Consider the following 57,671-nt stretch of genomic DNA (forward strand, 5'->3'; position numbering starts at 1 on the left):
CCGCGCGGTCGAGACGCTCGACGGTATCAAGAGCGGTCCGACCCTGCATCCGCTGCAGCGCGCTTTCGCCGAGGGGTTTGCCGCGCAATGCGGCTATTGCACGCCGGGCATGCTGATGGCGGCCAAGGCGCTGCTGGACAAGATCCCGCAGCCGAGCCGCGAGCAGGTGGTGGAGGCGATCTCCGGCAACATCTGCCGCTGCACCGGCTACGAGCCGATCATCAATGCGGTGCTGGCGGCAGCCGCGTCGCTGCGCGCGAGCGCCTGAGGGGAGATCGCCATGCTGGAACTGCGCAAGGACATCTTCGCCGACGAGCGCGACGACAATCTCAACGAGGTCGGCAAGGGCACGCAGCGCCAGGACATGCTGGGCCACGTCACGGGGACCTCGACCTATTTCAATGACCACAAGCTGCAAGGCATGCTGCACCTGAGGGTCGTGAGGTCGACGCAGCCGCATGCGCGGCTGCGTCGCATCGACACCGGCGAGGCCGAGCGAAGCGACGGCGTGCGGCGGATCATCAGGGGCGGCGACGTGCCGCGCAACCTCAACACGCTGCTCAGCCTGATCAATTTCGGCAAGGACGATGAGCCGACGCTCGCCGTCGATAAGGTCCGCTACAAGGGCGAGCCGATCGTTGCCGTGGTCGCTGACACGCCGCGCGCCGCAGCCGAGGCGGCTGCCAAGGTGCGGGTGGACTACGAGAGCTTGCCGGCCGTGTTCGATGTCGAGGAGGCGTTGAGACCGGGCGCGCCTGTTGTCAACGAGACCTATCCGAAGAACACGTTCACCTATCACGAGCGCTACGATCACCAGAAGCTGCGCTTCGGAGATGTCGAGCGCGGCTTTGCGCAGGCCGACCATGTGCTGGAGCAGCGCTACCAGATGTCGCCGATCGAGCATGCGCCGGTCGAGACCAACGGCTCGATCGCCGCGCCCGACACCAACGGCCGCTATGTCGTCTACACCTCCACCCAGGCGCTGTTCTTCTCGCTCGACACCTGCGCCAAGATCCTCGACCTGCCGTCCAACACCTTCCACTTCATCGGCGGCACCGTCGGCGGCGGCTTCGGCGGCAAGGTCGACACGCTGACCGAGCCGCTCGCCATTCTCGCTGCGATGTTGACGGGGCGCCCGGTGCGCTACGTGCTCGGGCGAGAGGAAGAGATGCAGTTCGGGCCGCCCCGCGGCGCCGAACGCATCTACGTCAAGGACGGCGTGATGCGCGACGGCCGCATCGTCGCGCGCCAGATCCGCGCCTATTTCGACTCGGGCGCCTACACGCGGCTGTCGAGCTACGCGGTGGTCAAATGCGCCGCGCACCTGCCCGGTCCCTACACGATCCCGAACGTCCATGGCGACATCTACTGCGTCTACACCAACCGCACGCCGGCCACCGCGATGCGCGGCTTTGGCATCACGGGCATGGACTTCGCGCTCGAATGCCAGATGGACAAGCTCGCGCATCTGATCGGCATGGACCCGATGGAATTCCGCATCCTCAACGCCTATCGCGACGGCGACATGAAGGCGCATCGCCGCGAGGCCAAGAACACGGCGCTGATCGAATGCGTGCAGGTCGCGGCCGAGAAGGCCAAATGGCCGATCCGCGAGGAGTTCCGCCGCATGTCATCGCGCAAGGATGGCGGCGGAACGCGGGCGGCTGTTCCCTCCACGCCACGTGAGCCGGTGAGCGCGCGGCCTGCGCCGGCGCAGCAGCGCACGAGCTACGACCGAGGGCTTCCAGTTTCTCCACCTCCAGAGCCGCCGTCACCACCCCCACAGAGCCCGGCACCGGCTCCCGCACACGGCGCGACGCGGTTCTCGTCGGTATTCGGCACGAGGAGGCGCTGAAATGACGAGGCACCGCGGCCGCGGCATGGCGGCGATCAACTATCCCATCGGCATGAATCTCGGCGGCGATCCGAGCCAAGCGCTGGTGCATTCCAATCCCAGCGGCAAGTTCACGGTGGCGCTGTCGTCGATCGATCTCGGGCAGGGCATGAAGTCGGTCACGCGGCAGATCTGCGCCGAGACGCTCGGCGTGCCGGTCGAGGACGTTTATGTCGACACCGCCGATTCCGACACCGGGCCGCACTGCATGGGCTCGTTCGCCTCGCGCGGCACCCATCGCGTCGGCAATGCCGTCATGGCGGCGGCCAGGGAGGCGCGCGGCGTCATGATGGAGGCAGCGGCCGAGGAGCTCGAGGTCAACGCCAGCGATCTCGAAACCGACGGCCGCGGCAACATCCACGTCAAGGGCGCGCCGCATCGCTCGATCTCGGTCAAGGACGTCGCCATCGCCGCCCAGTTCCGACAGGGCAAGACCATCTCCGGTCGCGGCATCTTCCTGGTGCCGTTGTCGGACGTCGATCCCGAGACCGGCGAGATGTCGCCGGCCACCTGCTACGCGCATGCGTGCCTCGTCGCGGAGGTCGAGGTCGATGACGAGACCGGTGAGGTCGGTGTGGTCAGGATGGACAGCGCCTATGAGCTGGGACGTGCGCTCAATCCGCGTCTGGTCGAGCAGCAACTGGTCGGCGGCGCCTGGATGGGCATGAGCCATGCACTCTATGAGACGACCGAGCCGTATTATCCCGATCCCAAACAAGGGCCGCGCGACTTCGTCGAATATCTGATGCCGGGACCCGGCGACATCTGTCCGCACGACATCGCCGTGCTGGAACGCCCCGCGCCGGACGGCCCGTTCGGCGGCAAGGGGCCGGGTGAGATGTGCGCCAATCCGGTGCTGCCCGCGATCGCGAATGCGATCTTCAATGCGGTGGGCGTGCGAATCGATGAGCTGCCGATCACGCCGGAGAAGGTGCTGCGCGCGATCAAGGCTCAGGGCGGCGCGCGGCCGCAGACGCGGCGGTGAAACGATATGGTCGTCCGCAGCAACATCGTCGGCATCGACTCGCCGCAGGCGCTGGAGAAGGCGCTGCGCGCGGCTTATTATCTCGCCGATGAGGGACTCTCCACCGCTGCCTATCTCGCGCTTGCGCTAGGCAAGCCGCTGCTGCTGGAGGGTGCGCCCGGCGTCGGAAAAACCGAGGCGGCGAAGGCAGTCGCCGCGGTGCTCGGCCGCAAGCTGATCCGCCTGCAATGCTATGAAGGCGTCGACGCTGCGGCGGCGCTCTACGAGTGGAACTATCCGCGCCAGATGCTCGCGATCCGCCAGGCCGGCGAGGACAGCATCGACATCTATGGCGAGAGTTTTCTGATCGAGCGGCCGATGCTGGCCTGCCTGCGCGCGCCCGACTCGACGGTGCTGCTGATCGACGAGATCGATCGCGCCGACCAGGAGTTCGAGGCCTTCCTGCTCGAATTCCTCTCCGACTTCCAGATCTCGATTCCAGAGCGTGGCACGATCCGTGCCGCCGAGCGGCCGATCGTGGTGCTGACCTCGAACCGCACCCGTGAGCTGCATGAAGCGCTGCGCCGCCGCTGTGTCTATCATTGGATCGACTATCCCGATGCGGAGCGCGAGGCACGGATCGTGATGATGCGCGCGTCCAGCGTGGCCGAGGCGACCGCGCGCGCCGTCGTGGCGGCGGTGGCGAAGCTCAGGCGTGAGCCGTTGAGCAAGGCGCCCGGCATTGCCGAGGCGGTCGACTGGGCCGAGGCCGCGACGCTTCTGAACCAGACCGGCGCGCGCTGGCCCGACGCCTTCCGGCGCTCGATCGGCGTAGCGCTGAAGGACGAGGAGGATCTTTCCTTCATCGCGCCTCGGCTCGATGCCCTGCTTGCGGAGGCGATGACATGAGCGAGGCGCGCCTGCCGCATGCGACTGAGATCTTCGTGACATTCGCTGCGCTGTTGCGGCGAAACGGCTTCGCAATTGCGCCGGAGCAGACCACCGCCTTCCTCGCTGCGATCGAACTGCTGGGGCCTGTCAGCATCGAGGATATCCGCCGTGCCGGGACGGCGACCCTCGCGCCACCTCCCGAGCGGCTCGCGACCTACAATCTGCTGTTCGACGTCCATTTCGGTGTCGCCGAGGCGACGGCGTTCAGCGAGAGCGACAGGCAGGACGATGTCGTGCGGCTGCAGGAGGAGGGCGACAGCGCCGTCGATCCCGACATTGCGCAGGACCAGAACGAGTCCGGTCTGGCGGCAACGCGCGCCGAGGCGTTGGTTGTGCGTCGGTTGAGTGCGACCACGGGAGGCGGTCCGCTGCAGCTTCTGGCGCGTCAGGCGCGTGCGAAGCTACCGAAGCGGCGAGGCCATCGGCGCATGCGCGCGCGGCGCGGCAGCTTCGTCGACCTGCGCCGAACCTTGCGTGAAAGCGTGCGGCGCGATGGCGAGGTGCTGTCGCTGCGGCGCTTGAGGCGCCGGCCGCGGCTGCGCCGGCTGCTGCTGTTGATCGACGTCTCCGGCTCGATGAAGGCGCGGACCGAGGACAACATGCGGCTCGCTCATGTGTTGGTCCAGGCGGTGCCGCAGGCCGAGGTGTTCACCTTGGGCACGCGGCTGACGCGGGTCACGCGGCCGTTGCGGCTGAAGCGGCGCGAGCAGGCGCTGCTGGCGGCTTCGCATCTCGTCAGCGACTGGGACGGTGGCACGCGCATCGGCGAGGCGCTGCAGGCTTTCCTCGGCGTGCCGCGATTCTCGATCTATGCGCGGGGCGCGGCGGTTCTGGTGATCTCGGACGGGCTGGAGCGGGGTGACCATCAAGTGCTCCGCGAAGCCGTGTGGAAACTGTCGCTGCGCGCCTGGCGCCTGAGCTGGCTGACGCCGCTGGCGACTGGGCCGGGCTTCAGGCCGCAGACGGAAGCGCTGCAGGCCATTGCGCCACTTGTCGATGACATGGTGCCGGGCGGCTCGGACGAAGCCATCGTCGCGCATGTGTTGTCGCTGGCGCAGAGGAGGGCGGCATGACCGGCTATGTCGATGCGCATCATCACATCTGGCGCCAGGCCGACCTGCCCTGGCTGGTCGGCCCGATGCAGCCGCGGATCTTCGGGCCCTATGAGTCGATCCGGCGCGACTACCCGATCGAGGAATATCTCGGGGACATCGCCGGCAGCGGTGTGACGCAATCGGTCTACGTCCAGACCAACTGGGCCAAGGACGGCTTCGAGGAGGAGGCCGCGTGGGTGCAGCGCACCGCCGATCAGCACGGCTATCCGCATGCCATCGTCGCCTATGCCGATCTCGCCGTTGATGACGCGCGGCCGCAATTCGATCGGCTCGCGCGTTATCCGCTGGTGCGCGGCGTTCGCATGCAGCTGCACTGGCATGAGAATCCGTTGTACCGGTTCGCGGAGTCGCCCGATCTCTGCAGTCAACGGAATGTCCGCGCCAACATGGCGCGGCTGGCCGACTACGGCTGGTCGTTCGACCTGCAGGTGTTTGCCGGGCAAATGGCCGGCGCCGCGGCGCTGGCCGAGAGCTGTCCGGCCGTCACCTTCGTCCTCCAGCACGCCGGCATGCTGGAGGACCGGTCGCCGGCGGGACGCGAGCAATGGCGCGCCGGCATGCATAAGCTTGCGGCCTGCCGCAATGTCGTCAGCAAGCTCTCGGGCCTCGGCACCTTCATCCGCCGCAACGATCCCGCTGATGTCGCCGATGTCGTACGCGAGACCCTCGCTATCTTCGGCCCCGAGCGCTGCCTGTTCGGCTCGAACTTTCCGATCGAGAAGCTCTGGACCGACTATCGCACACTGGTGGCAGCCTATGAGGCTGCCATCCACGGCCTCGACAAGCGTGCACGCGCGCAGGTCATGGGAGAGACGGCGCGCCGCGTCTATCGGCTGGGATGATACCGCCTGCAACGACAACAAAAGCAACAGGGAACGCTCATGGCGCTGGAAATCAAGATTCTCGACTATGGTGATATCGAGCTCGAATCGAGCTTCCTCGTGCTGGGCCGCGACTGCGGCCGCACCCGCCGGGTGCTGACGCTCGGCTTCCTGATCCTGGGCGGACCGTATCCGGTCGTGGTCGACACCGGCTACCGCTCCAACCAGATCATGGAGACGCTGGGCATGCGCGGGCTGCAGTACCATGAGAACATGATCGGGAACCAGCTGGCGCGGCATGGCGTGCGCATGGGCGACGTCCGTTATGTCTGCCACACCCATCTGCACATCGATCATGCGGGAAAGGACGATCTGTTCCCGATGAACACGACGGTCGTGCTCAACCGCCGCGAGCTTGAATATTCGGTGTCCGGGCTGATGCACCCGCAATATCCGGCGCCGGACATCAAGCACCTGATCGACCGGCTGCACACCAAGAGCGCGCTGCGCTTCCTCGATCTCGAGCTGACCGGACCTGTCGAGCTGATGCCGGGGGTCTATTGCGATGCCGCCAATGCCCACACCGAAGGCTCGATGAACATCCACGTCCACACCGCCGACGGCATCGCCAGCATCTGCGGCGACGTGATCTACGACTTCAACGACCAGATCGTGACCCCGTTCAACGAGATCCAGGACGCGGAGCCGCGCACGACCGGCAATCACGGCACCTCGAAGCGCGCCGAGAAGGCGGCGATCAAGAAGCTGCTGTCGAGCTCCCGCTATCTGTTGCCGGTGCATGATCGCCCGGCCAAGATCGAGGGCGGCGTGGTGACAGGGCGGTTGCACGACCAGGTGCCGGGTCCCATCGTGCAGTCGCTGCCGCAGCGGCAATGGTTTCCGGCGTAGTCGGCGCGAGGATCGGCCATGACCCATGTGACCTTGCGCCCTGAATTCGAGAGCTTGATCGACCCCTACGCACCGGTGTCCCAGGTCGCGACCGGCTTCGACTTCACGGAAGGGCCGATCTGGCACCCGATCGAGCATTTCCTGCTGTTCTCCGACATGCCGGCCGACGTCCGCCGCCGCTGGGACGCGAAGCGCGGCGTGGTCGAGATGCGTCGGCCGTCGAACAAGTGCAACGGCATGACCTATGATGCCGACCTCAATTTGATCGTCTGCGAGCACGCGACGTCGTCGCTGGTGCGCGAGCGGCCCGATGGCCGCCGCGAGATCCTGGCCTCGCATGTCGACAACCAGGAGCTCAACAGTCCGAACGACGTGTGCGTCCATTCCAGCGGCGCAATCTACTTCTCCGATCCCTGGTATGGCCGCATGCCGGTCTACGGCGTCGAGCGGCCGCGCCAGCTCGGCTTCCAGGGCGTCTACCGGGTGCCGCCGGGCGGCGGTCCGCCGCGGCTGCTGGTCGATCGTTATCTGTTCGACCAGCCGAACGGGCTGTGCTTCTCGCCGGACGAGGCGCTGCTCTATGTCAACGACACCGTGCAGGCGTTGATCCGCGTGTTCGACGTCGGTAGCGACGGGCCGCTCTCGAACGGGCGCGTGTTTGCCAGCGGCATCCGCTCCGAGCTGGAGCCCGGCGTGCCCGACGGCATGAAATGCGATCAGCGCGGCAATGTCTGGGTGACCGCGCCGGGCGGCGTCTGGGTCTATGCGCGCACCGGCGAGTTGCTCGGCAAGGTGCGCGTCCCGGAACTGGTCGCCAATCTCGCCTGGGGCGGCGCCGATTTTCGCACGCTCTATCTCACCGCGACGCATTCGGTCTATGCGATCGCGACCAAGGTCGGCCCGCGCCACGAGCCCTATATGAGGGCCCAGACGCGGGGGGCTGCGGCGGGCTCGTCCCCATCCAGCGCGACGTCCACAGGCGCGCCACCGGCGCCGCTGCTGGCGTCGGGCGACATGCAGCTCGATCCGCGCCGCTGCGCGATGATCATCCAGGATCTGCAGAACGACGTCATCATGGACGGCGGCGCGTTTGCCGATTCGGGGGCTCCCGGTCATGCCAGGCAGCAGCGCGTCGTCGACAACGTCCGCCGGCTTGCCGAGGTCGCCCGCGCGCGCGGCGTCGTCATCGTCCACGTCTGGTTCGTGGTCGAGCCGGGCGCGCCCGGCGTGACGTTGAACGCGCCGCTGTTCGAGGGGCTGGTCGACAGCAAGGCGATGGTGCGCGGCAGCTGGGGGGCTGCGCCGGTCGCTGGGCTGGAGCCGCGGAGCGGGGACTTCGTCGTCGAGAAGATGCGGATGAGCGCCTGGGAGGGCACGCGGCTCGAGACCATTCTCAAGGCCACCGGGCGTGACGTGATCATCAATACGGGGGCCTGGACCAACATGTCGGTCGAGCACACCGCGCGCACAGGGGCCGACAAAGGCTACTTCATGGTGGTGCCGGAGGATTGCTGCTCGACGATGAACGCGGACTGGCACAATGCGTCGATCAACTTCGCCATGCAGAACGTTGCTGTCGTGACCAGGGCCGACGCAGTGATCAGGGCGCTGGGGTGAGACATGCCCAAGCTGCTGCATCTCGTCGCCTCGCCGCGGGCAGATTCGGAATCCAGCGCCGGCGCGCACGCCTTCCTCGACCGCTTCAGGCAGGCGCGGCCGGGCTGGGACGTCGACGAGATGAATCTGTGGCGCGAGAAGCTGCCGGAGTTCGAGGGCGAGATTTTGCAGGCGAAGTATGCCCGCACGGGTGGACGCGCCTTCACCGATGGCCAGCGGGAGGCGTTCGCGGTGGCCGAGCGCATGGCGGTGCGGCTCGATCTGGCCGAGCGCGTCGTGATCTCGACGCCGATGTGGAATTTCGGCATTCCCTACAAGCTCAAGCACTGGCTGGATATCATCAATCAGCCGGGCCTCACCTTTCGCTTCGATCCGTCGCGCGGCTACCTGCCACTTCTGAAGGATCGTCCGACGCTGGTGATCCTCGCCAGCGGAGGCGACTTCACCAGCGGCATCAGCCGGGGGCGCACCGATCTCGCGACGCCCTATTTGCGCGAGGCGCTGCGCTTCATGGGGCTTCGCGATCTGCACTTCGTGGCGATCGGGCCGGCCGCGCACACCGGCGTGGCGCGTGAGCGGGCGCACAGGCGGCTCGTGGAGATGGCTGCACGGTTTTGATATGACATGAAGAGGCGGGCCCGCTGCGCGCATCGCGTCCGAGGTGCCGGTGGTTTCGTCCCTCGACTGGCGTCCTGTGATCGTGCTCTCGACTGATCCAGCCGCAGAAAGAATTCAACCGATAAGGTCGACTGCGGCTCCCGCCGCGTCGATCAGGTGGACACGGTCGACCTCGGTGCGCGGCAGCAGCGTACGGATCTCAGGCTCCGACATCAGACTAAACGCGGTCGAAAGCGCGTCGGCCGCCGTGGCATTGCCGGCGACCGTGGTCACGCTGCGATAGCGCTGCGCGCAGCCGCCGCTGTGCGGATCGAACAGATGATTGAAGCGGCCGTGCGGATCGAAGCGGAGGCCATAGGCGCCTGACGTCGATACGGCCCGATCGATGATCGGTAGCATCGCGGCGATCCGATCGGGAACGTCGGGGTCGGCGATTGCGATCTCCCAGGGCCGGGCGTCCGGCCGCGCGCCGATGGCGCGGGCTTCGCCCATGTCGACCAGGCTCTGCTGCACGCCTTCGCTGCGCAGCAGGTCGACGATCCGATCCGTGACATAGCCCTGCGCGATGCCATTCAGGGTGAGCGCCGTGCCGCGCGGCATGACGATGCGATCGCGGCTGACGCTGAGCCGCTGATGGCCGACCCGCGCCAGCGCCTCTTGTACGGCCGCCTGCGGTGGGCCGTCGGGATTCGCATCGGGGTGCGAAAAATGATCGGCATAGAGCGTCCACAGCGGCTGCACGGTCGGGTCGAAGCGGCCGTCGGTCAACGCGGCGTAGCGCTGCGAGAGCGTGAGGATGTCGACCAGCTCCGGCGCCGGTGCGACCAACACGCCGGTGCGGTTCAATGTGACCAGCGCCGAGTCCTCAAGATAAAGGCTGAACAGGCGCTCGAGTCGCCGTGCTTCGCTGATCGAGACCTGGATCACCCGCTCGGCCTCGCGCCGGTCATGGTGATGAAGCTTGATCGTGGCAACGGCGCCGAGCAACGTGCCGCGCCATTCGACGAGGCCAGCGGTGCTGCCGGCCGCCTGCCTGCCGCAGGGTGCGATCGCAAGGCCCGCCAGTGCGGCGCTGATGCGGATGAAGCGCCGACGCGAGAGCTGATTTGTCATCGTCGCACCTCAGTCGTGTCCTTGTGGCCCGGCTCGTTCGTGCCGGCGTTGTCGTCGGGGGAGCTCAGCACATAGTCGCGCGGCACCTCGGTGAAGCCGACGATTCGACCGCCGTGCTCGGCCGCGAAGCGCTCGGCGGCGCTCCGATCCGAGAACGGTACAGCCTCGTCGCTGCCCATGCCGCTCTTGAGGCGGCTGCCGATCACGAACACCGCCTTGCGGGCTTCGACCCAATTGTCGGCACCCGGATTGTCCCAGCTCGCGGCCTTACCCATGTCGGAGACGTAGATCGCCTGGATGTCCTTGGGCTCGTCGGGCAGCATCGTGAAGGCGATGGCGTCGCGGGCCGAGGAGAACCACACCGGCTCGATCAGGCTGGCGGCGAAGATCTGTCCCTTGGGACCGGAATGCTCGAGCAGGTTCATGCCGCAATAATGCCCGATCGCCTCCGCCGTCAGCTTGATCGGCGGCGGCGGCGCGGCGGCCTGCTTGTCGTCGCAGGCGCCGAGAGCAAAGGCGGCGATGAGCGCGCAGGCGAAAGCGAGGCGTTTCATAGCTCCCTCCGTGAGAAGGCCAGCGCGGCGCCGGCGAGCGGTACCAACGTCCACAGCACCAGCGCCGCGAGCAGCGCCTGCACCGACAGCGTGCTGCTGCCGGCGAGCCCGGCCATGCCGGAGAACAGGCTGACATTGGCGAAGCCGGTCAGGTTGAAAAGCCGGTAGGCATCGGTCGGATTGAGCAGCAGCAGCGCGCTGAGCACGCCGCCGGAGACGTTGCGGCCCTGGTCGATCACCAGAAGGCCGAGCAACGCCATGTCGTAGATCAGGACGAGCACGAGCCACAGGCCGATGCTGACACCCGCTGCGGTGCCGCGGTCGCGCACGACGGCGCTGACGAGATAGCCGATTGCGACGAACACCGCGCCAAGCAGAACGGAGGAGCCGATCATCGCGGCGAAGGCCGCGAGCCCGTCGCTGTCGAAGTGGCTGCCGGCGATCAGCAGCGCCACCGCGGCGGCGCCATAGCCGAGGCAGGTCGCGAAGGCGAGCACCGCGAGATGACCGAGGAACTTGCCGAGCAGCACCTGCCAGCGCGCTACGGGATAGCTGAGCAGCAGCAGCATGGTGCCGCGCTCCATGTCGCCGACGATGGCATCGTGCGAGATCAGAAGCGCGATCAGCGGGATCAGGAAGATGGTCAGGCTCGACAGGCTGACGATGACGACATCGAGCGCTCGCGCGCCGACGGTACCGGTCGGCGCGCTGCCGAGGAAGGTCAGCGACAGCGCGAGTCCGGCCAGCAGCAGGGTCGAGGCCAGCACCCAGCGATTGCGGATCGCCTGCTGGATCTCCTTGGCGGCGATGGTGATCACGCTGGTCATTGCGGGTGCTCCGCGTGGCGCAGGAAATGCGCGTAGAGCTCGTCGAGACTGGGTGGAATGAGCTCGAGATCCTGGACGGCGGTGGCGTCGGCCGTCGCCAGACGCAGCAGCTCGATCTTCTCGTCCGGCGCTGCGTCGATCTCGACGATGTGGCCGTTCACCCGGCGATAGGACGCGGCCGGCGGGAGCCAGGCCGGCGGGCCCGACGGCGGCAGGGAGGCGACCTTGACTCGAATCCGGGTCGGCAATCGCGCGAGGCGGCGCAGCTCGTCGAGTGTGCCGTCGGCGACCTTCAGGCCGCGGTTCATAATGATGACGCGGCCGGCGCGTTCCTCCAACTCGGTCAGCGCATGCGACGACAGCAGCACCGTCGTGCCCTCGGCGGCGAGCCGCTCGATCACCTCGTAGAAGGTCTGGCGGAGCTCCGGATCGAGACCGCTGGTCGGTTCGTCGAGCAGCAGCACGCGCGGGCGGCCGATCAGCGCCTGTGCCAGCCCAAGGCGCTGGCGCATGCCCTTGGAGTAGGTGTTGACGCGGCGCTTTGCGGCATCGCCTAGTCCGACGACGTCGAGCAGCTCGAGGGCCTGTCCGACCGGCTCGCGCTTGAGCCGTGCGTAGAAGGTCTGGGTCTCGCGGCCGGTAAGGGCGGCATCGAAGGCGACGTTCTCCGGCAGGTAGCCGAGGCGGCGCCGCGAGGAGAACTCGCCGGCGGCTGGATTTTCACCGAGTACGGCGATGGTGCCGCGGGTGGGGCGGATCAGCCCGAGCATCATCTTCATCAGCGTCGTCTTGCCGGCGCCGTTGTGGCCGATCAGCGCCACCATCTCGCCGGCGGCGAGATCGAACGAGACGCCCCTCACGGCTTCGACCTTGCCGTAGTGCTTGATCACGTCGGCGACATGGATCGTCGCGGTCATCGAGGCCCGCTTTCTGCAGCGGCGCGGCGCGCCGGCGGCGATATCAGGGGATGGCTGTCGACGACTCCGCCGGGCAGGATCGCGGGAAACTGCGCCTGCGCCCAGCGGATCACCTGCACGGCTGGGCTGTTGATCAGGACCTTGGCGGCCGGCGCGGTCCACAATACGCGGTCGATCAGATCATTCGGCCGATAGGCGGTGTCGGCGATGCCGTCGCCGTTGAGGTCGAAGCCCGGGTTGTCGCTCCAATAATTGCCGCGGCCGTTTTTCGACCAGTCGAGATGGCGGGTGCCGACATACTTGATCTGGCTGGCATTGTTGACGAAGGCATTGCCCCTGATGTCGTTGCCCTCGGAGCCGGCGGTGAAGTGAACGCCGATCTCGCACCCTTCGAACCAGTTGTCGGTGATATGGTTGTTGTTGGTGTTGTAGATGAACACGCATTTCTCGGGACCGGGACGGGCGCCGGCGGTCGGCGTGGCCGTGCTCGCATCGGCCTGCGGCACGCCTTCGTCGGTGCCCCGGTTCTCCGCGGTGGCCCAGCGGTCTGCCGGCTGGAGCCCGCCGATCACGCTGTTGCCGGAGATCTGCGAGCCATTGGCCGCGTTGAACAGCAAGCCGCGGTCGCGGTCGTGATCCGAGACGTTATCCCTCACGACGAGCGCCTTGGAGAACATCATCGCATAGCCGATGATGTTGCGGGTCGAGACGTTGCCGGAGATTTCGCTGTCGTTGGTGTACATGAAGTGCACCGCGAAGCGCAGGTCGCTGAAGCGATTGCGGCTGAAGACGTTGTTGCGGCTGGTGATGGCGAACACGCCATCGCGGCCGTACCGGAATTGGTTGTCGATCACCTTGGCGCCCGGCGCGTTCCAGACGGAGACGCCGTTGCCGGTCACGCCGCCACGCGTCGCGCGCAGGCCGATGATGCTGTTGTGACGGACCATGGCGTTGGCCGATCCGTGCAGATAGACGCCGAACAGATTGCCTTCGATGCGGTTGTTCTCGATCAGTGCGTCGTGCGCGGCCTGCTCGACGAAGATGCCGGAATCCATCTGCTCCAGCGCACGGCCGGATCCGTCGATGGCGAGGCCGCGAATGACGGTGCCCGGCGCCGCCACGGTGATGACGCTGCCCTCGCCGCCACCGCTGATCACGGCGCCTGGAGCCCCAGCCAGCGTCAAGCGGTGGCTGATCCGTAGCGGTCCGCGATAGGTGCCGGTGGCGAGCGCGATCTCGTCGCCGTCGGCGGCGCGGTCGAGCAGGGCCTGCAGGTCGGTGGTTTCAGCTCCGACCTGCAGAGTCGCCGCCTGGGCGCGGAAGGGCAGGCCGGCGACGACGAGCGTCGCCAGCCCCAGAGTCTTGATATGGCGCATGCGCCGCATCGCTCACGCGTTCCGCGGCGAGACCAGCATGCGTCCGCGCATTTCCATGTGCATGGCGTGGCAGAACCATGTGCAGAAATACCAGTACACGCCGGGCTTGTCCGCGATGAACGTCACGGACGAGGTCTGCTGCGGATCGATCTCCATGTTGACGCCGTAGTTGACGATGCAGAAGCCGTGCACCAGGTCCTCGACGTCGTCGATGTTGGTGACATAGACGGTCACCTCGTCGCCCTGCTTGACCTCGAACTTCTCGAGCGCGTAGGCAGGCGCGCTGGACCACATGTAGACGCGCACCTTGTTGCCGTCGCGGATCACCTTGGCGTCGCTCTCCAGTGTGACGCCGTCGGCCGCGGCCTGCTTGCGGGCGTCGGCGAAGAACGGGTCGTCGCGCTTCCAGATCGAGGTCACGCGCCCCTCGAGCTTGGAGCGATGCACGATCACGGCGTCGTGCGGCTCGGCGAAGCTCGGGCCGTCGTGCACCAGCTCCATCTTGTCGCCGGAGATGTCGATCAGCTGGTCGTTCTCCGGCTTGAGCGGGCCGACATTCAGGAAACGGTCCTTGGAGAACTTGTTCAGCGACAGCAGCCATTTGCCGTCGGCTTCCTTGGTCTCGCCCATCGAGGCGTGGTTGTGGCCCGGCTGATAGTGGACGTCGAGCTTCTGGATGATCGGGTTGACCTTCTCGCCCTTGAAGGCGCGCTTGGCGAGATCGAGGCTCCATTTGCAGACCTGGCTGTCAAGGAACAGCGTGGTGTAGGCGTTGCCGCGGCCGTCGAAGGCGGTGTGCAGCGGCCCGAGGCCGAGCTCCGGCTCGGCCACGACGACATCGCGCGGCTTGATCTTGTCGTCGAACAGGTTGTCGATCAGGCGGACGTCGATCACGGTGACCGTCGGCGCCAGCTTGCCATTGGCGACGACATGGATGCCGTCAGGGGCCGTGTTGAGGCCGTGCGGGCTGTTCGAGACCGGAACGTAGCGGGTGTAGGGCGAGCCCTTGCGGCCATCGATGACGGGAACGCCGTTCATCTCCTTGAAGTCTCCCTTCTTGACGGCCTCCTCGATGCGCTTGATGTTGAAGATCGTCACCCAGTCCTGCTCGCTCGCGGTCATCTCGGCGAGCGTCACGCCCTTCTCGGAATTGTAGCAGGTCGCGAAGGCATATTTGCCCTGGTAGTCGCAATCGGTGTTGTCGAGATTGCCGTCGACGATCACCTGCCAGGCAACCGTCATGGTGTCGCCGTCGACGGCCGAGAACATCGACCAGTATTTCGACTTGTCGTCGAGCACCTTGCCGTCGTTCGGCAGTGGCACCTCATATTCGCCGTTGCAGAACAGGTAGCCGGTGCGCGGGAATTTCTGCGGACGCATGCCGTGGATCGTGTACTGGTTCGGCAGCTCGATGATCTTGTCGCACTTCATGACGTCGGTGCGAATGCGGGCTAGGCGGGTATTGGCCTTGTCGTTGATGAAGACGTAGCGTCCGTCATAGGTGCCGTTGGTGAACGACATGTGTGGGTGGTGGCAGTCGCCGTTCATCCAGATGCCGAGCCGATCCTTGAGCCGCTCGCGCGTCTCGGGCAGCAGCCCCTCGGTCATGATCTTGCGGCTCTCGTTGGTCTGGCCCCAGCCAGTGGCGCTGCACCGGTTGAAGACGGGGATGCGCATCAGCTCGCGCATCGACGGCATGCCGACGATGCGAAGCTCGCCGGTCTGGCCGCTGGAGAAGAAGACGTAGTATTCGTCGAGCTGACCCGGCGCGACCTCGGCCTTGCCCCCGCTCTGTCCAGCTCGCGCCTGCGCCGCGGCCGGTGTCGTCTCGATGCTCTTGCCGAGGCCGATGCTGCCGGCCACGCCGGCCGCGCCCAGTGCGGCGGTGCCGACGATCTGCCGGCGGCTGAGTTTCGTCTGGTCGTCGTCGTGCGCCATCGTCGTCTCCTTATGATGGATGGGTGAGATCGTTGGATTGGGCCGGCGCCGTCGTCGGCCGGCCGGCGTGGGTGATCACGGTCTTCGGACCGGATTTGGCGGCGCGCATCGACGGCGATGACATCGCCTCGAACTTCTCGCGCTTGAGCCGGACTTGGATCATGTGCGGACAGCGCTGGTCGTCGTAGTAGAGCTCCTGGCAATGCATGCAGTAGATGCACTCATTGACGTTGATGTGTCCCTCGGGATGGATCGACTGCACCGGGCATTCCTTGGCGCAGCGCTGGCAGGGCGAGCCGCACTCCTTCCAGCGGCGCAGCCATTCGAAGGTGCGGATGCGACCGGGAATCGCGAGCGCGGCGCCCAGCGGGCAGAGATAGCGGCAGAAGAAGCGTTCGATGAACAGGCCGATGCCGAGCAGCGCCGCGGCATACAGCACGAACGGCCAGCTGCGCGAGAATTTCAGGATGATCGCCGTCTTGAACGGCTCGACCTCCGCGACCTGCTCGGCGAGCGCGACCGAATACAGCGACAGCCCGAACAGGCCGAGGAAGATGATGTATTTGATCGGCCACAGCCGCTCGTGCAGCCCCCAGGGCACCGTGATCTGCGGCACCTTGAGCCATTTTGCCACTGTGTTGGTCAGCTCCTGCAGCGCGCCGAACGGACAGAGCCAGCCGCAGAACGGCCCGCGGCCCCAGAACAGCAGTCCAGCCGCCGTTGCCGCCCACAGGATGAAGATCAAGGGCGCTGCGAGGAAGAACTCCCAATGGAAGCCGGTCAGCAGCGCGTTGATGAAGGTGACGACGTTGACGACAGAGAGCTGGGCGTTGGCGTACCAGCCGAGCCAGACCAGCACGAACAGGAGATAGGCGCGGCGGACCCAGGTGTAGAGCCGGGGACGGCGCACCAGAATGTTCTGGAAGAAGAAGATCCCGGTGAGCACGGCCAGCGCGAGCGCGGTGATGCCGATGGAGACCGTCTGCGAGCGCCAGATGCGCATCCATAACGGCTCTTCGGTGTCGTCAGTGACTGGTTGCGCGGTGGCCGGGGCGGGCTGTGCGGCCGTCGCCGGCGTCGCAGCGGCGCGCGTCTCGTGCTTCAGATAAACGTCTGGAACGGTGTAGTCGACATCGAAGGTCAGGAACGCCTTGTCGTGGCTGCCGGTGCTTCGTTGCACCAGGAGCTGGAGCTGCCATGGCTCGGTCGGGTCGAGCGTGAATTCGGGCGGCGTGACGAACAGCCCGATCTCGCGCAGGGCAGGGGCGCCGGCGGCCGCCAGCGCACCGAGTCGCATGTGGTTCTTGTCGCGGAACCGTGTGCTCCCTCCCTCCTGCAGCACCTCGATGCGGTCGAAGATGCCGCCCCTGACATAGGCGGAGCCCTTGAACGAGTAGACGCCGTCGCCGGCGACGACGATCGCCTGCTGTCCGGGCTGCAGCCGCTGCTTGAGTCGCTGATAGCCCTCGTCGCCGAGCAGGCTGCGGCCGATGGTGGGCACGCTGGCCATGGCCACATAGAGATCGATGAAGGTGTCGCCGGCATCGCCGGGCTCGGGATTTTGCGCGGCCGCCGCATTGCCCGACTTGGCGAATGCGTCGTTGACGTCGCCGATGCTGAGATGCAGGCGCCGCACCGAGCCGTCGCCGAGCAGGCTGCCCCAGTCACGGATCTCGCTCTTGTCGGGATCGACCGTCCTGGTCACGCCCGGCTGTGCTGTGGCGGCGCTCGCCGCAGCGCCGGCACCAATGCGGCCGCTGCGGATCAGGCGCGTGGCGGCGCGCACGATGCTGTCGTGCATCACCAGCACGGTGACCGTGGCACCCGAGACGATGTCGGCCTGCGGCGCATGTTCTGCGCCGTGCGCGATCGGCGTCATGTCCTTGCCGAGCAGGCCATTGAGTGCGGCAACGATGCGTGGCTCGGGAATGCCGATCAGCACGATCGGCTCCTTGTGATCGACCAGCTTCAGCCCGGTGATGACGCCCTTGGGATCGATGCCGACGAGGATGTGGATCGGCTTGCCCGAATAGCCGACGGAATTGGCGAAATCGGAGTTGAGATAGACGTAACCCTTGAGCTGATCGCCGCGATACACCGGCATGATCGGCGGCTCGCCTTGCGGCACGCCGAAACGATCCGCATCGGGGAAGAGCTCGCCCGGCGTGATCTTCGAGAGGTAGGTTGCGAGATCGCCGGCAGCATGTGCTGCGCGCGGGGCCGCGATCGTGCAGAGCCCGATGAGGATTGCTACCAAGATAGCAGGCATGCGCCACCGTTTGGTGGCGACATCACTCGCAACCATGATCACCTCAAGCGGAACGGCCGGCCCACGAAGGGCCGTATTCCAGTCAGGACTGTTTCGGGGAAGGAAGGGATCGTCGCCATTGACAATCCCGGAGCAAATAGAGTCGGGCTAAATTGACTCCTTATCGTGCCGGTTGTCTAGTGGGTCGCAATCCGACGGACGTTGCGCTGGATCAAACAGGCCAGGACAATCAGGCAGACTATCATATGTTGTTGTCACGCACGCTTTCGCTCAAGTCGGAACCGGCCGGGAACCTGCATTCGATTGACGAGCTGTTCGCGCTCGCCAATGCGATGGAGCAGGAGGCGGCCGATCGCTACGACGAGCTGTCCGGAGAGATGCAGCGTCAAGGCCGGCTCGATCTGGCCGACGTCTTCGCGAGGTTGGCCGCGGCCGAGCGCGAGCATGTCGACAGTGTCGCGCAATGGTCGCAAGCGCGAACGGGGCGTGCCCCCGATGTGTCGCTGGTGCGCTGGCAGCCGCCGGAGACCTTTGAGCCCGGCGCGGCGCGCGAAATCCAGGACTCACGGCTGATGACGCCGTACCGCGCGCTGTCGATGGCGGTGCGCAACGAGGAGCGGGCCTTCGCGTTCTGGTCCTATGTCGCGGCATTTGCCGATGATCCCGAGGTCAAGAAGGCGTCCGAGGCCATGGCGCGAGAGGAACTCGGTCACGTCGCGACGCTGCGCAAGGAGCGGCGCCGTGCCTATCATCTTGAGGCCGACGCCAGGCGCGCGGCGACGGTGGCGTCGGACACGGGCACGATCGACGCCGGCCGGCTGGAACGCCGCCTCGCGGAACTGCTCGGCGCGATGGCTGCGCGCGCCGCTGGCCGCCCGGCGGATCGCGTGCGCGAGCTTGCGTATGAAGCCGCGGCAATGGCATCGGAGGTTGCGGACCTGCTGCGCCTGCCGGCGGCGCTCGCGCAAGCCGATGCAGCCGTGCTGGCGGAGGCGCTCGCGGACGCGTATCTGGAGCATGCGGAGCGAGCGACCGAACCGGACCGGCTCGATCTGATGCAGCGGCTGGCGTCGCAGGCGATCGCCCGGCTGGCCTGGCTGCGGTCGCTCGGTTGAGTCCAACTTCAGAGCTGCTTGGCGAAAGACGAGGGTCGCCCAGCCAGGCTGGGCGACCCGATCATGATGAGGCTTAGTTGCGGGTCGGCGCCGGCACGGCGGTGCGGTTCGCCGGCACCGTGACGGGCTGGAAGGAAAACACGTCGCGGCTGCGCGGATCGACGGTCACCTTGACCCAGCGCACGTCGTTGTTGCCGTTGCCCTGATTGTCGCCGAACGTTTCGACACGAACGAAGTTCTCCAGCCGCTGGCCGGCACTGTTGAGGAACGGCTGGTCGATCCGGAAGTAATGGGAATCGCCGTGGACGTAGGCGACCGGCTTGCGGAACGCCTCGACTTCGGTGCGTAAGGCGGTCAGAAAGCTGATGAAGCCGTCCGGCTGCCCGTCCGTCTCGGCGAGCGTCTTGGGATCGCGCAGCGGCGCGCGCGTGGGATCGGCCTGGTCCCAGCCCGGGTTGCCCTGGGTGATGAACATCACCGCAGCGGAATGGCGCTTCCTGGCCTCTGCGAAGGTCTGCTGCATCCAGAGAATCACGGCTGCATTGCGCGCGTTGTATTCGTCCGGATCTGGATTGGTGTCGCAGAGATTGTTGCAGGAGCCCTGGATGTTCAGCGTCGCATAGGTCACGCGGCCAACGGTCCAGCGGCGATTCTCGACGCAGCCGACCTTGGTGCCGTTGGCGCTGAGACACAGCGGATCGGTCTGCACCTCCTGGCGCAGCTTGCGCTGGCCGAGCGAGAACGGCGTCGAGAAGAACACCTTGCGCTCGTAGTCGAGCCGGTCGCGTGAGTTGAAGCCGCCATTCGAGGGGCGATCGCAATCGACCCAGTCGTTGTCGCCGGGCGTGAACATGGCCGGCGCCTCGAGGCTGTTGAAGAAGGCGAGCGCCTGGGCATAGAGGCCGGCGTCGCAGGCGGAATTGGAGCCCTGCTTCAGGTCGCCGTCATGCGCGGTGAACTTCAGCCGGTGGGCGTTCATGTCCGCGATCAGGTTCGGGACGCCGACGGTGGCCTGCAGCGTGGAATAGGGTAGGTCGCCCCACAGACCGATGGCGTAGCTGTCGTCGTCGTCGTCGTCGAAGCCGTGATCGTGCGCGAGGCTTGGCGCGGCAGCGGCGAACGCGAGCAACAACATCGTGACAGACAATGTGAGCAGTTCGTGAAAGGCAGATTTGAATGATGATCGAAGTGACATTCTACAAGATCCCCCAAGACCTCGGTTGCATCGCGCCGCTTCATTAAGCGGCGGCGGGACGATGCGGAGGGTCGATAACGGGGGCGTGACGATCGGCTGACAATCCGCTGACGGCGTCACGATGTTGCAATTCGGTGCACCATCAATGTCGTCCGCCGCGGACAATGCACAGAAGGGCCCGCCGCAACGTGTGCGGCGGGCTGTTCTTGACAACGGCAGACTCCCGTCGATCAGCGGTCGTCGCCGTGTCCGTGCTCACCGTGGTCGTGATGATGCCAGCCGCCGTCGTGATCGTGATCGCCATCGTTATCGCTGAAGGCGAACAGGTTCATCAGGTCGCCGATCGCCGGACGGTTCTTCGGCACGTAGCGGTTGTCGTCCCGATCATGAATCGGGTTGGGCAGCCGGTCGCGGCTGACGGCGGAGATCGTGGGCAGCCGCCAGTTGCGCTCGATGAATTTCAGCAGCGAGACGTGATCGTAGTAAGTGTGATCGATATGGCCCTTCTTGGCCAGCGGCGAGACCAGGATGAAGGGAATGCGGGTGCCGTCGCCGAGGAAGTCCACCGGCTGGACATAGCCGGAGTCGTAGTAACCGCCGCCCTCGTCCGTCGTGATGAAGATCGCGGTCTTGGCCCAGAGCTGCGGGTTGGCCTTGACGCGATTGATCAGGGCCTCGAGGAATTTTTCGTAGAGGTCGGTGGTCGAATCGGCGGGATGCCCTGCGAGCGCCTCGAACGGACGCACGAACGACACGGCGGGCAGCGTGTTGTTCTGCACGTCCTTCACGAAGGCGCCGTAGTTCTGCAGCTTGGCTTCCTCCGTCGGAGTCTTCATGATCTTGTTGAAGCCGGTGAGCGGGTCGCAGATGCCGCAATAGGAGTGGAACAGCAGCGGCACGCCGTCGACGCTCTTGGCGAAGGTGGTGGCGTCGTCGCCGCGATCGGCGCTGTAGTACTTCCAGGACACGCCCTTTGCCGTCATCACGTCAGCGATGGTCGGCGCACTCTGCGGCGGCAGCACGAACTTGTCGGAGCCGAGCGCATTCGGCTTCGCGCTGGTCTGGTTCCAGAACATGCTGTAATTGTTGACGAGATAATAATGGTTCGACGCGCAATTGTTGCTGGTGACGCCGTTCTTGAACAGCTGCTCGTTGATGGCGGCGACGCCGGGCGCTGACGGATCGGAGCAGTTGACGTAGGAGCCGCCGCTGTAGCCGTCCTGCTTGTAGTAGTTGTTGGTGCCGGCAACCGGATCCGGATTTTCGATCTGGTTGGCATAGGGCACGGCCGGGGCGCCGTTCAGCGTCTCGGGGTTGGTGAAAAACGCGGCGTGGCCGGTCACGAGGGCCTGGAAGTTGGCGCCGGTGCCGCCCATGATGGCCTGATGATAATTGTCGCTGATCGCATATTCGTCGGCGAGCTGCTTGAAGAACGGCGCGTCACCGGGCTGGGCCTTGCCGGCGGCATCGGTGAACGGGTTCATGTTGTAGAAGCCCATCGAGATGGCGCCTTCCATCGGGTTGAACCCGCCGGCCGGATAGGGCTGTCCGTTCGAGCCGGTGCCGATGGTCTGCTCGACCCACACGAACTTGTCGTGCTTGCCGCCGTCGATGTCCTGCCACATCTGGAAGAAGCGGTGCACCGGATCGCCGGTATAGGCGGCGTAGGAGACGTATTTCGAAATCTGATACGGGCCATTGGGAAGATTGGCCGGGAAGCGGGTGTCGAGGACGTTCTGCGGCAGGCCGATTCCATATGTGGTGTAGGGCTGCGGCAGCGTTGCGTAGGCGCCGGTGGACGCGGTCTCGGCACTGTAGCGAGCCTCGTCGCGACCGATCCGCTGTTCCGCCTTCTTGAAATGCCGCCCCGGCGTGCCGTCCTCGTTGACGATGCCCTTGCTGAGCAGATTGTCGATGGCCTGACCAGCCTTCGGCTTGTAGGTGCCGAACAGATTGTCGAAGGTGTGGTTCTCACCGACGATGATGATGACGTGCTCGATCGGGGTGCTGGTCGCCGCGCCGGCGAAGGCTGGTGCGACGCTGGTCGCGGTGAAGACGGCGGTGGTCGCAAGGGCGAGCGCCTTGGACCGCGTGACTGTTCTGGTCATGACATCTCCGGACGGAGTGGGGTGGTGGCGCGCGCTTACGAATGGCTGCTCGCCTGCGGCAATTTATCGCGGCAACAAATTGCAACGTGGTGTCGGTCTTGCTTCGGTTTTGTGAAATGCGCGCGAGACGCGCATTTGCGTAGATGCAGGAGACGCACGGCGCAGCATCGTGCAGGCCCGGCATCACATGCCGGCGGGCCTTCGCTCATCGCCGCAGGAAGCCGGCTCGCTCTGAACTCTGAAGAAGATCGCCGATCGGCGATGCCGGTCAGAGCTGGCCCGGGATCCAGTCCAGCGCGAGGGCCTGGCCTTGGGCGATCTGGCTGGCCGACATCTTCGAGGCCACGGCGCTGCGAAGCCGCAGGAAGTAGCTGCGCTGGGTCGACTTGGCATGTCCGGCAGCAAGGTTCAGCCATTTGTAGGCGAGCACGACGTCCTGTGGAACGCCATGACCCTTGTCGTACATCAGGCCGAGCATCGCTTGGCCGAACGGATTGCCGGCTGTGGCGGCCTGGCAATAGAGATCGCTGGCGACCTCGTAGGCCTGCGGGGTTCCAAAGCCGTTTTCATACATGAAGCCGAGCATCGCCTGAGCGCGTGGATCGCCGCGCAGGGCAGGCGGGGTCAGCACGCGCACGGCGCGGACGAAGTCGCCGCGCGCATAGGCGATGCGTGCGGTGCTGACCGAATCGGCGCGAACGGGCGAGGCCAGTGCTCCCAGCAGCAGGATGGCTGCGGAGCAGGCGATGGCGAGGCGCCCCATCGTCGGCCGGATCACTTGGCTGGGGTCAACGGGTGGTGCGGACACGCAAATCATCCGTGATGCTCGCTCCGACTGATCCGCGGAGCTTGGAACGGAGTTCTTCTGCGACCTGATGCGCATCGCTGCCGTCGCGAATGATCTGCGGCCGGATGAAGATGATGAGCTCGGTGCGCGTGCCCTTCTTGCCCTGATGCGAGAACGCGTCGCCAAGAACTGGAATCTCGTCGAAGCCCGGAATGCCGTTGCGATTGCCGGTCTGCTGCTCGCTGATCAGGCCCGCCAGCAGCACGGTCTGGCCGTTGGCGACGGAGATGGCGCTCTTGACCTTGCGTTGCGACACCGTCGGCGTGAGACTCGCGGCGGTCTGGGCCGCGACGTTGCTGATCTCCTGCTCGACCTCGAGCCGCACATTGCCGTTGGCGGCGATCCGCGGCACGACGCGCAGGATGATGCCGGTGTTGCGATAGTCGATGGTGTTGACCACCGTGTTGCTCGACGACAGTACGGTCGCGCTGCCGGTCGATACCGGCACGACGTCGCCGACCTGCAGGGTGGCGGTCTGGTTGTTGATCACGACCAGCGAGGGATTGGAGAGCACCTTGACGCTGGTGACAGTATGGAGTGCGTCGAGGATCATGTTGGGCGAGGCTTCGTGTCCGATCAGGAAGTTGAAGCCGGGCAGAGCGCGGTTGATCAAGGCCGTCGTCGCCGCGGATGTCGTGGCCGTGGCCACCGACGTGGTTTGCGTATTGGTGATCGATCCTTTGTCGGTCCCGAGGCCGAGCACCTTGCTCGAAAGATAGGCCTGCACGCCGTAGGACAGCTCGTTGGTGAGCGTCACTTCGGCAATCGTGGCGTCGATCCCGACCTGCAGCACCGGCTGGTCGAGCTGCTGCAGCGTGCTGGAGATGATGCGGTAGTTCTCGCGGTCGGCATAGATGAGCAGCGAGTTGTTCACCGTGTCCGGGGTGATCCGGACATTCGGCATGATGGCCTGGCCTCCGCCGGCACCACTGCTGCGTGGCTCCAGCCCGGTCGAGGACGGCGTACTGCTGGAGGACGACGTGCTCGAAGATGACATGCTCGAGAGACCACCGCCTTGGGACCGGCTCGCCGGATTGGCGCTCGAACTCGATGATCCCGCTGCATTGGTGTTGAAGGAGAGCCGATCGGCGACCGACGTCGTCGTGCCGTCGGACCCCGGCGCGGTCTGGCCGTCGGCGCCGTCGGTGGAGGACGAGCCGGCGCCGCCGAACATGTCGGTGAGCACCTTGGCGAGCTGGCGCGCGTCGCCGTAGCGGACGCGGTAGACGTGGACGCTGGTGCGCCCGGAGTCGGCCTGGTCGAGCCGGCGGATCCAGGTCGCCGCGCTCTGCAGCAGCGCCGGCTTGCGCGTTACGACCATGATCGCGTTCAGGCGATTGACGACCTGTAGCTTGACCAGGCTCTGGCTCAGCCCGTTCTCGCCGGAATCCATGATCTTCTCCAGCTCCGCCATCAACGGCTCCGGCGCCGAATTGCTGACCGGGAAGATGCCGACCGACTGGCCGCGCATCCAGTCGACGTCGAAGCTCATCACTGTTTCGATCGCGGAGCGTCGCTCGGCTCCTGTGCCCTGGATCAGCAGCAGGTTTCGGGTGGTGTCGGCGCGCACGCTGCCGGCCCGGGTCGCGAAGCTGTCCATCAGCTTGAGGATCGTCTGCGCGCCGACATATTGCAGCGGCACGACGGAGACGCCGTAGCCGGGCTCGGCGCGGCCGGCCTCGCCGTCGACGCGTCCGGCGCCGATGGCGTCGCCGAGCGGAGTCAGCTTGTAGCCGCCGCCTTCGCGGACCAGCACGACGCCCGACAGGCGCAGCGCGCTCTCCAGCACGAACAGGATGTCGGATTTCGGCACCGGCCGCGCCGACACCAGGCTGACGCTGCCCTGCACGCGGGGATCGATCGAGTAGCCCGCGCCGAGGATGTCACCGATCACGACCTTCGCGACCACTGCGATCGGCGTGTTCTCGAAATTGAGGTCATAGCCTTTGCCATCGGCCGCCGGAAGCGGCCTGACCTCGGCGACCTCCTGAACCGTGGTCCCCTGATAGGTCCGCGCGCTCGCGCGCTCGACCTCGGGGCGTCCCTGGATCGATGCGACCGGTGCATTGTCGCGCGGCAGGATATCGAGCGAGCGCACCTTGTCGATGACGTCGACATCGGCCGGCGCGCTGGCCTGGGAATTGAGCGTTGCCATGTTGCAGGACGCGAGCAGCACCGCGATGGTCAGCAGCCAGGCATGTCTGACAACCGCAGCGGACTGGCTTCGATTGCCGATACGAAACATGGACTTACCGATCTACTCGTGTTGACCGGCCGAACCAGGATCGCGCCTCGTTCGACCGCGCAGCCTGCATAGCGGTCCAATGTGACACTTATGTATCTTTGCCTGATGCCGCCCGCCTTTGCGCGACATGTGTGTCGGAAATGTCCGCGCCGTCCACATTCGTACAGCCGTCATGTTCGCGATCAATAACGTCGGTCGCCAGTTGCGCCGTGCCGAGACGTAGAGCCGGCACGGGCGCCACCCGGATCACGCCATGAGCGGTACACTGTCGACCCAATTCCATGCCTATCTTCGCGAGCGCCATCCCCTGGCGGCGGGCGAAGGCGGAGCTGCGGGCGAAACGCAGAGCGCGCTCTGGGACAGGTTCGGCCTGACCGCCGACGTTTTCGCGGACGAGGTTGCCGGCTTCACCGGACTGGAGCGCGTCGCGCTGCGCGAGCTGATGGCGGCACTGCCCGCGGTGAGTGAGTTCTCCGATCGCTTCCTGCGCGAAGTGCTCGGCTATCCATACAAAGACTCTGACGGCGCCGCCGTGTTCGCGATGGCCGACCCGACCGATCAGGCGGTGCGCCGGGCCGCCGAGCTGGTGCTCGGCCCGCAGACTCTTTTCAAGGTCGCCTCGCATGAGGATGTCGCCGTCGTCCTCGACCAACGACTTGGTGATTCCGACGAGGCCGAGATCTCGCCGGCGCAGGAGCTCCGCGACGACGACATCGAAAGTCTGCGCGATCTCGCGAGCGGCGCGCCGGTCGTCCGCGCGGTCAACGACCTGATCGAGAAGGCCGTCGAGATGCGCGCCAGCGACATCCACATCGAGCCGTTCTCGACCGGTCTCGTGGTCAGGCTGCGGGTCGACGGCCTGTTGCGTCCGATCGCGGCGCCTGCGGGCGTGCTGCCGCAGGCGGTGATCTCGCGCATCAAGATCGTCGCCGGTCTCAACATTGCCGAGCGGCGTCTGCCGCAGGACGGGGCCGCGCGCATTCGCGCCGGCCGAGCCGAGATCGACGTCCGTGTTGCGATCATGCCAACCCAGCACGGGGAATCGGCGGTGCTGCGCATCCTGCCGAAGGATCGCTCGCAGCTCGTGGCGAGCCGTCTCGGCCTCTCCACGCGCGATGACACCGCGCTCCGGCGCCTGATCACGCTGCCGCACGGCATGATCGTGATCACGGGGCCGACCGGCAGCGGCAAGACCACGACCCTGGCGACGATCCTGTCGATGCTCAACACGCCGGAGCGCAAGATCCTCACCGTCGAGGATCCGGTGGAATATGAGATCCCCGGCATCAATCAGTCGCAGATCAAGCCGGCGATCGGGCTGACATTCGCGAGCGCGCTGCGCTCCTTCGTGCGTCAGGATCCCGACGTCATCATGGTCGGCGAGGTCCGAGACAGCGAGACGGCACATGTCGCCGTCCATGCCGCGCTGACCGGCCATCTGGTGCTGACGACGCTGCACACGGAAACCGCGGCGGCTGCGGTGCCGCGCCTGCTCGACCTCAGCGTGGAAGGCTTTCTGCTGCGATCGACGCTGCGCGCGGTCATCGCACAGCGGCTGGTGCGGCAGCTCTGCGACCATTGCAAGACGCCGAAGCCTCTCGATGACGAGGCGTGTCGCGATGACCCGCGCCTCGGTCATCTCGGCCTCGTGCCCGGCGACATCACCTGGCATCCGACGGGATGCGAGCGATGCGGTCAGAGCGGCTATCGCGGCCGGGTCGGCGTGTTCGAGCTGCTCGAGCTGACCAGCAGCCTGCGCGAGCTGATCGCTGATAGTGCCGACGGTCTCGCGATCGATCGGCTCGCGATCCGGGAAGGCATGACGACGATGCTTGACGACGGCGTCGCCAAGTGCCGCGCCGGCGTCACCTCGGCCTCCGAGCTGCTTCGTGTCCTCGTGGCGCGGTGAGGTGGATCGTGCCGAGCTACCGCTATCGCGCCCTGACGCAGTCCGGTGAAATCGTCGTCGGATCTCTCGACGCGCCGTCGCGCGGCGAGGTCGAGCGGCGCATCTCCTATCTGCAGCTGCTGCCGATCGAAACCGTCGAGGAGACGAAGGAGCGGACGGGCGGCGCGTCCGGACTTTCCTTCGGCGCTCCGTCCGCGGCCGAGGTGACCACGTTCACGCGCGATCTGGCCCTGCTGCTCAAGGCCGGCGCGCGACTCGACGACGCGCTCGATCTGTTGTCCGGCGATTCCGACATCGGCCGCCTGCGTCCCGTGGTGGCGCGGCTGCGCGCGGCGATCATGGCCGGTGAAAGCTTCGCCGACGCGGCGGCTGCCCAGCCGCAGCTGTTCTCGCCGATGTATGTCGCGCTGATGCGCGTCGGGGAGGCGTCGGGAACGCTCGATCATGTGCTGACCGCGCTGGCCGGCGAACGCGAGCGCTCGGAGGCGACGCGCCGCAAACTGACCGACGCGATGCAGTATCCCGCCTTCGTGTTCCTCGCGGCGATCGGCGTAATGCTGTTCTTTCTCGTGGCCGTGCTGCCGAACTTCTCCGCCGTGCTGCGCGACTTCGGTGGCCGTGCCGATACCGCGCTCGGCTTCTTCATGACGATGTCGGATCTGCTGCGCGCCAATGCAGCTGCGATCACGCTCGGCTGTGCGGCGCTGCTTGCGGCAGGCTGGTGGCTGTTGCGTCAGCCCGCGGTTCGCGCCGGCCTGACCAGTGTGCTGGCGGTGACGCCCGGCATCGGCAGCCTCCTGCTGTTCTATCGAACCAGCCTGTTCTGCCGCAATCTCGGCCTGCTGCTCGGCTGCGGCGTCAATCTGAGCGCGGCACTGCGCATCCTCGTTGACGTGATGGCGGTGACGTCGTCGCGCGCGCCATGGTCGGCGGCGGCGGATCGCGTCCGTCACGGTGGCAAGCTGTCCCAGGCGCTGTCGGCCGACAACACGCTGCCGCCGATGGCGCTGCGCATGCTGCGGCTCGGCGAGGAGACCGGCCAACTGCCGACGCTGTCGACCCGGATCGCAGAATTCTACGAAGCCAAGCTGCAGCGGGGACTCGACCGTGTCGTCGGCATCGTCGGTCCCGCCGCCATTCTGCTCATCAGCGTGGTCGTCGGTGGCCTGATCGTCTCGATCATGACGGCCCTGCTTTCGGTGACGCAACTGGTCGGCTGACCGACATCAAGGAGAACGACATGAGATCGGATACGCAGATCGGGCCGTCCACGAGGGCCGGGCGCGAACACGAGAACGGCTTCACGCTGGTCGAGATGCTGGTCGTGATCACGATCATTGGCCTGATCATGGGACTGATCGGTCCGCGCGTTCTGAACTATCTCAGCGAATCCAAGACCAAGGCAGCGCGGATCCAGTTGCAGAGCTTTTCGGCGGCGCTCGACCTGTTCTATCTCGATGCCGGCCGCTACCCCTCGACCTCGGAAGGCCTCGGTGCGTTGGCGCAACGGCCGGCCGGACTGAGCACCTGGAACGGTCCTTATCTCAGGGGCGGGGCCGTGCCGAAAGATCCGTGGAACACGGCTTACGTCTACCGCGCACCGGGCGATCACGGCCCGTATGACATCCTGTCCTACGGTGCCGATGGCCAGGAGGGCGGCAGCGGGACGGCGGCGGACATCGTCCTGGGAACGCAGACGAGCGCGCGCAGTGAGTGACAACGGCCAGCGCGGCTTTACGCTGCTCGAGATGGTCTGTGTGCTCGCGATCGTCGCGCTGCTGGCGTCCGTCGCGCTGCCTTACCTGCCGCGGCAGACATCGCGGCCGCGGCTGCAGGCCTATGCGCTGCAGGCCGCGACACTCCTGAAGTCGGATCGTGCCTCGTCGATGCGGACCGGCACGCGCGTCGACACCGAGATCGACACGTCGCGCCGCCTGATCCGCTCCGGCAGCGGCGCGGCTGCGCTGAAGCTGCCCGACGATGTCGCGTTTCTGGCAACGTTGCCGCGCAGCTGCCAGCATCGGCCGGTGCTGGCGACGATCAGCTTCTTTCCTGACGGACTGTCCTGCGGAGGAGCGATCACATTGTCGCGCGCCGAATTGAGCCTGGAGATCAGGGTCAACTGGCTGACGGGGAGAATCGACATTGTCTCGCGCGCGCTCGCCAATGGTTGAGACCGCTGATCGCAGCGAAGCCGGCTTCACGCTGATCGAGGTGCTCGTCGCCCTCGCCATCGTCAGCGTGTCGATCATCGCCATCGGCGCCGTGGTGTCACGCAACGCGGCCAGTGTTCGCAAGCTCGAGCAGCATGTCACCCTCGTCACCGACATGAGGCTGGCGCTGGCCACATTGCTGGCCGATCGCGGCCGGCTGCAGCCGGGCAGCACCGATCAGCGCTCCGGGTCCGGCGCGGTGGTGCTGCAGGTCAGGCCGCTCGGCGGTGATTGGAATGAACCGGCCGGACAGACCGGGTGGATTCCGGAGGCGGTGACCTTGCGCGTCAAGACCGGCTCGGGCGCCATGGCCGATGTGCAGACGGTCCGCCTCGCGCGAGGAGCGCGCTGATGATCGTCCGATCCGATCGGCCGCAACAGCAGGGCTTCGCGCTGATCGAGGCGCTCGGCGCGCTCGCGATTGCCGGCATCGTCTTGTCGGCGCTGGCCGCAGTGACGTCGCAATGGCTGCCGGCGTGGAAGCGTGGCCTGGATCGCGTGCAGCGCGCGGAGATGGTGGCCGCTGCGCTGCGGCGGGTCGGCGATGATTTCGCCGCCGCGCAGTTTGTTTCGGCCAATCGCGAGCAGAAGGGACCGCTGTTCGTGGGCAACGAGGTCTCGGCGGTGTTCGTGCGCGCCGAGTTTGGTCCGAATGCGGGACATGGCCTCGATATCGTGCGCATCGGCGAGGAAGGGAGCAGGGGCGAGCGCGCTCTGCGGCGATCGCGTGCCGCGTTCGAGCCTGTGTCGGTCGGTCAGCCAGTGACCGAGCATTTCCGTTTCGGCGATCCCGTGGTGCTGTTGTCTGCGCCGTTCCGCATGTCGTTCGCCTATGCTGACAGGACGATGGCGTGGACGACGGAGTGGCGCGATGCGACCAGGCTGCCGTCCGCCGTTCGCATGACGGTGTACGACGACAGCCGCGGCGGCGCCGCGGTTCTCGTCAGCGCTGTCCGTATTCAGGTCGATGCGCCGGGCGGCGGCTTTGCCGATACGGGAACGGGCGGCACCGCGAACCAGCCGGCCGCGGCCGAGCCGCCGCAACCAAACAAGAGCGAGCCGATCGATTGATGCCGGCCCCTTCCGTCACCAGAGGTTCTGCCGACGGGCGCGGCGCGCAGGATGGCTTCATCCTCATTGCGGCGCTTTGGATGCTTGCGGCGCTGGCCGCCCTCGTCGTGGTCGTCTCGCAGCAACTGGGAAGCTCGGCGCGATTGCTGCGGCTCGAGGACGAGGCGGTCGAGGCCGATGCGCTGATCTCGGCGGCCATCGAACTCTCGGCCTATCGTCTGCTGCTGTCCAAGGACGAGGAGCGGCCGAGACAGGGCGGTTTCCGGCTGGCGCTTGCAGGCAACGACATTGCGGTCTCGTTCGTCAACGAAGCGGCGCGGATCGATCTCAACACCGCGTCGGAGGACATGCTCGAAAATCTCTTCGTCACGTTGGGCGTCGACCGGGACGTTGCCAAGGATCATGCCGAGCGGGTGGTTGCGTGGCGCTCCAAGCCGTCCAATGCAGCCAAGGCCCAGGCGGAGGAGGCGCGCTACGCGGCGGCCGGTCTCAAACGGGTGCCGCGCCTGGCGCCGTTCGCGCATGTCGGCGAGCTGTCGCTCGTCCTCGGCATTCCCGCATCGCTGATCGATCGGGTGCTTCCGTTGGTGACCGTTTTCAACGGCTCTCCCGGCATCGATCCGACGATCGCGGCGCCGGAAGTCGTTGCAGCGTTGCCGGGAATGACGCCACTGATCTTGAAGGATTTCCTCAACGCGCGGGCGTCGCTGTCACAGGATGCCGATACGCTTGTCAAGGCACTGGGCCCCGCTGCGAAGGATGCCGCCAAGGGCAGGAGCAAGGCTTACCGGCTACGCATCGTCGTCGGTCCGGCGGGCGGGCTTCGTCATGCGGCGACGGCGGTGATCGTTCCCGGCGAAGGCGAGGAGCCTTATCGGCTGCAGGCGCGGCAGGACGAGGGGCCGCAACCGAGGGGAGCGCTTCAGGCGCGGAGGATGCCATGAAGCTGACCGAAGCGATCGAGCGCGGACTGACGGTGTGGACGGCGAGCGTCGCCGCAGCGATCGAGGCCGTAGCCGATCGGCAGCTCAGACGTCCGCGGGTCCTGATCCGCTACGATCAGCCAGAAACCGTCGTCATGACGGTGCAGGCGCCGCCGAAGGCGAAACCGACGCTGGCGCCGGCAAGGGTGAATCCGGCCGCGGGCGCAGCGCTGGCCGGGCTCTCGCCGGAGTGGCTGCGAACGCTGCGCGGCGCCGCGCTGGAGATTCATCTTGCCGCCGAGAGCGTCCTGATCCGCCCCCTCGACTATCCGAAGCAGGCCGAGCCGTTTCTCGACGGCATGATCCGGACCCAGATCGGCAGGCTGACGCCGTGGAATCTCGAACAGGTCCTCTACGGTTACAGCGCCCCACGCACTGCCAACGACCGGATCGCACTAACGCTCGCGGCGACGCCGCGGGCTCTGGTCCAGCCCTTGCTCGCCTTGGCCGATCAGGTTGGCGCCGCAAAGCTCGTCATCACGACCGACGTCGGCTCAGGCTCACCCGATGCCGCCCCCATCCAGATCTTCAAGACGTCGCTGCGCTCGTCGTTCGTCGGCGGCTGCGATCTCGGGCGCGTGCTCAAGCTCGGCTGGCTGTCGGTGGCTGCGACCACGGCGATGCTGCTGATCACGACGACATTGATCGGCGGATATGTGGATGGTGAGCTCGATGACGCCCAGGCGCAGGTCGCGCGGCTTCGCGCCGCCTTGCGGCCCGCGATGGGCGCCACCGCCGCCGACGGGCTGCTCGCCAAGCGCAAGCAGACCAGCCCCGCCAGCGTCATCGTCCTCGACACGCTGTCGAAGATTCTGCCCGACGGGACGTATGTCGTCGAGATGCATATCGAGAACGATCGGCTGCAGATCTCCGGCCTGACCCAGGATGCGCCCGCGCTGATTGGGCTGATCGAGCAATCGCCGCAGTTCAGCCGCGCCACCTTCTACGCGCCGACGACGCGCACCGCCGGGGAAGCGGGCGAGCGCTTCCATATCGAGGCGCGCATCAACGCCTATTTCGGAGACCGGGCATGAACTGGTCGACATCGCTGCGCCGAATCTTTGTTAACTCGCCGGCCGCTTCTGCGATCCTCTATGCGGTGACCATCGTGGCGCTGCTCTGGCTTGGTGCTGCAGCGGTCGTCGATCTCGTCGCCAAGCGCGGTCAGCTCAACGACACCAACGCGCAGCTGGCGCAGTTTTCCGGACGCAAACGGCCGGGCGGCAGTTCGGCCGCGGGCAGCGCGACGGCTTCGGGCGGATCGATGTTCGTCGAAGGACGAACGGTCACCATCGCGGGCGCGGCGCTGGTGCAGCGCCTCACGGAGGCGATCAGCAAGGTCGGCGGCAGCGTGCTGTCGACCCAGGTCGAGCTGCCGGCGGCACGCGCCACCACCAACCTGATCAGCGTCGTGGCGAGCTGCGAGCTCGAACAGCCGGCGCTGCAGCAGCTGCTCTATGACCTCGAAGCCGGATTGCCGTTTCTCTTCGTCGATCAACTGCACGTGCAGCAGCCGCTGGCGGCTGCTGCCGGCGGCGTGGGGCGGCTGACGGTGCTGGTCACCGTGTCGGGCCAATGGCAAGGAAAGATGTGATGCGATCGTTCGTCCGCCCAGGTCTCGTCACCGTTGCGACCGTGTGCATTCTTACAGCTTCGCTCGGCCGGGCGTGCGGCGAGACGGCGGATGGTCTCGAGCCTGCTCCGCCCGTCCAGGCCGCGCCATTCGACTCCAACCGGCCGGCCGCTGCTGCCAGCGTGCAAGTCCCGGCGGGCACGAGCGCCAATCCGCTGTGGGAGGTTCCCATCAGCGCTCTCTCGGCGACGCGCGATCGTCCGATCTTCTCGGCCTCGCGCCGGCCGCCGCCGGTTGCCGCACCCGTCATGGTGATGCGCGCGCCGCCGCCTCCGCCGCCGAGAGAGCCGGAACGACCAAACCTGCAACTCGTGGGCACGGTCATCGGGGATGAGGAGAGCTTCGGCATCTTCGTCGATGCCTCGTCGCAGGCATCGCTTCGCTTGCGGGTCGGCGCCTCGCATGAGGGATGGGTGCTGCAGTCGCTGCGACCGCGCGAGGCCTCGCTGCTGAAGGCACCGGAGACAGTCACCCTGCAGATGCCGCAGCTCGGCACGACGGCAAACAGCGACGTGCAGGCGGCGCCGATGACCCCGCCCATGCCACCGGGCGGACGCGAGCGGATGGCGCGGCGCGCGCGATGAGGACATCGTCCCACGGTATTCAGAAGGTCACGATCAACTCACTGCTGCTGGCTTGCAGGACGAGCACGGCAAGCAGGCCGAGGACGAGGAACGGACCGAACGGCAGTGCCGTCTGGGCTGTCAGCCGGCGGCCCGTGACGGAGAGCGCGAGCGCCGCGGCGAGTGCCGTCGTCGTGGCAATGAGCAGCAGGATCGGCAGACTCGGCAGGCCGGCCCAGAACGTTGCCGCCATGAGAAACTTGACGTCGCCGAGGCCCAGCCCGTGGCGGCCGCGGGCCATCACGTAGAGTCGGCGCAGCAGCAACAGGGCCAAGCCGACGGCAAGGGCCGCAGCGACGGTCCATAGGGCCTCGGGCAGATCGACGAGCGTCGCGGTTCTCAGAAAGCCGCTGGCAGCGACCAGCGCATTCATCCAGTCCGGCAGCAGGCCGCTGCGCAGATCCGTCCAGATCAGGCCGGCGCAGGTCAGGAGCAGCACGAGGATGGAGAGGATGTTGATGGCGTTCGTCACGCGATGTGGGGACTAGCGGTGTCAGATCGCCTGAGCATAGGCGGCTCAGGATGCGAGCGATAGTCCCGCCATCATCAGGCCAATCGCGGCGACCCAGCCGCCGACCGCGCGCACGGCGATCCCGCGCCAGCTCGACAGCGGCTCGGTGTCGGGACGCCTGAAGCTGAGCGCGAGCGCCATCACGAGGGTGATGGTGGCGTAGCCCGCACCGGCGAGCCCGGCGGCATAGAGGAGGCGGTCGGTCTGCGGCACGAGCTCGCCGGCGTTCGCGGCGCCGCGCATCACGCCGAGCACGAATGCGATCGCGCTCAGCAATGTCACGGGAATGCGCAAGGCCGCCGCCAGCAGCAGCCCGAGCACGAGGATCGTCGCGGCATCGATCAACGGGGAAACGAGGGTGACGCCCGAACCGACAGCAAGCGCGAGCCCGGTACATAGGCCGACCGGAAACACCACGACCAGCCATCGTCCGCTCGCCGCGCCGAGCGAGCCGGCCAGCAATCCGAGCGCGACCCAGACCACGACGTCCTGCAGGGTGAGCAGCGGATGCAGGGCACCGGCGTAGAAGTCGCCGAGCCGGGCCGATACGATGTGGGCATCGGCGATCTGCGCTTGCGTCAGCAGCAGCACGGATGCGAGCAGCGCAGTCCGGCGGAACGTGCTCATGCCGCGACTCCCAGGCTGGCGACCAGGAAGTAGCCGCCGAGCGCGGCGATGGCTGCCCCGACGCCCTGGATGATCCGCTCTCCGCCCGGCCAGCGCGCGAGCGCGCCGATGGTGATGCCGCAGGCGTGGAGAAGCCCGGTCGCGACCACGAAGCCGCAGCCATAGGCCAGCGGATTCGCCGCCGTCGGAAGCTCGACGCCATGCGCGTGGCCATGAAAGATGGCGAAGATCGCAACGATGACGGCCGCAACCGCGAACGGGACACGGATGCGCAGCGCGACCGCAAGCCCGAGGACCAGCGCCGAGAGCGCGATGATGAGCTCCGGGACGGGCAGCCCGATCTTGAGGATTCCCAGGACGGCACCGAACGCCATCACCAGCGGGAAGACGACCGGCAGGATCCAGATCGCAGCGCCGCCGAGCTGCGCGCCCCAGATGCCGACTGCAACCATCGCGACCAGGTGATCCAGCCCCGTCAAGGGATGCAGCAGGCCGCTGGCCAGCCCGCCGCCGACGCCCGTCTGCTCGTGGGCAAGGCTCGGATCCGCCGACAGCAGCGAGAGCAGCGCCGCACCCAACATGGTGTGCAGGAGTTTGCGCGCGATCATGTTCGTCCCATTCGTCATCATGCGGCCGCCAGAACCCGCACCAGACGGCCCAGGAACCAGAACATCGACACTGAGCCGATCGCATAGGCCGGCAGCTCGGCGCCCCATCGCGGCAGCGCCGCGCCGAGGCGGCGATGCGCCCAGATCAGCGCCAGCACCAGCAGCACGAACAGGATCTGTCCGATCTCGACGCCGACATTGAAGAAGAGCAGCGCCGCAGGCAGGATCCGCCGCTCGAGCCCGAGCCCGGCCAGCGCGCTGGCGAAGCCGATGCCGTGCACGAGACCGAAGCTGAAGGCGACGGCCCATGGATAGCGGGCGGTCAGCCCGGTCTCGCCGCGCTGCTGTTTGACGATCTCGACGCCGACGAACACGATGCTGAGCGCGATGCACGCATTGAGCGGCCCCTCGGCAACGCCGATCCATCCGAACGCCGTTGCGGCGAGCGAGGCGCTGTGGCCGATCGTGAAGGCCGTGATCGTCTTGAGCAGGCGCCAGCCGCCCTGGACGATCCAGATCAGCCCGAGCACGAACAGCAGGTGATCGGCGCCGAGCAGGATGTGGTCGATGCCGAGATTGACATAGGTCTTCGCAAGCTCGAGCCAGGTCTCGAGCGTCGGCGCGTCGGTGCCGAGCACCGTCACGACCGGATTGGCCGCCGAGATCGTGTAGCTGCGCGTCTCTCCAGCCAGGGACGTCACACGGATGATGGCTGCCGACATGTCCTCGCCGAGATTGGCGATCGTCATCTGTCCGACGAGGCCCTTGTCGCCGCAATTGAGCTCCGGCAGGCGAAGGTAGCAATGCGGGGGCATCTTGAGATCGATGCGGTTGACGCCATCCTTCGGCAAGGTCGTCCATCGCCCGATATAGACGCCGGAGCGCATCTCGCGAAACTCGAGCACGGCGATCGTCGCCTGATGCGCAGCCGCCGGCCGCCCAGGCAGCAGCGCCGCGAGCGCGAGCACGATGGCGAGCAGGGCGCGCGCGCCGGTCACGGCTCGTACCTGATCGTGTAGTTGGCCTTGAGCCGGCTCACCGCCTCCCAGGCCCGCTTCCGCGTCTCTTCGGTGTGCCAGATCTTGGCCGCCTCGGCGCGAATGTCCTCGAGTTTCGCCGGAGCGCCCGGCGTCCGGGCGTCGAGACGAACCACGTGCCACCCGTCCTTCGACTGCAGCAAGGTCCATTCCTGGAGGGGCGCCTTGAGCAGGCCGTCGCTGAAGCCGTCGCCGAAGCCGGTGGCCAGGCTCGGTACCGGTCGGTCGAGAACCGCGCGCGTCTGATCGCGCAGCTCCTCGGATTCGCGCTGCTCGCGAATGTCGTCCAGGTAGCGCCGCGCCGTCGCTTCGTCGCTGGGTGGCGTCATGAGGAAGCTCACACGCTCGGGCTCGTCGAACCGGGCATGATTGTCGGCAAACCAGGCGCGCAACTGCTCCTCGCTCGGCTGTGGCACGCGCACCTGATCGAAGATCAGATATTGCAGCTTGAACGCGACACGGTCGCGGATCATCTCGTCGCCGCGGTCGACGCCGAGCGTCTTGCCTTCGCGATAGAGGATTTCGCTGGCGACCCAGGCCTCGACCATCTTCTGCAGCTCGGCCTCGCTCGGGGTCCGCTGCTTGTCCTCGTCGAACGTGTCGACGAAGGACTGGCGCAGTGCCTTGGTCACGGTGATGACCTTCTCGTCCTTCGCCGGCGGGTGGATGATGGCATCGGCCGCAAAGATCAGGCCACCGAGAACAAGGAAGTGCAGGAGTGGCTCCCTGCTGAGCCCGCGCAGGGCGGTCACGGATGATGATCGCGCAGGGGAAGAGCTGTTGCCATCTTGCTGATTGGAGCGTGCAGAGGCGCTCTCGAAGGTCTGCGCCGCATTCGACATGGCAGGGGCTGACATACGTTCTTTACAACTCGGACCGCGCTCGTTGCGCGGCGCGTATATGCAACGGCACACTTGCCGTTGTCACCGGGCAAACGTCGGTGTCACAAAAATTTCGCAACGACTGCGGACCGCGAATGTTCGTTGGGAAGGCACCGGCAAAAATAAATCCTTCAACAAACTGTCTCCGAGTTTTGGTTTGTTCGCGCCGCGAATGACAACGGCGCATCGGTCGCGTTGTCATCCGGTTTGGAGATCGATCGAATTCTTTAGGGGCGACGATAATGGTTCCATCTGCCAAGAAAATCCTGCTGACAGCGGCCTCGGTCTCGCTGGCTCTGTCGCAGAGCGCCGACGCTGGGGAGCGTTGGGGGGAAGCGAGCAAGAACAATCCGTATGTCGCCGGCGACATGCACAACCACAACACCTGCACCGACGGTTCGGTCGCAGCCGGCTATGCGATCGACCGCTCGGTCGGCAAGGGCACCGCGGCTGCTGGCGGCACCAATTTCGATCTCGACTGGTTCACGCTCGGCAACCACGGCGGTTCGGGCAATCGTGATTGCCGCTTCAGCGATGCGAGCGCCAACATCCCCGGCGACAACACGACGACGTATTGGAGCCAGACGCTCGGCAAGACCATCGACGGCATCACGATCACCAGCCTGAAGGGCACGCCGAACGGCACCGGCACCAACGCCAAGATGTGGCGCTGGCAGTCGATCAAGGAGATCGAGTACCCGACCATCGTCAATCGCACCGCGACCTACAACAAGGTGCTGGTCGAGGGCCTGGAGTGGATCCTGCCCGGCCACGAGCATGGCGACGTCGCCGTGATCGCCGGCCAGAACCCGCGCGGCTACGGCAATGCCGACAAGATGGCCGAGTTCGAATATCGCTTCGACCGCGGGGACACCGACGCGATCGGTCCGGTCGATGCCAGCAACAACCCGGTCTGGGCCGGCAAGGACAATGTCAACAATTCCGGCACGGCCGGCCACCAGAAGGCCGTTGCCGGCATCGCCTGGCTGCAGGCGAACCACCCGCTGCAATCCTATGTGGTGCCGACCCATACCGAGCGGCAGGGACCGTTCAACCCGAACGGCTCGGCCGGCTACAACATCGAGCACTTCCGTGACTTCAACAATGCCGGCCCGACGGTCGCGTTCGGCATCGAAGCCCCGGGTCACATGGCCGAGGGCGGCGTGAACGGCGGCTCGGGCTCCTATGGCTCAGGCGCAGTCGGCGGCGGTACCTACGGCATGCAGGGCGTCTACACCGCCAAGGTCGGCGGGCTGTGGGATGGTCTGCTCGGCGAAGGCCGCAACTTCTTCCTGTTTCAGAGCTCGGACTGGCACAGCCGCGGCGTCTATGGCGCGCGCGATCCCGGCACGACGGCGGACTTCATCCCCGGCGAGTACACCAGGCTCTACGTGCCGAACGAGCGGCGTTTCTCCCAGCAGTCCATCATCGACGGCATGCGTTCGGGCAACTCCTATTCGGTCAACGCCCACCTCATCGACTCCGACATGGAGTTCCGTGCGAAGGGTGAGTGGGACGACGACTGGAAGACGATGGGCGAGACGCTGGTCGTGCGTCCCGGCGAGAAGGTCACGCTCGAGATGGAGATGACCGTTCCGGCCTCCAACAACAGCCCGTACAGCTTCAACAATCCGCTGCTGCTGCCGGTCGGCATCAAGCAGCCGTTGAACGAGCCCTATCTCGACCACGTCGATCTGATTACCGGCGACATCACCGGTCCGATCGCGCCGGGCGCCCCGGGCTATGCGGTGGCCAATGCCAAGGGTGTCGATGGTGCGGCCATCGTCTACAACCCCTCGGCCAAGATCGCGAAGCAGATCCAGGCGACCAAGATGCAGAGCCGCAAGCTGCGCAACGGTTCGGTCCGGCTCAGCTTCAGGACCACCTTCATCGCGGGCAAGACTCCCTTCTACATCCGCGCCCGCGGCACCAACATTCCGCCGGCCACGCCGAACGTGTCCGATAGCGCCGGCAATCCGCTGCTCGACGCCAGCAACGCCACCGTCAGTTGCACGGATCCGGCATGTCCGTCGCACCTCGGCACGGTCGGCGGCGTGAAGAAGGTGACCAACGACGTGCAGGCCTGGTCGAACGTCTGGTTCTATGCGAACCCGATCTTCGTCCGTCCGTACGATGCGCCCAAGTTGCTGGTGGAGAAGAACAAGGAGCTGGCGCGAAAGCTGGCTCACGACCATCACCACTGGCACGACTGGGATCATTGGGGCCACTGGGGCCACTGGGGTCGCTGGGCCTTCAACCGCGACTGATTGATCGGCATCGATCCGGCGGGACGATACCGCCCCGTCGGATCCTGCTCGCTCCGAGCGCCGGTTTGCGAACCGGTGCTTCGTCTTTGAAACCTGTGCCCTGGGGTTCGCCGACGTGATGCCTCGCTTGTCCGCCGTGATTCTCGCCGTTCTTGCCCTCACGACCGTCGTCGCATCGGCGCATGACGAGGAGCCGACGCAGGAGGCCTGCGACGCCGCGGTGGCCGAGGCACGTGCGCAGGCGGCGACCTTGCCGGCGGACGACGTCTCGCGCTATTTCGCCGAGCGGGACATTCAGCAGGCGCTGGTCGAGGCCGGCAATGGCGAGTTCGATGATTGTGTCGAGAAGGCCGAGCGGGCCGTGCTGGAAGTGCGCGACCGGCCCCACAGCCTGAAGCCCGGCGAGCGGCTCAACATTCTTCGTGCCGACGAAATGCCGACGCGCTGACGGGCGCGCGCCGCGTCTCCACTCTCGTCATCCGGCTGTCATGCAAGTCGGCAATTTGTCGGTCCTGTTGCGGCGCGTGCAAGGCCTTGAGACATGGACCAGATCGAAGCTCTTTTCCCGATACCGTTGTTGCGTTCGCCCGGGCTCTTGAGCGCCGAGCTCAAGGACGCGGCGGTGGCAGCCATCCGCAATTCGAAGATCGAGAACAATCTGCGGTCCGGACAGCTGTTCCACACCGAGGTCGCCGATCCTCGCGCCAACAATCTGTTTCAGACCATCGCCGAACTCGCCGTGCCCAAGCTGGTCGATTTCGGCGAGCTGCTGTTCGGCGAGAAGCTGCGCTGGACGGTCAAGGAGATGTGGACGAACATGCTGGAGACCGGCGGCAACCAGACCCTGCACGCCCACGCCAACAGCTTCATCTCGGGCATCTTCTATCTGACGCCGTCGCATCCCGGCAGCCGCACCGTGTTCGTGCGGCCGCCCGGTGGCAGCGATTTCTCGTTCCGCCATCACACGCGCAGCGCCGCAGTCGGCCCGTTCAATGCCGGCAAATACGTGCTGCCCGAGGCGGAGCCGGGCGATCTCGTGCTGTTCCCGAGCTATCTCTATCACGAGGTGCCGCGCAATCAGGGCGATCAGCGCATCACGATCGCCTTCAACGCGATTCCTGATCATCTGGACTGCTGGGGCTACCGCGTCAGCTTCTCGTCCTGACGCGCTATCGTTCGAACTCGCGCGACAGCAGGTCGCGCGCGTCGCGTCGCGACGGCGCGGCGGCGTCGATCGCCCGAAGCAGGCGTTCAGCAGCCGCGCGATCCGATGCAAGCAGCGCTTTTGCCATGCTCATCAGCGGCGCATAGGCCGGCTCGAACTCGGCGCTGGCGCGAATGGAATCGAGGAGGCCGGGGGCGGCGGCTGCAATGAGCGCCGGCCCGCGCGGTTCGCCGGTCAGCGCGGCGCCGGCCTGGATGAATCGGTTGCGGGCCCGCCAATAGGCGCCGAGCCGTTCCTCCCACATTCCGCGTTTCGAGTCTTCCAGCAAATCGACCGCGTCGGTCTTTGTCTGGCTGAGGACCGTCAGCAGCAATTGCCATGGGGCCGCCGAGAGAGCGTGGACATTGCTGCGCGCGTCGAACGTGACGAACGGGAAATCGTCGGTGTTGCGCGGTCCCGGACCGGCGAAGCTCGCGAGCGCTTTGGCGCCGGCGACATACTGGCCCAGAAGATCGATCGGCTGATCGAAGCCGAGAGGTTGAATGACCGGGTGAAGCTTCCGGTCGGAGAACCGTGCGGCGACGAGCTCGGGGTCGATCGGGCTTGGGGCGCCTGATCCGATCAGAGCCAGCATCGGCGTGCGCACGCTGTAATGGTTCAGCCAGGCGGACCCTTGTGGGAAGACTGCGAGAAAGCTTCTGACGATCGCGCGCAGTGACGGCGTATCGAGCTGATAGAGCGGCAGCCACTGGCAGAACACGCCCTCGGTCGCCAGTCGCCGCTTGACGGCCGCGAAATGTTCGACCGTGTACAGCGCGCCGCTGCCATCGAGCGCCGGGTGGAACAGGTCCGCCACGATCACGTCGTAGCGTCCGTCATCGGCGATGATGAAGCGCCGGGCATCGGCAACGGAGATCGGCGGCCTTTCCTTCTCGGCCGCGGGGTTGTCGAACCAGGGCAGCAGCGCGACGACCTCGGAGGACAGCTCGACCGCGCGCACGTCGAGGCCCGGCATCTGCGCCGCGCCGAGCACGGTCGCGCCGGTGCCTACACCGAGGAAGAGGGCGCTGCGCGGCGCTGGATGCAAGAGCAGCGGCAGCATGGCCTGGCGGAAATCGGATCGCACCGAACTGGTGCCGCCCATGCGGAAGTGGCCGTTCACCTCGAGATAGCGTGCTCCTGAGGCGTCGTCGACGACGCTCGCGGTCGCCATCGGTCCCTCGCGCACGGCCAGAAGCTTGCCGCCCGGCGGGACCTTGATGAGCAGGGGGGCGGGAAGCCACAACAGCGCGAGTGCAAGTAGAGCGGGCGCCGCCGCCCAGCGCAGCGCAGCGCGTTGGGGCTGCAGCAGCAGAAGATATCCGACGGCAACGAGGACCAATGCTCTCCAAGTGCCGAAAGCGGGAATCAGCAGCTGTGCCGCGGTCAGCGGCGCAACGGCTGCGCCGAGGCTGTTGATGCCGACGGCCCAGCCGACTGATCCCCTGACGTTGCGGACATCCTGCATGAGCTGGCCGAACAAGGCGCCCATCGCCATCGCGGGTAACAGGAACAGCGTCAGCGCGAGTCCGAGCTCGCCGGCGACACCGAGGCTCGCCGCGCTGTCAGCGACGCCGCCAAGCAAGGGCGTCATGAGCGCCGTGCCGAGGCAGACGAGCGCGGTGCTGCTGATCAAGGCGGTTTTGCCGAGCGCAACCCTCGGCCCGACGCGCTGCCAGATCATGCCGCCCATCGCGGTGCCCAGCAGGTAGGCTGCCAGCAGACAGGCGAAGCTATAGACCGTGTCCTGCATCATCTGCGCGGCCAGGCGCACGACCAGCACTTCGAACGCGATGCCGAGCAGGCCGGTGACGAACAGCGTTCCTGTCAGGCGGAGGTCGGCGACAGCAGGCTCGCGATCATCGCCCGCCCGAGGGTCGACTTGCACGGCTCCGCCGAGGCGGAGCGCTGCCAACGCGCAGGCTGCGTTGACGGCTGCCAGGCAAAGCAGCGTCGTCGACAATCCAAGCGCGGGGATCAGCACGAAGGTGGACAGCAGCGTGCCAGCGACGGCGCCGGCCGTGTTCGCGCCGTAGACGCCGGCGCTGACGGGCTGCGGGCCGCGCGCCGCGGACATCATGCGTTCCAGCGCGGTCAGCGTCCCGCCCATCGCAACCGTCGCCGGCAACAGCACCAGCGTCGGCAGCAGGAAGCTCGCGCTCCATAACAAGGCGGGGGAGGGCGCCGTGCCGAGCAGCGGCGCGAGGGCGTGCGCGCACGCGGGAAGCAGCCAGATCGCACACAGCCCCCACAGGCCGATGACCGTTTCGAGAACGGCATACACCCGGTGCGGATTGGCGGCGCGGCGGATCCTGCCATCGAGGAAGAAGGCGCCCACCGCCAGTCCGGCGAAAAATCCTGCGATGGCGCCGAGCACGGCCATCATTTCCGTGCCCAGGGCGAGGGCGAGCTGACGCGTCCAGACGATCTCATAGCCCAGCCCGGCGAGGCCGGATGCAGCAATCAGCAGCCTCAGCGCCCTCAGCCGAGCCGTGCTCCGGCAGGCGACGGGACCGACGCCGAGAGACCCGACGCCTTGCTTCTCCGCGATCAGATCATTGTCGCACGGGCCTGCATGGCCTGCTTCGGTCAAGATTCGGTACCCGCAATTCCTGCGATCGGTCTTCGGATGCAGCGCGCCGTGCGGGCGCAGCTCCGAGCACTGGATCAAGCTCGGCTGCCCCGGCCGCCAAGGTCGGGATCGTTTCCTTGTGTTCGCGTTACGTGACGGTGGTTTGACAGAAGCTGCGGGAGCAGCCGTTCGGCGCAGACGGTTGTATCGCATGAGGCCCGTCAGGGAACGATGACCAGACCCATCATCGGCACCACGGAGAAGCGCCAAAGCGTTGATTTAATTATTTTATCTGAGATATCAGCCATTTAGAAGCGTACCAAAGCCGCCCGTCGGAACCCGGCGCCGCCATTCGTCTTGAGTCCGGACCATTTCAACCGGAGTTCCGCGTACATGGCCCCCCGCCAATTGGAAAGGCTTCCTGCGCCTGTCGCTCGTTACGTGCCCGGTGGCCCTCTACCCGGCCACCTCCGAGTCCGAGAAGATCAGCTTCAATCAGCTGAACCGGACAACTGGCCACCGGATCAAGTACGTCAAGGTCGACGCCGATACGGGCGAAGAGGTCCCCCACGAAGACATCGTCAAGGGCTATGAGCTCGAGAAGGGCCAGTACATCGAGGTCTCGAAGGAGGAGCTCGAGGAGATCGCCCTGGAGTCCACGCGTACGATCGAGATCGACGAGTTCGTGGACAAGGCTCAGCGTCGCCCGCGATCACGGCTTTGCCGGCCGCACTTTCCAGGGCCGATCGGATTCGGGGCGTCTCAGCGTCTGTCACGCGGAGTGGGTGTGCGGCGGAGAAGAACTATATCGACGCTCCGTTTCCGTACTCTGCTGATTTGCCGTTCCCAACAGAGGGGCAGGACCGAACGCCAAAGAAGCCTACGAGCCGGGATCGTCGATCAGGGGCTTTGGCCGGGCAAACAGCTCCAACCGCTCCTTGTGGTCGATGACGATCTCTCGTCCGCGGACGCGAATCCCATGGCTCGTAAGTTGGGCAAGACTGCGTGACAGGTTTTCGCGCGTCGTGCCGATGTGGGAGGCCAGCGTGCCGCGGTCGAATGGGATGACGATATTCGCATGCCCCGGTTCGCGCTGGGCTTCGGCGAGGATCCAGTTGGCGAGACGCTCGATGCTCGACCGGGCCAGGGTGCCCTTCAGTTTCTTGACAGAAGCGCGATAGGCATACGCCAGCTCCTGAGCAACAATCCGTGCGAATGCGATGTCTTCGTCGAAGAGTGCCCTTACATCGCGGGCGGGGATCAGCAGCACCCGCGACTCCGTCAGCGTGCGGGCTGAATTGAGATACGCCTGATCGACCACGACTGCAGCAAGTATGAAGGTCGACACGGGACGAAGCAGTGAGATGCCCCACTCGGCCTCGTCCTGCTCGGTGTAGATTTCCACCAACCCGCCAATCAGCACATGCAGGAAGTCGGCCTGATCTCCCTCGCGAGCCAACCGCACCCCGGCCGGAAATTGCTGCAGCAGAGCCGCGCCGAGCAACCGCTTCAGGTTCTCCTCGCTGAGGTCCGCAAACAGCGGCAGCGTCTTCAACTGGGCGAGTTCGTCGGGGCGCAAGCGAAGCTCCAGGAGTCACTCACCCGCTATCGCGCCGAACCGTGACAAAAGTCAATTGCATACGTGCAGTCTGACAATCCGATCTGAGACATTTGGCAGATTGTGGCCGACCGGACCGTCCGGTTGATGCATCGCAAAACCTTTCCCTGGTGCCCCGAATAACTGCTGTGGCGTCGAAGCCATACGTCGAGGCCACCATGGACGCCGCAGATTTCAGCCCTGAGCACCGAACGCGAGCACTCTGGCTCTCAACAATCTCGTTCACGATCTGCTTTGCGGTGTGGACGATCTTCTCGATCATCGGCATCCGGATCAAGCAAGAGCTGGATCTGAACGAAACCGAGTTCGGTCTCCTGATCGGCACCCCGATCCTGAGCGGCTCGCTGATCCGGCTGATACTGGGCATCTGGACCGATCAGTATGGCGGGCGCCGCGTCTACACCGTCGTGATGCTCGCCGCGGCGGTCGCGACCTATCTCCTGACCTGGGCGCATACCTATCCGCAATTTCTCGTCGCCGCGCTCTTTGTCGGAATCGCCGGTGGTTCGTTCGCGGTCGGCGTCGCCTATGTGTCGCGGTTCTATCCGACGGCCAAGCAGGGCACTGCGCTTGGAATCTTCGGCGCCGGCAATGTGGGCGCCGCCGTCACCAAGTTCGTCGCGCCGTTCGTGCTGGTCGCCTATGGCTGGCAGACCGTGGCCCAGATATGGGCGCTCGCGATCGGCGTCATGGCGATCGTCTTCTGGCTGTTCTCCGAGGAGGACCCGGTGGTCCGCTCGCGAAGGCAGCGCAAGCAGAAGGCCGGCAGCGCCTGGCTCGAGCTCGCGCCGCTCAAGAACATCCAGGTCTGGCGCTTTGCGCTGTATTACTTCTTCGTTTTCGGCGCCTTCGTCGCGCTGTCGCTGTGGCTGCCGCAATACCTGATCAAGGTCTACGGTGTCGGAATCCAATCGGCCGGCATGATGGCCGCCATGTTCTCGTTTCCGGCCAGCGTGTTTCGCGCCTACGGCGGACACTTGTCCGATCGCTTCGGTGCCCGTCGCGTGATGTACTGGACATTTCTGGTCGGTGTCGCCGCGACCTTCCTGTTGTCCTACCCGCCGACGGACTACGTCGTGACGACCGTCAACGGAAAGGTCGGCTTTCATCTGGAGATGGGGCTCGTCCCGTTCGTCGTCATCGTCTTCGTGCTCGGCTTCTTCATGGCGCTCGGCAAGGCCGCCGTCTACAAGCACATCCCCGTCTACTATCCGAACAATGTCGGAGCCGTCGGCGGCCTGGTCGGCATGATCGGCGGGCTCGGCGGATTCGTGCTCCCGATCGCGTTCGGCGCGCTGGTCGATCTCACCGGTCTGCGAACCAGCTGCTTCATGCTGCTCTTCCTGCTCGTCGGGGTCGCGCTGGTCTGGATGCATCTCTCGATCCGGCAGATGGAGCGCGGCGTTGCCGGCGAGGCGCTGAAGAGGCTGCCGGAGCTGCCGGAAATGGAGGAGATCCACCGGCCCGAGCACATCGGAGCCCTGTCCGGCGCGGTTCTCACCGACTGGCGGCCTGAGGACGACACGTTCTGGAGGGAGCAGGGCCGAGCCATCGCGCGACGCAATCTCTGGATATCCATTCCGGCGCTGCTGTTGTCCTTCGCGGTCTGGCAGGTCTGGTCTGTCGTGGTTGCGAAGCTGCCTTCGGTCGGCTTCAAGTTCACGACCGATGAGCTGTTCTGGCTGGCTTCGCTGCCTGGGATCTCCGGTGCAGTTCTGCGCATCTTCTACTCCTTCATGGTGCCGATCTTCGGCGGCCGGCTGTGGACCACGCTGGCCACGTGGTCGCTGCTGATACCCGCGATCGGAATCGGCTATGCGGTGCAGAATCCCGCAACGCCCTATCCGGTGTTCCTGATATTGGCTCTGCTGTGCGGCTTTGGCGGCGGCAATTTCGCCTCGTCGATGGCCAACATCTCCTTCTTCTTTCCCCGCGCCGAGAAGGGCAACGCGCTCGCGCTCAATGCCGGCCTCGGCAATCTCGGCGTCAGCGTCGTCCAGTTCGTGGTGCCGATCGTCATCACGGTCGGCGTGTTCGGCTGGTTCGGCGGAGATCCGGCGATGGCGACGAGCGGGTCGCAGCCGATGCCGATCTGGCTTCAGAACGCCGGCTTCGTCTGGGTGCCGTTCATCGTCGCCAGTGCTTTCGCCGCCTGGTTCGGGATGAACGACATCGCCTCCGCGAAAGCGTCCTTCGCCGATCAGGCCGTCATCTTCCAGCGGCGGCACAACTGGATCATGTGCTGGCTCTACACCGGCACGTTCGGCTCGTTCATCGGCTATTCCGCGGGCTTTCCGCTGCTGGCGAAGACCCAGTTCCCGGCCATCGACGCGTTGCAGTTCGCATTCCTCGGGCCGCTGGTGGGTGCCTTGTCGCGGTCCGCGACGGGCTGGATGGCCGACAAATGGGGCGGCGGGCGCGTGACCGTCGGGGTGTTCCTGCTGATGATGGCCGGCGTGCTCGGGGTGCTCTACTTCCTCGGCATCAAGGATCAGCCCGGTGCATTCTGGGGCTTCTTCGCGATGTTCCTGCTGCTGTTCTTCGCGACCGGCGTCGGCAATGCATCGACCTTCCAGATGATCCCCAACATCATGCGCCAGGAAATGACCCGGCTCATGCCGACCGCGGACGCGGAGACGCGGCTGCGCCAGGCCGAGAAGGAATCCGCCGCCATCACCGGCTTCACCTCCGCGATTGCCGCCTTCGGCGCATTCTTCATTCCCAAATCCTACGGCACCTCGATCGACCTCACCGGCGGCGTGCAGGCCGCCCTATGGGGCTTCTTCGGCTTCTACGTCACCTGCGTGCTGATCACCTGGGCCGTCTACACCCGCAAGGGCGGCGTCCTGCACGACGTCGAACGGCGCGGGGCGATCGCGGCCGCTGCCCAACCCGCTGAATGAGGACGTAAACGATGAGCCATTTTCTCGATAGGCTGACCTTCTTTACCCGGGCCAAGGAGGAGTTCGCAGGCGGACACGGCGTGACGACGACCGAGGACCGTTCCTGGGAGGAGGGCTATCGCAAGCGCTGGCAGCACGACAAGATCGTGCGCTCGACGCATGGCGTGAACTGCACCGGCTCCTGCTCGTGGAAGGTCTACGTCAAGGGCGGCATCGTCACCTGGGAGACCCAGCAGACCGACTACCCCCGGACGCGCCCTGATCTTCCCAATCATGAGCCGCGCGGCTGCGCCCGCGGCGCGAGCTACAGCTGGTACCTCTATTCCGGAAACCGGGTGAAATATCCGCTGGTGCGCTCGCGGCTGCTCAGGCTGTGGCGCGAGGCGCGAGCGCGGATGACGCCGGTCGCAGCCTGGAAGTCGATCGTCGAGAATCCGGGCAAGCGCTCGGACTATGTGCAGAAGCGCGGACTGGGCGGCTTCGTGCGGGCGAGTTGGGCCGAGGTCAATGAGCTGATCGCGGCAGCCAATGCCTATACGGTCAGAGCCCATGGTCCGGACCGCGTGTTCGGATTTTCGCCGATCCCGGCGATGTCCATGGTGAGCTACGCGGCCGGTGCGCGCTATCTGTCGCTGCTCGGCGGCGTCTGCATGTCGTTCTACGATTGGTATTGCGACCTGCCGCCGGCCTCGCCACAGACCTGGGGCGAGCAGACCGACGTACCTGAAAGCGCGGACTGGTACAATTCAGGCTTCCTGATGCTGTGGGGCTCCAACGTGCCACAGACGCGTACGCCGGATGCGCACTTCTATACTGAGGTTCGTTACAAGGGGGCCAAAAGCGTCGTTGTCTGCCCGGATTATTCCGAGGCCGCGAAATTCGCCGATCTCTGGCTGTCGCCGAAGCAGGGCACCGACGCGGCGCTCGCGATGGCGATGGGTCACGTGATCCTCAAGGAGTTTCACATCGACCGGCAGACGCCATACTTCAACGACTATGTGCGCCAGTATACGGATATGCCATTTCTGGTGCGGCTGGTGAAATCCGAGGGACGGCTCGTTCCTGAGCGGTTCGTGCGCGCCTCGGATTTCGCCACATCGCTCGACGAGGCCAACAATCCCGAATGGAAGACCGTCGCCTATGATGAGATCAGCGGGGCCATTGTCGTGCCCAAGGGATCGGTCGGCTTCCGCTGGGGCGAAAAAGGCAAGTGGAGCCTGGAAGAGAAGAGCTCGGCGAACAACGACACCCGGCTGCGGCTGTCTCTGGCCGGCATCGAGGACGACATCGCGCCGGTGGGATTCCCCTATTTCGGCAACCGTCAGCACGATCACTTCAGCGGCACCAATCATCCGGATGTGCTGACCCGCAACGTGCCGGTGAAGCGACTTCGTCTTGCCGATGGCGAGGCGGTCGTGGCCACTGTGTTCGATTTGTTCGCCGCCAATTATGGCGTCGATCGCGGCTTCGGCGGCGACCATCTCGGCAGGAGCTACGACGATCTGGAGCCGTACACTCCGGCATGGGCCGAGGCGATCTGTGGCGTGCCGCGCGGCCAGATCATCGCGGTTGCGCGCGAGTTTGCCTCGAATGCGTCTAAGACCCGGGGGCGCTCGATGGTCATCGTCGGGGCCGGTCTGAACCACTGGTACCACATGGACATGAACTATCGCGGCATCATCAACATGCTGGTGATGTGCGGCTGCGTCGGCCAGTCCGGCGGTGGCTGGTCGCATTATGTGGGTCAGGAGAAGCTGCGGCCGCAGTCGGGCTGGACGCCGCTCGCCTTTGCGCTCGATTGGGGGCGCCCGCCGAGGCAGATGAATTCGACCTCGGCGTTTTACGCTCACACCGACCAATGGCGCTACGAGACGGTCAATGTCAGCGAGATTCTCTCACCGACCGCACCGGCCGGTTCTTGGGACGGAGCGCTGATCGACTACAATGTCCGCGCGGAGCGCATGGGATGGCTGCCGTCCGCGCCGCAACTGCAGGCCAATCCGATCGAGGTATCGAAGCGCTCCGCCGCCGCCGGCCTGGAGCCGAAGGACTACGTCGCTAAGGCCTTGAAGTCGGGCGAGCTGAAGCTCTCCTGCGAGGATCCCGATCATCCGAAGAACTGGCCCCGCAACCTGTTCGTCTGGCGCTCCAACCTGCTCGGCGCCTCAGGCAAGGGTCACGAATATTTCCTCAAGCATCTGCTCGGCACCAAGCATGGCGTGATCGGCAAGGATCTTGGCGACCAGGGCCACAATAGACCGGTCGAGGTCACTTGGCACGAAGAGGCCCCGGAAGGAAAGCTCGATCTGCTGGTCACGCTCGACTTCCGGATGTCGACCACGTGCATGTATTCGGACGTCGTGCTGCCGACGGCCACTTGGTACGAGAAGAACGACCTCAATACGTCCGACATGCATCCCTTCATCCATCCCCTCTCGGCGGCGATCGATCCGGTATGGGAATCGCGCAGCGATTGGGACATCTACAAGGGGATCGCCGAGGCCTTCTCCAGGGTCGCGCCCGAAGTGCTCGGGGTCGAGAAGGACGTCGTGCTGACCCCGATCATGCATGACAGTCCGGGCGAAATCGCGCAGGCGTTCGACGTCAAGGACTGGAAGCAGGGTGAGATCGATCCGATCCCCGGCAAGACCATGCCGGCGGTCACGGTGGTCGAACGTGACTATCCGAATCTCTACAAGCGCTTCACCTCGCTTGGACCGTTGATGAACAAGCTCGGCAATGGCGGCAAGGGGATGGCCTGGAACACCGACCATGAGGTCGAGCTCCTGAAGCGCCTCAACGGCGTCGTCGCTGACGACGGGCCGACCCAGGGGCTGGCTCGCATCGACAGTGCGGTCGACGCTTGCGAGGTGATCCTCAGCCTGGCGCCGGAAACCAATGGTGAGGTTGCGGTCAAGGCGTGGTCGTCCCTGGAGCAATTCACTGGCCGCGACCATGCTCATCTCGCCATTCCGAAGGAGGACGAGAAGATCCGATTCCGCGACGTGGTGGCGCAGCCGCGCAAGATCATCTCGTCGCCGATCTGGTCGGGGCTCGAGTCGGAGAAGGTCTGCTACAACGCCGGCTACACCAATGTCCACGAGCTGATCCCGTGGCGGACGCTGACCGGCAGGCAGCAGCTCTATCAGGATCACCTATGGATGAGGGCCTTCGGCGAGGGCTTCTGCGTCTACCGGCCGCCGATCGATACCAAGACCGTCAAGCCGGTGATCGATCGCAAGCCGAATGGCAATGCGTCCGTTATCCTGAACTTCATTACGCCCCATCAGAAGTGGGGCATCCACTCCACCTATACCGACAATCTCCTGATGCTGACCCTGTCGCGCGGCGGTCCCATCGTGTGGATCAGCGAGATCGACGCAAAGGCTGCCGGTATCGCCGACAATGACTGGATCGAGGCCTACAACACCAATGGCGCGCTGGTTGCGCGCGCCGTGGTCTCGCAGCGGGTCAAGCAGGGCATGTGCATGATGTATCATGCTCAGGAGAAGATCGTGAACGTGCCGGGCTCCGAGCAGACGGGGCAGCGCGGCGGCATCCACAATTCGGTGACGCGGGTCGTTCCGAAGCCGACGCACATGATCGGGGGCTACGCTCAGCAGGCCTATGGCTTCAACTACTACGGCACGGTCGGCGCCAACCGCGACGAGTTCGTCATCGTCCGGAAGATGTCGAAGATTGATTGGCTGGACCAGCCGACTGCTGACCGGTCGGCCACGACCCCTTCGGAGGCTGCAGAATGAAGATCCGTGCTCAGATCGCAATGGTGCTCAATCTCGACAAGTGCATCGGCTGCCACACCTGCAGCGTGACCTGCAAGAACGTCTGGACCAGCCGCGAGGGGATGGAATACGCCTGGTTCAACAACGTCGAGACCAAACCGGGCGTTGGCTATCCCAAGGATTGGGAGAACCAGTCCCGCTGGAAGGGAGGCTGGTCGCGCAATCGCGACGGGTCGATCCAGCCGCGGATCGGGGGCAAGTGGCGGGTTCTGGCGAATATCTTCGCCAATCCCGACCTCCCCGAGATCGATGACTACTACGAGCCGTTCACCTTCGACTATCAGCACCTGCAAAGTGCGCCCGAGGCATCTGCGATGCCGACGGCACGGCCGCGCTCGCTGGTGTCTGGAGAGCGGATGGAAAAGATCGAGTGGGGACCCAATTGGGAAGAGATCCTGGGCGGCGAATTCGCCAAGCGCTCTCAGGACATCAATTTCGACGGCGTGCAGAAGGAGATCTACGGCCAGTTCGAGAACACCTTCATGATGTATCTGCCGCGGCTGTGCGAGCATTGCCTCAATCCGGCATGCGTCGCATCCTGCCCGTCCGGCGCGATCTACAAGCGCGAGGAGGACGGCATCGTTCTCATCGATCAGGACAAGTGCCGCGGCTGGAGAATGTGCGTCTCCGGCTGTCCATACAAGAAGATCTATTATAACTGGTCCTCGGGAAAATCGGAGAAGTGCATCTTCTGCTATCCTCGGATCGAGGCGGGGCAGCCGACCGTGTGCTCCGAGACCTGTGTCGGGCGCATTCGCTATCTCGGTGTCGTGCTGTATGACGCGGACCGCATCGCAGAGGCCGCGGCCAAGCCCGACGAGGGCGATCTCTACCAGGCCCAGCTCGACATCTTTCTCGATCCGAACGATCCGAACGTGCTTGCGGAAGCCGAGCGCCAGGGCATCCCTCATGCATGGCTGGAGGCGGCGATACGGTCGCCGATCTGGAAGATGGCGATGGAATGGAAGGTCGCCTTCCCCTTGCACCCGGAATATCGGACCCTGCCGATGGTCTGGTATGTGCCGCCGCTGTCGCCGATCACGTCGGCGGCCTCGTCTGGCAAGATCGGGCACGATGGCGAGATGCCCGACGTCAAATCCTTGCGCATTCCGATGCGGTACCTCGCCAATCTGCTGACTGCGGGCGACGAGAAGCCGATGACGCTGGCGCTCGAGCGAATGCTGGCCATGCGTGCCTATATGCGGGCCAAGACCATCGATGGCGTGGTCGACGAGGCGATCGCGAGGCGCGTCGGCCTGAGCGGCCCGCAGATCGACGACATGTACCACATCATGGCGATCGCCAACTACGAGGACCGCTTCGTGATCCCGACCGCGCACCGCGAGCTCGGTGCCGACGCATTTGATATCCGCGGCTCCTGCGGCTTCTCGTTCGGCAACGGCTGCTCCGGGGGCGAAAGCGAAGTCAACCTGTTCGGATCGCCGCGTAAGGCCAAGAACCCGATGGAGGTCGCCTGATGAAGACGTTCAAGGTGCTGTCGGCATTGCTGAACTATCCGAGCGGGGAATTGATCGCGGCCATCCCGGAGCTCGCGCGGGTGCTCGACCAGGAAGGCCTCGTCCGGCCTGGCATTCGCCGGGAGCTCGATGTGCTGCTGCAGGAGATCGCCACGGGCGACGTCTACGACCTGCAGGAGCGCTACGGCCTGCTGTTCGACCGCAGCAAGACGCTGGCGCTGCATCTGTTCGAGCACGTCCATGGCGAAGGCCGCGACCGCGGCCAGGCCATGGTCGACCTGCGGGCCATGTATGACCGTGCGAACCTCGTCATCGCCGGCAACGAGCTGCCGGATTATCTGCCGTTGTTCCTCGAATACCTCGCCACCCGGGAGCTTACGGACGCGCGCGAGTTGCTCGGCCAGACCAGTCACATCATCGCCGCGCTCGCGGAACGATTGGGGCGTCGGCAGTCGAGCTATAGGGCGGTGTTCGATGCGCTGCTCCAGATCGCCGCGGAGCAGCCCCGCGCGGAGATCGTCGATGAGCTGCTGAAGGCGGCGGACGTGGATCCGATGGACCTGCACGCGCTCGACGCGGCCTGGGAGGATGAAGAGGTCAGGTTTGGCCCGGGAGGGGGCGACCAGGCAGCCTGTGGGCACGACAATCTGATCGCAAAACTGCGCCACGCCAAACGTGCGGTCAACGCGCCGCCGTCACAGTTGCAATGAGGGGATTGGCCATGCAAACGCTCAATGCCATCGTCTTCGGCTGGTATCCCTATCTCTGTCTGACAGTCTTTCTGGTCGGCAGTCTGATTCGATTCGACCGCGAGCAATACACGTGGCGCTCAGGCTCAAGTCAGCTGCTTCGGCGGCGCCAATTGATCTGGGGCTCGAACCTTTTCCATGTTGGGATCCTCTTCATTTTTGCGGGTCATTTCGTCGGGCTGCTGACGCCGATCTGGGTGTTTGACATGCTCGGCGTGTCCCACGGCTTCAAGCAGATGCTCGCGATCGTCGCCGGTGGCGGCGCCGGACTGATGTGCCTGGTCGGTATTTCGCTCCTCGCGCATCGCAGGCTTTTCGATCCCAGGATTCGCGCGACGTCGTCTTTTGCTGACACGGGTATCCTTCTGGTGCTGTTCTTCCAGCTGCTGCTTGGCTTGGCGACCATCCCTGTGTCGCTCGGTCATCTCGATGGTCATGAGATGGTCAAGTTCATGGCCTGGGCGCAGGGCATTCTCACGTTGCAGCCCGGAATCGCCGCCAACATTGTCGACGTCCATCCGATCTTCAAGGCGCATCTGGTCCTGGGAATGACTATCTTCCTGCTCTTCCCCTTCACCCGCCTGGTCCACATCTGGAGTGCGCCGGTGTGGTATCTCGGCCGCCGCGGCTATCAGGTGGTGCGCAGCCGCGACGGGCGCCGTCATCTTGTGCAACCAATTCAGCCCGCGGAGTAGCCGATGGACTGTTCATTGGGCGCGGCGCTTCCAAAGCCGAAGCCGGTCAGTGTGAACGGGGTCGTGATCGAACGCGACGTCATTGCCCGGGAAGTTCAGAACCATCCGTCGGACAAGCCGATCCTCGCCTGGCAAGCGGCGGCGCGCGCGCTTGCGGTGCGCGAATTGCTGAGACAGGAGGTCATGCGGCTCGGCATAACGGCCGCTCCCCTGCGCGATGCCGAAGGTCGCAGCGAAACCGAGGAAGAGGCGGCGATGCGGGCGCTGATCGCGCGTGAGGTTCTGATACACGAGCCGGACGAATCGACGTGCCGTCGCTTCTACGATCAGAACAGGCAGCGGTTCCTGGTCGGAGAACTCTACGAAGCGTCTCACATCCTGCTGATCGCGCCGAGCAGCGATTCGCTGGCTCGGTCGGCTGCGCGAGACGAGGGGCGGACGATCGTGGAGGCCGTGCAGAGAAGCCCGGAACTGTTCGAGACCATCGCGCGCGATCGCTCCGATTGCAGGGTCTCGGCGGAGAATGGTGGCAGGCTCGGGCAGCTGTCGCGTGGGCAGACGACCGCAGAGTTCGACGCCGCGCTGGCCCGGATGTCGGTTGGAGAGGTCGGTCTGATTGAGACACGCTTTGGTATCCATGTCGTGCGCCTCGACCGACGGGCCCTCGGACAAGTCCTGCCGTTCGACATGGCAAGGGCGCGCATTTCGCAATATCTCACCGAGCGTGTGCGGCATCAGGCGCTCGCGCAATATGTAGCCAATCTGGCAGGCCGCGCCGAGATCGTTGGCGTGACGTTGCCGGCGCCGCAATCGGTACTGCCGCAGTAGGGGGGCGATCATGCTGCTCGGGGATCTCATTCACGATCTCAGTGACGACGCGAAGTCGAGTGCGGTGTTGCAGGGGTGCGGCGACCTCACGCTCCTGGTGCGCATCAGCTCTGTCGCGGATCGCCTCGGCGAGGAAGTCGGTGAGTATGCGTCGGCTGCTGTCCGGCGCTTTGCAAATCTCGCAGAGAATGAGGATTGGCTCGGGTTGATGAGCGCTATCGACCGCGCCGCCGACCCCGCGATCGTCTGTCTGACCTCCATGATCAAGTGGTCGCTGCAGAGGGATGAAATCGATCACTCCTAGAACGGATCCACCGCAGGCTATCCGTGCTGGAGGGGCGGGCTAAAAATGTCGAAGCGTCAAGTTGATGTTGGGATTCGCATGCACGATGAGATGGTAGAGAAAGTCGGCGTTGCGGCCGCGCCGCTCGTGGCGCTCGTATACGACGACGGGAAGTATCCCTACGAGACGTTCGATCACCTCGTGGATCACTCGCGTCGAGCGCGATTGAAGGTCGCCGGCGCACTGCAGCGAAGGCTGTTCCTCGACGAAAATCGCAGGTGCGACGTCCTGCTCGAGGAGATCGACACGGCAAATCAAACCCCGATCTTCGAGGATCGTGGATCGGGAGCGAAAGGTTGCCGGCTGGATGAATCGGCACTTGCAGAGGTGACAGTTCGAGTCCTCGCCAGCCTGGATGCGCGTCCAAACATCCTGGTGTTGAACAAATTTGGTAAGGCAGAGTGCGGGGGAGGCGGAACGCTTGATCTGATTGCCCGCGCGTTGGACCTTGCGATACCGACGATTGTCGGCGTGCCGCGCAGCAATATCGATGCCTGGAGAGGTTTCGCCGGAGATATGGGGGTTGAGCTCGAAGCCCGCGGAGACGTGGAGCGGTGGCTGGAAAGTGTTCGGCAGGATCGAACTATAGACTCAACCAGCCAGCTGCGCTGATTGCGATTGCGAGCAATCGAGGGGGCGGGGGACACAGAACTGCCAAGCCAGACCCCCGAAGATGTCTGCCGGCTGACATGGATGTTCCTCGACGCGACAGGGAGTCCGCCGGTCGAGCTGGAGTGGTCATCACGACGCTGATGACGCAGAATGTTGCGCTCCGACAAAGAATGGCCGGTCGGGCCAGTTTAGCATCTTTCCGATCGCCGGGGATTGTATGGCGCAAGCTCAACGTTCGCGTCCCCTTGGCTGCGTTCCTCCGGGCGACGGCAACTGCCGAATGGCGCATCGTCGTCGCGAGTGCTGCGTCCGCGATCAAGAACTGGAGCCGCTCATGATTGGGGCGAAAATCTCGCGCTGGACGATGAGCTATTTCGCGGCAGCGCTGGGGTGGCTGCTCGTTGCCTTGGCAATGCTGATCGGCGGACTCGGTTACCCCGCCGCAGAGCTCGGCGCTCCCGATACGCTTGTCGTTGTGCATGCGGTCTGTATCGGTTGGCTCAGTCTCTCGGTATGCGGCGCCTTGTTCCAGTTCGTTCCCGTTTTCGTCGCAAGGCCGCTCCTCTTCGACAAATGGGCCTTGCCGGCCTTGTTCCTCATCAACGTCGGTCTGGTCTGCTTGATATTGGGCTTCCTCTCACTGGCCGGGCGAATTGCTCCAGCCGTTTGGCTTCTGCCGGCCGGCAGCGTGGTGCTCGGCGCGGGTCTGGCGATGGTCGCGCTCGATCTGGGCCTGACTCTCGTCAGCCAGCCGAAGGGATCTGCTCTCTTTGTCATCGCCGGACTTGGCGCATTATGCGCAACTGTCGCGCTCGGCGCCGCGTTCGCGTTTGCTCTCGCCGGATCGGCGGGCGCCTTCGGCGACGCGCTCCTGGCCGCGGCGATTCCGATCCATGCGATTGCCGGGCTGGGAGGCTGGCTGACCCTGACCGCCATGGGGGTGAGCTATCGCCTGCTGGCCATGTTCATGCTCTCGGCGGACCTCGGCGAGCGACAGAGCACATCCGCGCTGAAATTCGGTGCGCTCGCGCTATCGGTGGCAGTCGTCGGCGGATTGTTCGCAATCGGCCTCGGGGCCGAGCTCGGAGCCGTGCTCATCCTCGCCGCCGT

General features: G+C 65.6%; 50 protein-coding genes and 1 pseudogene (2 of these 51 cut by a window edge). 33 read left to right on the forward strand and 18 right to left on the reverse strand.

Features of this window, described 5'->3' with window-relative positions:
- The 9 genes in view from QX070_RS23635 to QX070_RS23675 are tightly spaced (at most 39 nt apart) and all read left to right on the forward strand, a layout consistent with a single transcriptional unit that may run on beyond the window.
- On the forward strand, positions 1–268 hold the 3' portion of the coding sequence (locus QX070_RS23635; RefSeq protein ID WP_315739535.1) for a (2Fe-2S)-binding protein. Its footprint begins 212 nt before the window's first position; the window shows 268 of its 480 coding nt (coding positions 213–480); its start codon lies off the left edge, out of view; the stop codon is at positions 266–268.
- A 12-nt stretch (positions 269–280) separates the two neighbouring features.
- Positions 281–1,855, forward strand: a complete 1,575-nt coding sequence (locus QX070_RS23640) for a xanthine dehydrogenase family protein molybdopterin-binding subunit (protein WP_315739536.1) — start codon at positions 281–283, stop codon at positions 1,853–1,855.
- 1 nt (position 1,856) lies between these two features.
- Positions 1,857–2,879 carry a xanthine dehydrogenase family protein molybdopterin-binding subunit gene (locus QX070_RS23645; RefSeq protein WP_315739537.1) on the forward strand — a complete coding sequence of 341 codons (1,023 nt, stop codon included), beginning with the start codon at positions 1,857–1,859 and terminating at the stop codon, positions 2,877–2,879.
- 6 nt (positions 2,880–2,885) lie between these two features.
- Entirely contained in the window at positions 2,886–3,767 is an 882-nt protein-coding gene (locus QX070_RS23650) for a MoxR family ATPase (RefSeq protein ID WP_315739539.1), read from the forward strand.
- On the forward strand, positions 3,764–4,882 hold the full coding sequence (locus QX070_RS23655; RefSeq protein WP_315739540.1) for a VWA domain-containing protein: 1,119 nt from the start codon (positions 3,764–3,766) through the stop codon (positions 4,880–4,882). Before QX070_RS23650 ends, QX070_RS23655 begins: the two co-directional genes overlap by 4 nt.
- Positions 4,879–5,766 carry an amidohydrolase family protein gene (locus QX070_RS23660; RefSeq protein WP_315739541.1) on the forward strand — a complete coding sequence of 296 codons (888 nt, stop codon included), beginning with the start codon at positions 4,879–4,881 and terminating at the stop codon, positions 5,764–5,766. Before QX070_RS23655 ends, QX070_RS23660 begins: the two co-directional genes overlap by 4 nt.
- Positions 5,767–5,805: 39 nt before the next feature.
- The gene (locus tag QX070_RS23665; protein WP_315739542.1) at positions 5,806–6,654 is read left to right on the forward strand and encodes an MBL fold metallo-hydrolase; all 849 of its coding nucleotides are present in this window, start codon (positions 5,806–5,808) and stop codon (positions 6,652–6,654) included.
- 18 nt (positions 6,655–6,672) lie between these two features.
- On the forward strand, positions 6,673–8,271 hold the full coding sequence (locus tag QX070_RS23670) for an isochorismatase family protein (RefSeq protein WP_315739543.1): 1,599 nt from the start codon (positions 6,673–6,675) through the stop codon (positions 8,269–8,271).
- Positions 8,272–8,274: 3 nt separating this feature from the next.
- A complete protein-coding gene (locus tag QX070_RS23675; RefSeq protein WP_315739545.1) occupies positions 8,275–8,889 on the forward strand; it encodes an FMN-dependent NADH-azoreductase in 615 nt (204 codons plus the stop codon).
- A gap of 114 nt (positions 8,890–9,003) precedes the next feature.
- Here QX070_RS23675 and QX070_RS23680 read toward each other — a convergent pair whose 3' ends face one another.
- Genes QX070_RS23680 through QX070_RS23710 form a run of 7 tightly spaced genes read right to left on the reverse strand, consistent with a single transcriptional unit; the run spans position 9,004 to position 17,919 of the window.
- Complete coding sequence (locus tag QX070_RS23680; protein WP_315739546.1) at positions 9,004–10,002, reverse strand: FAD:protein FMN transferase; 999 nt, start codon at positions 10,000–10,002, stop codon at positions 9,004–9,006.
- A complete protein-coding gene (locus QX070_RS23685) occupies positions 9,999–10,556 on the reverse strand; it encodes a nitrous oxide reductase accessory protein NosL (protein WP_315739547.1) in 558 nt (185 codons plus the stop codon). Before QX070_RS23685 ends, QX070_RS23680 begins: the two co-directional genes overlap by 4 nt.
- On the reverse strand, positions 10,553–11,383 hold the full coding sequence (locus QX070_RS23690; protein WP_315739548.1) for an ABC transporter permease: 831 nt from the start codon (positions 11,381–11,383) through the stop codon (positions 10,553–10,555). Before QX070_RS23690 ends, QX070_RS23685 begins: the two co-directional genes overlap by 4 nt.
- Positions 11,380–12,300 carry an ABC transporter ATP-binding protein gene (locus QX070_RS23695; protein WP_315739549.1) on the reverse strand — a complete coding sequence of 307 codons (921 nt, stop codon included), beginning with the start codon at positions 12,298–12,300 and terminating at the stop codon, positions 11,380–11,382. The genes QX070_RS23690 and QX070_RS23695 overlap by 4 nt, the downstream gene beginning before the upstream one ends.
- Positions 12,297–13,685 carry a nitrous oxide reductase family maturation protein NosD gene (locus QX070_RS23700; RefSeq protein WP_315739551.1) on the reverse strand — a complete coding sequence of 463 codons (1,389 nt, stop codon included), beginning with the start codon at positions 13,683–13,685 and terminating at the stop codon, positions 12,297–12,299. The genes QX070_RS23695 and QX070_RS23700 overlap by 4 nt, the downstream gene beginning before the upstream one ends.
- A gap of 3 nt (positions 13,686–13,688) precedes the next feature.
- Positions 13,689–15,614 (reverse strand): TAT-dependent nitrous-oxide reductase, encoded by a 1,926-nt coding sequence (gene nosZ / locus QX070_RS23705; protein ID WP_315739552.1) that lies wholly within the window; start codon positions 15,612–15,614, stop codon positions 13,689–13,691.
- Between the two features lie 10 nt (positions 15,615–15,624).
- Positions 15,625–17,919, reverse strand: a complete 2,295-nt coding sequence (locus QX070_RS23710; RefSeq protein ID WP_409999182.1) for a 4Fe-4S binding protein — start codon at positions 17,917–17,919, stop codon at positions 15,625–15,627.
- Positions 17,920–18,128: 209 nt separating this feature from the next.
- Between QX070_RS23710 and QX070_RS23715 the strand changes: the two genes are divergently transcribed.
- The gene (locus QX070_RS23715) at positions 18,129–18,998 is read left to right on the forward strand and encodes a ferritin family protein (protein WP_315739554.1); all 870 of its coding nucleotides are present in this window, start codon (positions 18,129–18,131) and stop codon (positions 18,996–18,998) included.
- Positions 18,999–19,071: 73 nt separating this feature from the next.
- Here QX070_RS23715 and QX070_RS23720 read toward each other — a convergent pair whose 3' ends face one another.
- The 4 genes from QX070_RS23720 to gspD all read right to left on the reverse strand — a co-directional run bounded on the left by QX070_RS23720 (position 19,072) and on the right by gspD (position 25,393).
- Positions 19,072–20,193: a hypothetical protein gene (locus QX070_RS23720; protein ID WP_315739555.1), complete on the reverse strand. Its 1,122-nt coding sequence runs from the start codon at positions 20,191–20,193 to the stop codon at positions 19,072–19,074.
- A 230-nt stretch (positions 20,194–20,423) separates the two neighbouring features.
- Positions 20,424–22,301, reverse strand: coding sequence for an alkaline phosphatase family protein (locus QX070_RS23725; RefSeq protein ID WP_315739556.1), 1,878 nt, complete (start codon positions 22,299–22,301; stop codon positions 20,424–20,426).
- A 268-nt stretch (positions 22,302–22,569) separates the two neighbouring features.
- Positions 22,570–23,118 (reverse strand): tetratricopeptide repeat protein, encoded by a 549-nt coding sequence (locus QX070_RS23730; protein ID WP_315739558.1) that lies wholly within the window; start codon positions 23,116–23,118, stop codon positions 22,570–22,572.
- Positions 23,090–25,393 carry a type II secretion system secretin GspD gene (gene gspD, locus QX070_RS23735; protein WP_315739559.1) on the reverse strand — a complete coding sequence of 768 codons (2,304 nt, stop codon included), beginning with the start codon at positions 25,391–25,393 and terminating at the stop codon, positions 23,090–23,092. The genes QX070_RS23730 and gspD overlap by 29 nt, the downstream gene beginning before the upstream one ends.
- Before the next feature lie 253 nt (positions 25,394–25,646).
- On the opposite strand from gspD, the gene QX070_RS23740 reads away from it, so the two are divergent.
- The 10 genes from QX070_RS23740 to QX070_RS23785 are packed head-to-tail and all read left to right on the forward strand — an operon-like array spanning position 25,647 to position 33,786.
- Positions 25,647–27,302: a GspE/PulE family protein gene (locus QX070_RS23740; RefSeq protein WP_315739560.1), complete on the forward strand. Its 1,656-nt coding sequence runs from the start codon at positions 25,647–25,649 to the stop codon at positions 27,300–27,302.
- Between the two features lie 8 nt (positions 27,303–27,310).
- On the forward strand, positions 27,311–28,522 hold the full coding sequence (locus QX070_RS23745) for a type II secretion system F family protein (RefSeq protein WP_315739561.1): 1,212 nt from the start codon (positions 27,311–27,313) through the stop codon (positions 28,520–28,522).
- Positions 28,523–28,542: 20 nt separating this feature from the next.
- Positions 28,543–29,019: a type II secretion system major pseudopilin GspG gene (gene gspG / locus QX070_RS23750; RefSeq protein ID WP_315739562.1), complete on the forward strand. Its 477-nt coding sequence runs from the start codon at positions 28,543–28,545 to the stop codon at positions 29,017–29,019.
- Positions 29,012–29,476, forward strand: coding sequence for a prepilin-type N-terminal cleavage/methylation domain-containing protein (locus QX070_RS23755; protein WP_315739563.1), 465 nt, complete (start codon positions 29,012–29,014; stop codon positions 29,474–29,476). The genes gspG and QX070_RS23755 overlap by 8 nt, the downstream gene beginning before the upstream one ends.
- A complete protein-coding gene (locus QX070_RS23760; RefSeq protein WP_315739564.1) occupies positions 29,469–29,867 on the forward strand; it encodes a type II secretion system protein in 399 nt (132 codons plus the stop codon). The genes QX070_RS23755 and QX070_RS23760 overlap by 8 nt, the downstream gene beginning before the upstream one ends.
- Positions 29,867–30,586, forward strand: a complete 720-nt coding sequence (locus QX070_RS23765) for a type II secretion system protein (RefSeq protein WP_315739565.1) — start codon at positions 29,867–29,869, stop codon at positions 30,584–30,586. Before QX070_RS23760 ends, QX070_RS23765 begins: the two co-directional genes overlap by 1 nt.
- A complete protein-coding gene (locus QX070_RS23770) occupies positions 30,586–31,530 on the forward strand; it encodes a type II secretion system protein GspK (protein WP_315739566.1) in 945 nt (314 codons plus the stop codon). Before QX070_RS23765 ends, QX070_RS23770 begins: the two co-directional genes overlap by 1 nt.
- Complete coding sequence (locus QX070_RS23775; protein ID WP_315739567.1) at positions 31,527–32,603, forward strand: PilN domain-containing protein; 1,077 nt, start codon at positions 31,527–31,529, stop codon at positions 32,601–32,603. Before QX070_RS23770 ends, QX070_RS23775 begins: the two co-directional genes overlap by 4 nt.
- The gene (gspM, locus tag QX070_RS23780) at positions 32,600–33,163 is read left to right on the forward strand and encodes a type II secretion system protein GspM (protein ID WP_315739569.1); all 564 of its coding nucleotides are present in this window, start codon (positions 32,600–32,602) and stop codon (positions 33,161–33,163) included. The genes QX070_RS23775 and gspM overlap by 4 nt, the downstream gene beginning before the upstream one ends.
- Positions 33,163–33,786 carry a hypothetical protein gene (locus QX070_RS23785; protein WP_315739570.1) on the forward strand — a complete coding sequence of 208 codons (624 nt, stop codon included), beginning with the start codon at positions 33,163–33,165 and terminating at the stop codon, positions 33,784–33,786. Before gspM ends, QX070_RS23785 begins: the two co-directional genes overlap by 1 nt.
- Before the next feature lie 19 nt (positions 33,787–33,805).
- Here the strand turns inward: QX070_RS23785 and QX070_RS23790 are convergent, their stop codons facing one another.
- The 5 genes from QX070_RS23790 to QX070_RS23810 are packed head-to-tail and all read right to left on the reverse strand — an operon-like array spanning position 33,806 to position 37,450.
- A complete protein-coding gene (locus QX070_RS23790; protein WP_315739571.1) occupies positions 33,806–34,297 on the reverse strand; it encodes a prepilin peptidase in 492 nt (163 codons plus the stop codon).
- A 45-nt stretch (positions 34,298–34,342) separates the two neighbouring features.
- Positions 34,343–34,963, reverse strand: a complete 621-nt coding sequence (locus QX070_RS23795) for a HupE/UreJ family protein (protein WP_315739572.1) — start codon at positions 34,961–34,963, stop codon at positions 34,343–34,345.
- Positions 34,960–35,571 (reverse strand): HupE/UreJ family protein, encoded by a 612-nt coding sequence (locus QX070_RS23800; RefSeq protein WP_315739574.1) that lies wholly within the window; start codon positions 35,569–35,571, stop codon positions 34,960–34,962. Before QX070_RS23800 ends, QX070_RS23795 begins: the two co-directional genes overlap by 4 nt.
- A 17-nt stretch (positions 35,572–35,588) precedes the next feature.
- Complete coding sequence (locus QX070_RS23805) at positions 35,589–36,569, reverse strand: HupE/UreJ family protein (RefSeq protein WP_315739576.1); 981 nt, start codon at positions 36,567–36,569, stop codon at positions 35,589–35,591.
- Positions 36,566–37,450 (reverse strand): peptidylprolyl isomerase, encoded by an 885-nt coding sequence (locus tag QX070_RS23810; protein ID WP_315739721.1) that lies wholly within the window; start codon positions 37,448–37,450, stop codon positions 36,566–36,568. The genes QX070_RS23805 and QX070_RS23810 overlap by 4 nt, the downstream gene beginning before the upstream one ends.
- Positions 37,451–37,731: 281 nt before the next feature.
- On the opposite strand from QX070_RS23810, the gene QX070_RS23815 reads away from it, so the two are divergent.
- The 3 genes from QX070_RS23815 (at position 37,732) to QX070_RS23825 (ending at position 40,921) form a co-directional block, all read left to right on the forward strand.
- Complete coding sequence (locus QX070_RS23815) at positions 37,732–39,756, forward strand: hypothetical protein (protein ID WP_315739578.1); 2,025 nt, start codon at positions 37,732–37,734, stop codon at positions 39,754–39,756.
- 118 nt (positions 39,757–39,874) lie between these two features.
- On the forward strand, positions 39,875–40,204 hold the full coding sequence (locus QX070_RS23820) for a hypothetical protein (protein WP_315739579.1): 330 nt from the start codon (positions 39,875–39,877) through the stop codon (positions 40,202–40,204).
- Positions 40,205–40,297: 93 nt separating this feature from the next.
- Positions 40,298–40,921, forward strand: coding sequence for a 2OG-Fe(II) oxygenase family protein (locus QX070_RS23825; protein ID WP_315739580.1), 624 nt, complete (start codon positions 40,298–40,300; stop codon positions 40,919–40,921).
- A gap of 4 nt (positions 40,922–40,925) precedes the next feature.
- Here QX070_RS23825 and QX070_RS23830 read toward each other — a convergent pair whose 3' ends face one another.
- Positions 40,926–43,343, reverse strand: coding sequence for a spermidine synthase (locus tag QX070_RS23830; protein WP_315739581.1), 2,418 nt, complete (start codon positions 43,341–43,343; stop codon positions 40,926–40,928).
- Between the two features lie 559 nt (positions 43,344–43,902).
- Between QX070_RS23830 and QX070_RS23835 the strand changes: the two are divergent.
- A pseudogene (locus tag QX070_RS23835) lies at positions 43,903–44,283 on the forward strand (Ku protein); the annotation flags it as partial.
- Positions 44,284–44,412: 129 nt separating this feature from the next.
- Here the strand turns inward: QX070_RS23835 and QX070_RS23840 are convergent.
- Entirely contained in the window at positions 44,413–45,111 is a 699-nt protein-coding gene (locus QX070_RS23840; RefSeq protein ID WP_315739582.1) for a helix-turn-helix domain-containing protein, read from the reverse strand.
- Positions 45,112–45,308: 197 nt separating this feature from the next.
- Between QX070_RS23840 and QX070_RS23845 the strand changes: the two genes are divergently transcribed.
- The 9 genes from QX070_RS23845 to QX070_RS23885 all read left to right on the forward strand — a co-directional run.
- A complete protein-coding gene (locus QX070_RS23845) occupies positions 45,309–48,053 on the forward strand; it encodes an MFS transporter (protein ID WP_315739584.1) in 2,745 nt (914 codons plus the stop codon).
- Positions 48,054–48,064: 11 nt separating this feature from the next.
- Positions 48,065–51,817, forward strand: a complete 3,753-nt coding sequence (locus tag QX070_RS23850; protein ID WP_315739585.1) for a nitrate reductase subunit alpha — start codon at positions 48,065–48,067, stop codon at positions 51,815–51,817.
- On the forward strand, positions 51,814–53,334 hold the full coding sequence (narH, locus tag QX070_RS23855; RefSeq protein WP_315739587.1) for a nitrate reductase subunit beta: 1,521 nt from the start codon (positions 51,814–51,816) through the stop codon (positions 53,332–53,334). Before QX070_RS23850 ends, narH begins: the two co-directional genes overlap by 4 nt.
- The gene (gene narJ / locus QX070_RS23860) at positions 53,334–54,044 is read left to right on the forward strand and encodes a nitrate reductase molybdenum cofactor assembly chaperone (RefSeq protein WP_315739588.1); all 711 of its coding nucleotides are present in this window, start codon (positions 53,334–53,336) and stop codon (positions 54,042–54,044) included. Before narH ends, narJ begins: the two co-directional genes overlap by 1 nt.
- An 11-nt stretch (positions 54,045–54,055) precedes the next feature.
- A complete protein-coding gene (narI, locus tag QX070_RS23865; RefSeq protein ID WP_315739589.1) occupies positions 54,056–54,778 on the forward strand; it encodes a respiratory nitrate reductase subunit gamma in 723 nt (240 codons plus the stop codon).
- A 3-nt stretch (positions 54,779–54,781) separates the two neighbouring features.
- On the forward strand, positions 54,782–55,606 hold the full coding sequence (locus QX070_RS23870; protein ID WP_315739590.1) for a peptidylprolyl isomerase: 825 nt from the start codon (positions 54,782–54,784) through the stop codon (positions 55,604–55,606).
- A gap of 10 nt (positions 55,607–55,616) precedes the next feature.
- Complete coding sequence (locus QX070_RS23875) at positions 55,617–55,910, forward strand: hypothetical protein (protein ID WP_315739592.1); 294 nt, start codon at positions 55,617–55,619, stop codon at positions 55,908–55,910.
- Between the two features lie 45 nt (positions 55,911–55,955).
- Positions 55,956–56,561, forward strand: a complete 606-nt coding sequence (locus tag QX070_RS23880; RefSeq protein ID WP_315739593.1) for a DUF2478 domain-containing protein — start codon at positions 55,956–55,958, stop codon at positions 56,559–56,561.
- 280 nt (positions 56,562–56,841) lie between these two features.
- Positions 56,842–57,671, forward strand: the 5' portion of a protein-coding gene (locus QX070_RS23885; protein WP_315739594.1) for a hypothetical protein. Its footprint extends 562 nt past the window's final position; 830 of the gene's 1,392 nt are visible here — the first part of the coding sequence; its start codon is at positions 56,842–56,844; its stop codon lies off the right edge, out of view.

Source organism: Bradyrhizobium sp. SZCCHNR1093, from assembly GCF_032381175.1.
GTDB lineage: Bacteria > Pseudomonadota > Alphaproteobacteria > Rhizobiales > Xanthobacteraceae > Bradyrhizobium.

Coding starts and splice junctions, on each gene's coding strand:
- QX070_RS23640 (WP_315739536.1), top strand. CDS start 281: ATGCTGGAACTGCGCAAGGACATCTTCGCCGACGAGCGCGACGACAAT.
- QX070_RS23645 (WP_315739537.1), top strand. CDS start 1,857: ATGACGAGGCACCGCGGCCGCGGCATGGCGGCGATCAACTATCCCATC.
- QX070_RS23650 (WP_315739539.1), top strand. CDS start 2,886: ATGGTCGTCCGCAGCAACATCGTCGGCATCGACTCGCCGCAGGCGCTG.
- QX070_RS23655 (WP_315739540.1), top strand. CDS start 3,764: ATGAGCGAGGCGCGCCTGCCGCATGCGACTGAGATCTTCGTGACATTC.
- QX070_RS23660 (WP_315739541.1), top strand. CDS start 4,879: ATGACCGGCTATGTCGATGCGCATCATCACATCTGGCGCCAGGCCGAC.
- QX070_RS23665 (WP_315739542.1), top strand. CDS start 5,806: ATGGCGCTGGAAATCAAGATTCTCGACTATGGTGATATCGAGCTCGAA.
- QX070_RS23670 (WP_315739543.1), top strand. CDS start 6,673: ATGACCCATGTGACCTTGCGCCCTGAATTCGAGAGCTTGATCGACCCC.
- QX070_RS23675 (WP_315739545.1), top strand. CDS start 8,275: ATGCCCAAGCTGCTGCATCTCGTCGCCTCGCCGCGGGCAGATTCGGAA.
- QX070_RS23680 (WP_315739546.1), bottom strand. CDS start 10,002: ATGACAAATCAGCTCTCGCGTCGGCGCTTCATCCGCATCAGCGCCGCA.
- QX070_RS23685 (WP_315739547.1), bottom strand. CDS start 10,556: ATGAAACGCCTCGCTTTCGCCTGCGCGCTCATCGCCGCCTTTGCTCTC.
- QX070_RS23690 (WP_315739548.1), bottom strand. CDS start 11,383: ATGACCAGCGTGATCACCATCGCCGCCAAGGAGATCCAGCAGGCGATC.
- QX070_RS23695 (WP_315739549.1), bottom strand. CDS start 12,300: ATGACCGCGACGATCCATGTCGCCGACGTGATCAAGCACTACGGCAAG.
- QX070_RS23700 (WP_315739551.1), bottom strand. CDS start 13,685: ATGCGGCGCATGCGCCATATCAAGACTCTGGGGCTGGCGACGCTCGTC.
- nosZ (WP_315739552.1), bottom strand. CDS start 15,614: ATGGCGCACGACGACGACCAGACGAAACTCAGCCGCCGGCAGATCGTC.
- QX070_RS23710 (WP_409999182.1), bottom strand. CDS start 17,919: ATGGTTGCGAGTGATGTCGCCACCAAACGGTGGCGCATGCCTGCTATC.
- QX070_RS23715 (WP_315739554.1), top strand. CDS start 18,129: ATGTTGTTGTCACGCACGCTTTCGCTCAAGTCGGAACCGGCCGGGAAC.
- QX070_RS23720 (WP_315739555.1), bottom strand. CDS start 20,193: ATGTCACTTCGATCATCATTCAAATCTGCCTTTCACGAACTGCTCACA.
- QX070_RS23725 (WP_315739556.1), bottom strand. CDS start 22,301: ATGACCAGAACAGTCACGCGGTCCAAGGCGCTCGCCCTTGCGACCACC.
- QX070_RS23730 (WP_315739558.1), bottom strand. CDS start 23,118: ATGATTTGCGTGTCCGCACCACCCGTTGACCCCAGCCAAGTGATCCGG.
- gspD (WP_315739559.1), bottom strand. CDS start 25,393: ATGTTTCGTATCGGCAATCGAAGCCAGTCCGCTGCGGTTGTCAGACAT.
- QX070_RS23740 (WP_315739560.1), top strand. CDS start 25,647: ATGAGCGGTACACTGTCGACCCAATTCCATGCCTATCTTCGCGAGCGC.
- gspG (WP_315739562.1), top strand. CDS start 28,543: ATGAGATCGGATACGCAGATCGGGCCGTCCACGAGGGCCGGGCGCGAA.
- QX070_RS23760 (WP_315739564.1), top strand. CDS start 29,469: ATGGTTGAGACCGCTGATCGCAGCGAAGCCGGCTTCACGCTGATCGAG.
- QX070_RS23765 (WP_315739565.1), top strand. CDS start 29,867: ATGATCGTCCGATCCGATCGGCCGCAACAGCAGGGCTTCGCGCTGATC.
- QX070_RS23770 (WP_315739566.1), top strand. CDS start 30,586: ATGCCGGCCCCTTCCGTCACCAGAGGTTCTGCCGACGGGCGCGGCGCG.
- QX070_RS23775 (WP_315739567.1), top strand. CDS start 31,527: ATGAAGCTGACCGAAGCGATCGAGCGCGGACTGACGGTGTGGACGGCG.
- gspM (WP_315739569.1), top strand. CDS start 32,600: ATGAACTGGTCGACATCGCTGCGCCGAATCTTTGTTAACTCGCCGGCC.
- QX070_RS23785 (WP_315739570.1), top strand. CDS start 33,163: ATGCGATCGTTCGTCCGCCCAGGTCTCGTCACCGTTGCGACCGTGTGC.
- QX070_RS23795 (WP_315739572.1), bottom strand. CDS start 34,963: ATGAGCACGTTCCGCCGGACTGCGCTGCTCGCATCCGTGCTGCTGCTG.
- QX070_RS23800 (WP_315739574.1), bottom strand. CDS start 35,571: ATGATCGCGCGCAAACTCCTGCACACCATGTTGGGTGCGGCGCTGCTC.
- QX070_RS23810 (WP_315739721.1), bottom strand. CDS start 37,450: ATGTCGAATGCGGCGCAGACCTTCGAGAGCGCCTCTGCACGCTCCAAT.
- QX070_RS23815 (WP_315739578.1), top strand. CDS start 37,732: ATGGTTCCATCTGCCAAGAAAATCCTGCTGACAGCGGCCTCGGTCTCG.
- QX070_RS23820 (WP_315739579.1), top strand. CDS start 39,875: ATGCCTCGCTTGTCCGCCGTGATTCTCGCCGTTCTTGCCCTCACGACC.
- QX070_RS23825 (WP_315739580.1), top strand. CDS start 40,298: ATGGACCAGATCGAAGCTCTTTTCCCGATACCGTTGTTGCGTTCGCCC.
- QX070_RS23830 (WP_315739581.1), bottom strand. CDS start 43,343: ATGGCCGTGCTCGGCGCCATCGCAGGATTTTTCGCCGGACTGGCGGTG.
- QX070_RS23845 (WP_315739584.1), top strand. CDS start 45,309: ATGGACGCCGCAGATTTCAGCCCTGAGCACCGAACGCGAGCACTCTGG.
- QX070_RS23850 (WP_315739585.1), top strand. CDS start 48,065: ATGAGCCATTTTCTCGATAGGCTGACCTTCTTTACCCGGGCCAAGGAG.
- narH (WP_315739587.1), top strand. CDS start 51,814: ATGAAGATCCGTGCTCAGATCGCAATGGTGCTCAATCTCGACAAGTGC.
- narJ (WP_315739588.1), top strand. CDS start 53,334: ATGAAGACGTTCAAGGTGCTGTCGGCATTGCTGAACTATCCGAGCGGG.
- narI (WP_315739589.1), top strand. CDS start 54,056: ATGCAAACGCTCAATGCCATCGTCTTCGGCTGGTATCCCTATCTCTGT.
- QX070_RS23870 (WP_315739590.1), top strand. CDS start 54,782: ATGGACTGTTCATTGGGCGCGGCGCTTCCAAAGCCGAAGCCGGTCAGT.
- QX070_RS23875 (WP_315739592.1), top strand. CDS start 55,617: ATGCTGCTCGGGGATCTCATTCACGATCTCAGTGACGACGCGAAGTCG.
- QX070_RS23880 (WP_315739593.1), top strand. CDS start 55,956: ATGTCGAAGCGTCAAGTTGATGTTGGGATTCGCATGCACGATGAGATG.